The organism is Planktothrix serta PCC 8927, assembly GCF_900010725.2.
Lineage (GTDB): Bacteria > Cyanobacteriota > Cyanobacteriia > Cyanobacteriales > Microcoleaceae > Planktothrix > Planktothrix serta.
Window position 1 is genome coordinate 173,015 of record NZ_LR734832.1, and the last position, 44,959, is coordinate 217,973.

The 44,959-nt window shown below is 39.1% G+C and carries 43 protein-coding genes and 1 tRNA gene (1 of these 44 only partly in view); 19 read left to right on the forward strand and 25 right to left on the reverse strand.

Annotation, left to right across the window (positions count from 1 at the left end):
- Nucleotides 1-523 carry the beginning of an AAA-like domain-containing protein gene (locus tag PL8927_RS03335; protein WP_083617597.1) on the reverse strand. 830 nt of this gene lie to the left of the window's left edge, so 523 of the gene's 1,353 nt are visible here — the first part of the coding sequence; the start codon lies at nucleotides 521-523; its stop codon lies beyond the left edge, outside the window.
- Nucleotides 524-989: 466 nt separating this feature from the next.
- Between PL8927_RS03335 and PL8927_RS03340 the strand changes: the two genes are divergently transcribed.
- Nucleotides 990-1,295 (forward strand): DUF4359 domain-containing protein, encoded by a 306-nt coding sequence (locus PL8927_RS03340; protein WP_197047298.1) that lies wholly within the window; start codon nucleotides 990-992, stop codon nucleotides 1,293-1,295.
- A gap of 51 nt (nucleotides 1,296-1,346) precedes the next feature.
- Here the strand turns inward: PL8927_RS03340 and PL8927_RS03345 are convergent, their stop codons facing one another.
- A complete protein-coding gene (locus tag PL8927_RS03345) occupies nucleotides 1,347-1,754 on the reverse strand; it encodes a gamma-glutamylcyclotransferase family protein (RefSeq protein ID WP_197047299.1) in 408 nt (135 codons plus the stop codon).
- 138 nt (nucleotides 1,755-1,892) lie between these two features.
- Here PL8927_RS03345 and PL8927_RS03350 point away from each other — a divergent pair, with 138 nt between their 5' ends.
- Complete coding sequence (locus PL8927_RS03350; RefSeq protein ID WP_083617602.1) at nucleotides 1,893-2,489, forward strand: VOC family protein; 597 nt, start codon at nucleotides 1,893-1,895, stop codon at nucleotides 2,487-2,489.
- 47 nt (nucleotides 2,490-2,536) lie between these two features.
- On the opposite strand, the gene PL8927_RS03355 is transcribed toward PL8927_RS03350, so the two are convergent.
- Both PL8927_RS03355 and PL8927_RS03360 read right to left on the reverse strand, forming a co-directional pair.
- Nucleotides 2,537-3,421 (reverse strand): diguanylate cyclase domain-containing protein, encoded by an 885-nt coding sequence (locus PL8927_RS03355; RefSeq protein ID WP_083617604.1) that lies wholly within the window; start codon nucleotides 3,419-3,421, stop codon nucleotides 2,537-2,539.
- Between the two features lie 204 nt (nucleotides 3,422-3,625).
- Complete coding sequence (locus tag PL8927_RS03360) at nucleotides 3,626-4,873, reverse strand: bifunctional sterol desaturase/short chain dehydrogenase (protein ID WP_083617606.1); 1,248 nt, start codon at nucleotides 4,871-4,873, stop codon at nucleotides 3,626-3,628.
- 322 nt (nucleotides 4,874-5,195) lie between these two features.
- Between PL8927_RS03360 and PL8927_RS03365 the strand changes: the two genes are divergently transcribed.
- Complete coding sequence (locus PL8927_RS03365) at nucleotides 5,196-5,663, forward strand: tetratricopeptide repeat protein (RefSeq protein WP_083617608.1); 468 nt, start codon at nucleotides 5,196-5,198, stop codon at nucleotides 5,661-5,663.
- 59 nt (nucleotides 5,664-5,722) lie between these two features.
- Here PL8927_RS03365 and PL8927_RS03370 read toward each other — a convergent pair whose 3' ends face one another.
- Nucleotides 5,723-6,451 (reverse strand): GUN4 domain-containing protein, encoded by a 729-nt coding sequence (locus PL8927_RS03370; protein WP_083617610.1) that lies wholly within the window; start codon nucleotides 6,449-6,451, stop codon nucleotides 5,723-5,725.
- Between the two features lie 75 nt (nucleotides 6,452-6,526).
- Nucleotides 6,527-7,015 carry a D-glycero-beta-D-manno-heptose 1-phosphate adenylyltransferase gene (gene rfaE2, locus PL8927_RS03375; RefSeq protein ID WP_083617612.1) on the reverse strand — a complete coding sequence of 163 codons (489 nt, stop codon included), beginning with the start codon at nucleotides 7,013-7,015 and terminating at the stop codon, nucleotides 6,527-6,529.
- Nucleotides 7,016-7,187: 172 nt separating this feature from the next.
- Between rfaE2 and hpsJ-B the strand changes: the two genes are divergently transcribed.
- Nucleotides 7,188-8,021: a hormogonium polysaccharide biosynthesis protein HpsJ gene (gene hpsJ-B / locus PL8927_RS03380; protein ID WP_083617614.1), complete on the forward strand. Its 834-nt coding sequence runs from the start codon at nucleotides 7,188-7,190 to the stop codon at nucleotides 8,019-8,021.
- 168 nt (nucleotides 8,022-8,189) lie between these two features.
- On the forward strand, nucleotides 8,190-9,095 hold the full coding sequence (locus tag PL8927_RS03385; RefSeq protein ID WP_083617616.1) for a glycosyltransferase family 2 protein: 906 nt from the start codon (nucleotides 8,190-8,192) through the stop codon (nucleotides 9,093-9,095).
- Nucleotides 9,096-9,139: 44 nt separating this feature from the next.
- Here PL8927_RS03385 and PL8927_RS03390 read toward each other — a convergent pair whose 3' ends face one another.
- Both PL8927_RS03390 and PL8927_RS03395 read right to left on the reverse strand, forming a co-directional pair.
- On the reverse strand, nucleotides 9,140-10,897 hold the full coding sequence (locus tag PL8927_RS03390) for a hypothetical protein (protein WP_083617618.1): 1,758 nt from the start codon (nucleotides 10,895-10,897) through the stop codon (nucleotides 9,140-9,142).
- A gap of 40 nt (nucleotides 10,898-10,937) precedes the next feature.
- Nucleotides 10,938-11,888 (reverse strand): ABC transporter ATP-binding protein, encoded by a 951-nt coding sequence (locus PL8927_RS03395; RefSeq protein WP_083617620.1) that lies wholly within the window; start codon nucleotides 11,886-11,888, stop codon nucleotides 10,938-10,940.
- A 272-nt stretch (nucleotides 11,889-12,160) separates the two neighbouring features.
- Between PL8927_RS03395 and PL8927_RS03400 the strand changes: the two genes are divergently transcribed.
- On the forward strand, nucleotides 12,161-12,910 hold the full coding sequence (locus tag PL8927_RS03400; protein ID WP_083617622.1) for an RNA-guided endonuclease InsQ/TnpB family protein: 750 nt from the start codon (nucleotides 12,161-12,163) through the stop codon (nucleotides 12,908-12,910).
- Between the two features lie 40 nt (nucleotides 12,911-12,950).
- Here the strand turns inward: PL8927_RS03400 and PL8927_RS03405 are convergent, their stop codons facing one another.
- Complete coding sequence (locus PL8927_RS03405; protein ID WP_083617624.1) at nucleotides 12,951-13,541, reverse strand: thioredoxin family protein; 591 nt, start codon at nucleotides 13,539-13,541, stop codon at nucleotides 12,951-12,953.
- A gap of 138 nt (nucleotides 13,542-13,679) precedes the next feature.
- Here PL8927_RS03405 and PL8927_RS03410 point away from each other — a divergent pair, with 138 nt between their 5' ends.
- Nucleotides 13,680-14,084 (forward strand): NIL domain-containing protein, encoded by a 405-nt coding sequence (locus PL8927_RS03410; protein ID WP_072720928.1) that lies wholly within the window; start codon nucleotides 13,680-13,682, stop codon nucleotides 14,082-14,084.
- 275 nt (nucleotides 14,085-14,359) lie between these two features.
- Nucleotides 14,360-14,665, forward strand: coding sequence for a hypothetical protein (locus PL8927_RS03415; RefSeq protein ID WP_156093083.1), 306 nt, complete (start codon nucleotides 14,360-14,362; stop codon nucleotides 14,663-14,665).
- 97 nt (nucleotides 14,666-14,762) lie between these two features.
- On the opposite strand, the gene PL8927_RS03420 is transcribed toward PL8927_RS03415, so the two are convergent.
- Complete coding sequence (locus tag PL8927_RS03420; RefSeq protein ID WP_083617628.1) at nucleotides 14,763-15,302, reverse strand: GIY-YIG nuclease family protein; 540 nt, start codon at nucleotides 15,300-15,302, stop codon at nucleotides 14,763-14,765.
- 168 nt (nucleotides 15,303-15,470) lie between these two features.
- Here PL8927_RS03420 and PL8927_RS03425 point away from each other — a divergent pair, with 168 nt between their 5' ends.
- Nucleotides 15,471-16,130 (forward strand): hypothetical protein, encoded by a 660-nt coding sequence (locus PL8927_RS03425; protein WP_083617630.1) that lies wholly within the window; start codon nucleotides 15,471-15,473, stop codon nucleotides 16,128-16,130.
- Nucleotides 16,131-16,412: 282 nt separating this feature from the next.
- Here the strand turns inward: PL8927_RS03425 and PL8927_RS03430 are convergent, their stop codons facing one another.
- Complete coding sequence (locus PL8927_RS03430; RefSeq protein ID WP_083617632.1) at nucleotides 16,413-17,429, reverse strand: aldo/keto reductase; 1,017 nt, start codon at nucleotides 17,427-17,429, stop codon at nucleotides 16,413-16,415.
- A 511-nt stretch (nucleotides 17,430-17,940) separates the two neighbouring features.
- On the opposite strand from PL8927_RS03430, the gene PL8927_RS03435 reads away from it, so the two are divergent.
- The 3 genes from PL8927_RS03435 to PL8927_RS03445 all read left to right on the forward strand — a co-directional run bounded on the left by PL8927_RS03435 (nucleotide 17,941) and on the right by PL8927_RS03445 (nucleotide 25,338).
- A complete protein-coding gene (locus PL8927_RS03435) occupies nucleotides 17,941-21,906 on the forward strand; it encodes a diguanylate cyclase domain-containing protein (protein WP_197047300.1) in 3,966 nt (1,321 codons plus the stop codon).
- A gap of 119 nt (nucleotides 21,907-22,025) precedes the next feature.
- Nucleotides 22,026-24,821 (forward strand): hybrid sensor histidine kinase/response regulator, encoded by a 2,796-nt coding sequence (locus PL8927_RS03440; protein WP_083617636.1) that lies wholly within the window; start codon nucleotides 22,026-22,028, stop codon nucleotides 24,819-24,821.
- A gap of 232 nt (nucleotides 24,822-25,053) precedes the next feature.
- On the forward strand, nucleotides 25,054-25,338 hold the full coding sequence (locus tag PL8927_RS03445; RefSeq protein ID WP_083617638.1) for a hypothetical protein: 285 nt from the start codon (nucleotides 25,054-25,056) through the stop codon (nucleotides 25,336-25,338).
- Nucleotides 25,339-25,414: 76 nt separating this feature from the next.
- On the opposite strand, the gene PL8927_RS03450 is transcribed toward PL8927_RS03445, so the two are convergent.
- The 3 genes from PL8927_RS03450 to PL8927_RS03460 all read right to left on the reverse strand — a co-directional run bounded on the left by PL8927_RS03450 (nucleotide 25,415) and on the right by PL8927_RS03460 (nucleotide 26,978).
- Nucleotides 25,415-25,487: transfer RNA gene (locus PL8927_RS03450), tRNA-Glu, on the reverse strand.
- Nucleotides 25,488-25,610: 123 nt separating this feature from the next.
- Entirely contained in the window at nucleotides 25,611-26,657 is a 1,047-nt protein-coding gene (locus tag PL8927_RS03455) for a M42 family metallopeptidase (protein ID WP_083617640.1), read from the reverse strand.
- Nucleotides 26,658-26,780: 123 nt separating this feature from the next.
- On the reverse strand, nucleotides 26,781-26,978 hold the full coding sequence (locus tag PL8927_RS03460; protein ID WP_083617642.1) for a hypothetical protein: 198 nt from the start codon (nucleotides 26,976-26,978) through the stop codon (nucleotides 26,781-26,783).
- Nucleotides 26,979-27,054: 76 nt separating this feature from the next.
- On the opposite strand from PL8927_RS03460, the gene PL8927_RS03465 reads away from it, so the two are divergent.
- A complete protein-coding gene (locus PL8927_RS03465) occupies nucleotides 27,055-27,666 on the forward strand; it encodes a Uma2 family endonuclease (RefSeq protein WP_083617644.1) in 612 nt (203 codons plus the stop codon).
- Between the two features lie 71 nt (nucleotides 27,667-27,737).
- On the opposite strand, the gene PL8927_RS03470 is transcribed toward PL8927_RS03465, so the two are convergent.
- The 5 genes from PL8927_RS03470 to PL8927_RS03490 form a co-directional block, all read right to left on the reverse strand.
- Entirely contained in the window at nucleotides 27,738-28,223 is a 486-nt protein-coding gene (locus PL8927_RS03470) for a hypothetical protein (RefSeq protein WP_156093084.1), read from the reverse strand.
- A 423-nt stretch (nucleotides 28,224-28,646) separates the two neighbouring features.
- Nucleotides 28,647-29,918 (reverse strand): S-layer homology domain-containing protein, encoded by a 1,272-nt coding sequence (locus PL8927_RS03475; RefSeq protein ID WP_083617646.1) that lies wholly within the window; start codon nucleotides 29,916-29,918, stop codon nucleotides 28,647-28,649.
- Between the two features lie 250 nt (nucleotides 29,919-30,168).
- On the reverse strand, nucleotides 30,169-31,347 hold the full coding sequence (gene bioF, locus PL8927_RS03480; RefSeq protein WP_083617648.1) for an 8-amino-7-oxononanoate synthase: 1,179 nt from the start codon (nucleotides 31,345-31,347) through the stop codon (nucleotides 30,169-30,171).
- Entirely contained in the window at nucleotides 31,337-31,567 is a 231-nt protein-coding gene (locus PL8927_RS03485) for a hypothetical protein (protein ID WP_083617650.1), read from the reverse strand. The genes bioF and PL8927_RS03485 overlap by 11 nt, the downstream gene beginning before the upstream one ends.
- Nucleotides 31,568-31,632: 65 nt before the next feature.
- Nucleotides 31,633-32,478 (reverse strand): ion transporter, encoded by an 846-nt coding sequence (locus PL8927_RS03490; protein WP_083617652.1) that lies wholly within the window; start codon nucleotides 32,476-32,478, stop codon nucleotides 31,633-31,635.
- A 188-nt stretch (nucleotides 32,479-32,666) separates the two neighbouring features.
- Here PL8927_RS03490 and trpS point away from each other — a divergent pair, with 188 nt between their 5' ends.
- Together trpS and PL8927_RS03500 are read left to right on the forward strand one after the other, a co-directional pair.
- Nucleotides 32,667-33,674, forward strand: a complete 1,008-nt coding sequence (gene trpS / locus PL8927_RS03495) for a tryptophan--tRNA ligase (RefSeq protein WP_083617654.1) — start codon at nucleotides 32,667-32,669, stop codon at nucleotides 33,672-33,674.
- Nucleotides 33,675-33,781: 107 nt separating this feature from the next.
- Nucleotides 33,782-34,669, forward strand: coding sequence for a methylenetetrahydrofolate reductase (locus tag PL8927_RS03500; protein WP_083617656.1), 888 nt, complete (start codon nucleotides 33,782-33,784; stop codon nucleotides 34,667-34,669).
- Between the two features lie 212 nt (nucleotides 34,670-34,881).
- Here PL8927_RS03500 and PL8927_RS03505 read toward each other — a convergent pair whose 3' ends face one another.
- On the reverse strand, nucleotides 34,882-35,265 hold the full coding sequence (locus PL8927_RS03505) for a hypothetical protein (RefSeq protein WP_083617658.1): 384 nt from the start codon (nucleotides 35,263-35,265) through the stop codon (nucleotides 34,882-34,884).
- A 35-nt stretch (nucleotides 35,266-35,300) separates the two neighbouring features.
- On the reverse strand, nucleotides 35,301-36,287 hold the full coding sequence (locus tag PL8927_RS03510; RefSeq protein WP_083617660.1) for a hypothetical protein: 987 nt from the start codon (nucleotides 36,285-36,287) through the stop codon (nucleotides 35,301-35,303).
- Nucleotides 36,288-36,630: 343 nt separating this feature from the next.
- Between PL8927_RS03510 and PL8927_RS03515 the strand changes: the two genes are divergently transcribed.
- The 4 genes from PL8927_RS03515 to PL8927_RS03530 all read left to right on the forward strand — a co-directional run bounded on the left by PL8927_RS03515 (nucleotide 36,631) and on the right by PL8927_RS03530 (nucleotide 41,172).
- On the forward strand, nucleotides 36,631-37,263 hold the full coding sequence (locus tag PL8927_RS03515) for a VWA domain-containing protein (protein WP_083617662.1): 633 nt from the start codon (nucleotides 36,631-36,633) through the stop codon (nucleotides 37,261-37,263).
- Nucleotides 37,264-37,363: 100 nt separating this feature from the next.
- A complete protein-coding gene (locus PL8927_RS03520; RefSeq protein WP_083617664.1) occupies nucleotides 37,364-38,506 on the forward strand; it encodes a GlcNAc-transferase family protein in 1,143 nt (380 codons plus the stop codon).
- 30 nt (nucleotides 38,507-38,536) lie between these two features.
- Entirely contained in the window at nucleotides 38,537-39,265 is a 729-nt protein-coding gene (locus PL8927_RS03525) for a precorrin-2 C(20)-methyltransferase (RefSeq protein WP_083617666.1), read from the forward strand.
- 527 nt (nucleotides 39,266-39,792) lie between these two features.
- A complete protein-coding gene (locus PL8927_RS03530) occupies nucleotides 39,793-41,172 on the forward strand; it encodes an energy transducer TonB (protein WP_083617668.1) in 1,380 nt (459 codons plus the stop codon).
- A 69-nt stretch (nucleotides 41,173-41,241) separates the two neighbouring features.
- On the opposite strand, the gene PL8927_RS03535 is transcribed toward PL8927_RS03530, so the two are convergent.
- From PL8927_RS03535 to PL8927_RS03550, 4 genes are all read right to left on the reverse strand, one after another.
- Nucleotides 41,242-42,162, reverse strand: coding sequence for an NF038130 family PEP-CTERM protein (locus PL8927_RS03535; RefSeq protein WP_083617670.1), 921 nt, complete (start codon nucleotides 42,160-42,162; stop codon nucleotides 41,242-41,244).
- Nucleotides 42,163-42,789: 627 nt separating this feature from the next.
- Complete coding sequence (locus tag PL8927_RS03540; protein ID WP_083617672.1) at nucleotides 42,790-43,986, reverse strand: LL-diaminopimelate aminotransferase; 1,197 nt, start codon at nucleotides 43,984-43,986, stop codon at nucleotides 42,790-42,792.
- Between the two features lie 51 nt (nucleotides 43,987-44,037).
- Nucleotides 44,038-44,367, reverse strand: coding sequence for a thioredoxin family protein (locus PL8927_RS03545; RefSeq protein WP_083617674.1), 330 nt, complete (start codon nucleotides 44,365-44,367; stop codon nucleotides 44,038-44,040).
- A 115-nt stretch (nucleotides 44,368-44,482) separates the two neighbouring features.
- Nucleotides 44,483-44,959, reverse strand: a 477-nt coding sequence (locus tag PL8927_RS03550) for an RNA-guided endonuclease InsQ/TnpB family protein (protein WP_456319734.1), incomplete at its 5' end; no start/stop codon positions are given.

The window sequence follows — 44,959 nt, forward strand, 5'->3', positions numbered from 1 at the left end:
TGCTTTCTAAGTCTACATAACCTACAGACCATCCTTTGTTTTTAGCATGGTTTTGTAATCGAATTAATAAAGATGTTTTACCTGTGTGTTTGGCAGCCTTTATCTTCAGAAAAGCAGCCGTTTTCCCCGGTTTCATACTTTGCTCTAAATAAGATTCGCAAATAGAGTCTGTACTTCTCTTGATATAAAGAGGACTGTCTAAGGGAACGCATCCTTCTAAAGAAGGCCCTCTGTACATATAGAATTTAAGAGTAACTCTATTGGGTCGTCTAGCTTTTCCTCGTTTAATTTCAATGATTCCATTTTTTTCCAAGTCATCTAAAAAACGCCGAGGTTTATTTTCATCTGAAAAATGAAGTTGATTCGCTTGCAATATTGCTAAGAATTGACTCACTGGAAAATCAGCAGTCCATCCTTTCTGGATCAAATACTGGGCTAAAACTTCAAACCATTGTTGATCTTCATCAGTTAATTGATCGATATATTTTTTTAACTTAGAACGATTGTCCAAACTATCACTCATACTCTTGCACCAAACAAAAAAGATTTTGTGGTCAATTGGATTTAACTATTTGATCCCAATCATCTTTAAAATAACATTTTGAACCCCGTTTTATATTTTGTCAATGGGTATAATCCTTAAAATAGGGTTTATAATTCATCATTTATACATCATTTATGCCTGAATACAGAAAAGTATAAATAATGAATAAACCAAGATTTTTGATGAAATCAATAGTCAGATCTCAGCCTATACTAAAGACAAATATAAAAATTGATCGTAGCTGAGAGTTTGGGATTTATTACTAATGTTGAAAAAGCTCCCTCTAATTTATTTGGGATAAAAATTAACAAGAAATCAGAGAAACTTTGACAACATTCTAGTTATCAATAATAGTACGCCGAAACTCCCTTGTCAACGACAATTACCCAGATCGGAATTAGGTTAAGCAATCCATCACTGATCAACTTATTTAATGGAGAAAAGCATGGAGACTCAGAGCAAAAAACAAAATCGTCCGATTATCATGGCTGTAGCAATTACAGGGTTAATGGCTATCACTAATCCCAGCAAGGAAAGTTATTTAGAACACCTGACCTGGCAATTAAAAGATTCAGCCTGTCAGCAGCAACAGTTGTCCTGCACGACTTTGAAAAATGTGCCCCCCGGAGTGAGTGCTGCAATGCTCAGTAGTTATACTCGCAGACAAAATTTTTTACTCTTTAGCATTTACACCACAGATTTTTATGGTGTACAAGATCAAACCATTGGTTTAGGTGGTTTCTTCTTATGATCTGACAAGGGGGGACTAGAGATCAGAGTCCCCCTAAAGTTTGTTGAAAGGTTAATCCCGATTTGTCCAACATCCATCAGAAATTAAAACCCCTGAGTAAAACTGAACTTTGGTCATGTCCATCAGATAGGCCCAAACTAGACCCAAGGGTTGATGGTTGAGATTGAATATGGGAATTTGTTGTCGCTGATATTCATTTTGTTCAGGAGGACGGTGAGGTTGATAATCTTCCAGTTGATCTAGGTCTAAAAAAATATTAGGGTCGGGAAAGGATAAAATCACCCCCTGGACGATACCCTCCCCTGCTACCATCCCCGGATAACCCAGAGACAGCGCATAAAGTTTTCCGAATGCGATCGCTGGACGTTGGGCTATAACCCGTCCCTGACAATAGCGTTGATAGTTACATTCCCCTGGCTTGAGAGTACCATATACAAACACATCAATCTGATTACTCATGGTTCGGCTGCAATCTCTGGGTTCAAAAGAGATGATTGTACAGGAGTTGGTAAAACTTTTTGTTAACATGATCACTAGCTGCTGATCTCAGGGTTGGCGACGGTGGCGATTATTGGTTTCCTACTTCTGAATTTATTTATGCTAATAGCCATTAATTTAATTGATTTTTCATTTCATTCTTTACCGTTAAGTGCGTTTTTCCCAGAAGTGCAACTGTTTGACAGTCTGTTTTCCACTCAGGGAGTGATGGTGATGCTGTTGGGAGCTTATGCGGTGGCGATGTGGATGTTTTTGACCAGTGCGCCCAAAGTTCATACCATCATGGTTTCTGATTTGAAAGTAGCCAGAGATTTTTATGAAGGTTTATTAGGACTGTCTGTGGCAGATGTTCCTTTACATTATTACTATAACTATGAACAAACTTTAGGGGCGGGAATTGATCCCCTGTATCTGTCTACGAGCGTTGGTAATACTGCTACATCTAAAATGCAGGGTACTGAGGGGTTATGGTATCAACTGATGAAAAATACTCAGTTACATATTATTGGGGGAGCAAGTTATGGCTCTAAAGATCAAGAACGTCATGTATGTTTTGATCGAGATTGTTTAGAACAAATTCTCATGCGGGTAGAATTGCGAGGTGTTAAGCATAAAATTCGCAACGAAAGGCCCTTAAATTTTTTAGTTAAAGATTTAGATGGCCGTGTTATTGAAATGACGGAAGTTAAAAATTAGAAGGATGTGTTGTCTGTTGGCTGTTAACAGTCAACCGTCAACATTCCTTACAAATAAACACAACGTTCTCCTGTGGTTTTAGCTTGTTCTAGGGCTTGATTTGTGCGTTCAATACAAGCCCGATAGTGTTCATTCAGTTGAACAGTTGTACATCCAATATACAGATAAAACTGAGGTGGAGAGTTTGGGGGTGATTCTTCCTGAGTAAAAAGATTATTAAAAATCCGTTTGAGCGCTAGTTTTGTTCCGGGTAATTCCGAAAAAATAGCTAATAAAAACTCATTATTTCCCCAATGAGCGACCCAATCACTTTCTCGCAAAAGCTGTTTTAATTGCTGTATTAGAGTAACAATTTCAGGAGGTGGAGTTGTTGAAATATGGGGATTTTTAATAGCATCGATATTCTCAATACTAACCAGGGCAATACATAGGGGTAAATGGTGGCGAGATGCTATCCCTAAACATTGGCGAAGATGAGTTTCTGCGGTTTCTCGTTCCAGAATAATCTGAAAAGATTCTTCTTGTCGAGACCAGATAATATTTTCAACATCTAAAAATTTTTCTTCAGTTTTATTAATGGTATAGTAAATGGCTTTAAACAGGTTCTCAATTTCATGATAATTGCTACTAGGAAGTTCTAAAATTTCTACTTTTTCGGAATATAAATTTAAGGCTTTTGTTGCCATAATAATAGACTGTTCAATTTGCTTAATCTTCCGATTTAATAGAAGAAAGCTGGCAATTGTACACAGGAAAAGAATCACAAAAATTTCTCCTCTAAAGGCAAATTGAGGATGAAATATCAAATAAATTGTGCAACCGATTAAAGGCAGGTTAACGGCTAAAATTCCGACGGAAAGAAGTTTACTTTTATAGGAGTTTTTTTCTCCCCAAATCTGGATTTTTTGGAATAGTCTAAAACTCTTGTTCATGGGAGTTTATGAATCAGTGATCAGTGATCAGTTATCAGTTATCAGTGAATCAGTTACCAGTGTAGAGACGTTGCATACAACGTCTGTAACAGTTATCAGTTAAGAGCTAATAGTTAACAGTTAATAGTTAATAACCAATAGTTAGTAACTAAGAGTTAAGGAATTAGTCAACTCTTACACTGATAACTGATCACTGGTAACTGATCACTGATTCACAGTAGCCGTCACATCAGCAGGTTTACGACTGAACAGTTTGAAGTAAGTAGACACCCAAAATTCTTTGATGGGGAAGGCAATAAATGTCAGGGGATTGATAGTTATAATTATATCGCGGACATCCCCTTGAGCAAGTTTAATAATTTGTTGGGCAACCCAGTCAGGAGACAACACCCCAATCGGGTTTAAGTTGCTCTTAAAGGGCCCTAAGATCAATTTACGAATCACGCAGGGTGCATCTAAACGACGCAGGGTAATCAAATCCCCTAAAGTCCGTTTACTCAGTTCGTAGAGTGGACTGAATGCTGGCCCAACTTCTGCCTCCGAGGTATTCACCCAAACTTCTTTTCTAGCGATATCAGCGTTTGTGCGAACGGTACTTAGGAACAATTCTAACAGACGCCAGCAGGAAAATGTATTGACTTCATAGGACTGAGAAATCGCCTCTTCTGTTCTCAAACCCTGAACATTAATCCCGTGATTGAGGATTAAAATATCAACATTTTGCAGTAAATCTGTTAATTTTTGTTCTTGTCCCACTTGCCAAGTTACGGTTTTGAGGGGAATTGTTTCTCCGTTAACCGTTAAGCTCAGAAGTTGTTCACCTGAAGTCAAAGCTAGAACTTTTGCACCCTTGGAATGGAGATGGAATAGCAGAGCTTGTCCGAGAGTTCCTGATGCTCCGGTGACAGCAACGGTTTTTCCTTTTAATGAAAGTGCCGTTCCCATCAGTTTATCTAATACGGTAAAGGTTCCACAAAAATAAGCGTTTTGATTATCAAAATGATGACGCCAATGGTAAGTTCGATTCACCATCCAGGGTGCAGGCGGACTGGTAAATTGACCGGGAGTGTGGGTTAAATCGGTCAGTTTATCCAGATTGGGAATCCCCATTCCTCGCCCAATAGCCGATAACAGAAAACTTAGGGTATAAAGACAACCCAGAAGGGCAAATCCCTGTTGTGCGGGGGTATAAATATGGGCAATGGTCAGTAAGATTAGACTAAAGCTCAACATCACGCAGGCTTCAGGAACGTCATTATACCAATGGGCTTGGCGATAAATTTCTTCACTGACGGGGGTTAAATCGGGACGAAAGACCCGATGATGCCAATTATGCAAACGAATTAAGGGCGAAAAAACATGAGCGAGGACATGGTAAACATCTCGTACCAGTTCTGCTCCGAGGATAGAACCGAGTCCCCAAGCTAAATTTCCCATCCAGAAAGTTACCATATCCAATCGCGCATACCTCTACTTAATAATTAGGTCTGTCTGGTATTATAAAACTTTACTGACTTTCTGGCTAGTTCTTGGCAACGGTCGTACAATATTTATGAAAGTTGAGGAAATCAATGCAGTGAGTTCACCTCCTATTATTGATAATAATTCTTAACTTAATCTCAATATAATTTTTAACCTTTATGTTATACATAGAATTGATAAACTAGCAGTTATACTTCTAATAACGGCTTTTTATTTCTTAAATTAAAGATGGATTTTCCGATTTTTTGTATAAATTACCTAGGCTGAATTGGAGGACGAAAAATCAAAAGCTATGGATGATCTAAATGTACAATCATTACTGGAAGATTTGAAAGATCCGGATCAGGATGTTCGCCAACGAGCCACTGATGAATTGTGGCATTTATGGTTTGAGCAAAAGGGAATCGTTGGTTTAGAACAGATTCGTCGTGCCGAAGCTTGTCAACAAGCGGGGAAAATGGCGGAAGCAGAACGGATTTTAACCCAATTAATTCAGGATTTACCTGATTTTGCGGAAGCTTGGAACCGACGAGCCGTTTTATATTATACAACACGACAATTTAAGAAAGCTTTAGCAGATTGTAAACGGGCTATCAGACTCAACCCTATTCATTTTGGTGCCTTGCATGGGATGGGGTTATGTTATGCCGCTTTAGGGGATTATAGATTAGCAATTCATGCTTTTCGCCAAGTGTCAAAAATTCAACCCTATTCTCTGGAAAACCAACGGTTAATTTTAGAATTTACGCTGAGGTTGTAGAATTTGTTAACGGTTAACCGTTAACCGTTAACTGTTAACAGATAACACACCCCTATCTACTAAGACTTTGACCAAGCGGGGTGAGAGAGTAAGGCTTCGATGACTCGAACGCCTCGCAACTGATTAGATAGGGGTAGATGACCTTTGGGTGCAGTTAAATCCCAGGTGAATTCTTGGGGGTAGCGAGTCCAATTACGACCCGTGCGCCAACCAATTTTAGGCCAGAATTTATCCCAATTTTTATTAACACTCAGCCAAAGTTCTTGTTGTACAGAATAGCCAAATTTTCCTTCAGAATGAATTTTCCACAGACTATCAAGGGTGTGTAAATCCGTAATCGGTAAGCGTTCAATTTCGGAAAAATAAATCCATTTTCGTTGTGCCGCAGAAGTTCCGGCTAATTCACAAAGTTTCTGTAAACTTAATTTATCCGCCTCTAAAAAATCTTGTTGCGCGAGTAATTTTTGTAAGGGGATGTAATCAATTCCGGTTTGAGATTTTAAGGGAACAATTCCCGTCGGAAAATGGGTTTGCAAAAAGCTACTAACTTTTTCGGAAGTTGGAGCAGCCGTATATAAAATTTGATAAACTTTACCGTCAACTAAATTAGGAGGATGAGACTGCTGTTTTAATAAAAACTCCATTAAAACATCCCAAACCGTTTCCCCACCTTGGGTTAATGTTTGTAGCAGTTGAAATTGAGCTTTTTCCGAACCTGCAAAAAGCTGAGAGCGTAATTCATCCGCACTGATCAGGTCAGGTTGTGGGGAAGTGGTCAAGTCAGTCATAGTGGCGTGGCGTTTCAAGTTTTGAATGAGTACAGAATTCTCAACTGCAACTATTGTACAAGCAGCAGGGAACAGTTAACCGTTGAGAATCCGTTGAATTAGGGCGCTGGTAGAGGAGGGAACTTCAATGTTAATCAAGGCAACTTTACCGCCATAGCTGTGTACAATAGGGGCTTCGGGGAGGGTTTCTAAGGTGTAGTCTCCCCCCTTGACATAAATATCGGGTTTCAGGGTTTCAATTAAATGATCGGCTGTGGTTTCAGGAAAAATTACCACACCATCAACGGGTTTCAGGGTGGCGAGGACTTCCGCCCGTTGTGCTTCCGGGACAATGGGACGGGGAGGATGTCCGGGTTTTTGGGGTTTAATCGTTTGGACGGACAAATCACTATTGAGTCCGACAACGAGCGATCGCCCTAGGGCTTTGGCTGCTTGTAAATAGCGAACATGACCCGCATGAATTAAGTCAAAACAGCCATTGGTAAACACCAGAGGACGCCACCGATCAGGATGAAGGGTAATGTCGTGTTGTAATTCGGTTAAGGTGTAGAGATAAGGAGTCATTTAAGTCTAAGTCGGGAGGATGAGAATTTTTCGTTGTTACTGCTCTGAACCGATTAAGATTGTAACGTTTGTTGATCTTAATCTTGCAAATCAATTAGGAACTGGAATACTTGATGGGTAAGGGCAAGATCAAGATCTGGGTTAACCATCACTTAGCTTACAAATAATAAACATGAAAGCCACTTCTAGTCGTCAATTTTCCTCGACAACCTCTCTCATCCTCAAACTGGTTGGGGTAATTTTACTTCTCTCTTCTCTTGTAGATTATCTGGTACTTTTGATTCCGCCGAATTTTCTCAACCGAGGCTGGCAAATTAGTGTCACCAGTGATTTAGTCGATCGAGGCATTGTCCCTATGGTGGGAATGGCCTTAATCTTTATTGCCTTTTGGATCGATACTGCCACCGAAGGGACGGTCAAATCAGGTAAACCTTTTGCGAGTTTAAGATTTTGGGTCGCATTGCTGGCGAGTTTATTGGGACTATTGTACCTGTTACTATTTCCTTTACATCTGAATAATACCCGTCTGGCTAGAGCCGAGGCCCTCACACAAATTAATCAACAGGCTACTCAAGCTCAAACTCAACTCGAAACTCAAATCAGTAGTGATCAATTCCAACAACAAATTCAACAGCGAAAAACTCAGCTTAAAGATCAAATTGCTGGTTTAGCACAAAATCCTGATGCGCTAAATCAAGCCCTTTCTAACCCTAATCTCCCGAAGCAAGTCAAAGATATTTTAGAACAGTCTAAATCGAATCCGAAAGCTATTGAAGAGTTTCTCAATCAACAAGCGGATAATTTACCGACACAATTGTTAACTCAAATTCGCGATCGCAAACAAGAACTCGAACAACAAGCCAAAACCCAGTCTTTGAAATCGAGTTTGCGAACTGGAATTAGTAGTTTATTGTTAGCCATTGGCTACATTACTATCGGTTGGACAGGATTAAAAGGTCTGGGTATTCTCAAAAGTGGAAATCGTCGCAAAACGCCTACTGCTTAACAGTTATCAGTTATCAGTTACCAGTTACCAGTTATCAGTGAAAACAGGAAAATCAAGATTTTCTTGATCCCAATCCAGGGTCAACTCGATCATAGCTGATAATTGATAACTGATAATTGATAATTGATAATTGATAATTGATAATTGATAACTGATAACTGATTCTTCATGTTTTCTATTTATATTCTCACCGCAAACGAAGAGATTGATATCGCGGATTGTATTGAATCTGCGTTATTATCGGATGATATTATTGTGGTCGATTCTTTTAGTCAAGATCGCACCGTTGAAATTGCTCAACAGTATCCCGTCCGAGTTCTGCAACATCGCTTTGAAAGTCACGGAAAACAACGAACCTGGATGTTACAAGAAATTCCCACAAAACATGAGTGGGTTTACATCTTAGAAGCCGATGAACGCATGACAACCGAGTTATTTCAAGAATGTTTACAAGCCATCCAAAGCGATGATTATATTGGCTATTATGTCGCTGAAAGGGTGATATTTTTAGGGAGTTGGATTCGACGCAGTACCCAATATCCTCGATATCAAATGCGTCTTTTTCGTAAGGATAAAGTTTGGTTTACCGATTATGGTCATACTGAACGAGAAGTCTGTGATGGCCCTACGGGATTTATTCAAGAAACCTATCCCCATTATACCTGTAGTAAAGGGTTATCTCGTTGGATTGAAAAACACAATCGCTATTCAACGGATGAAGCGGTAGAAACTTTGCGACAGTTACAAACAGGAACAGTGAATTGGAAAAATTTATTCTTAGGAAGTTCAGAAGTTGAACGACGACGAGCGTTAAAAGATTTGTCTTTACGTTTACCATTTAGACCCCTAATTCGGTTTCTGTATATGTACTTTGTTTTAGGAGGAATTTTAGATGGTCGTTCAGGATTTACTTGGTGTGTTTTACAAGCCTTTTATGAATATTTGATCCTGCTTAAAGTTTGGGAAGTTGAAAATTTACCTCAACTTTATGCGGAGCAAATTCAACCCTCTTTACCCAGTTCAGAAAAAATAGAGTCCCAGAAAGTGACATCCAATCTGGGAACAGAAACTTAATCCTAATTTTTAATCAGGTTTTTCATTGTTCAGGGTGCTTTTATTCAGGAACTTACTAAGGCTTTTAATTCTGATTCTCCGGCTTTTTTTAACAATCGTGTGAGTTGCAAATTGCACAGAATAATTATTAATCCTTGACCCATTAAACTGATCAGAATTGAGGATGTTGTCGCTGAAGGGAGGGAAACAAAGGACAAAATAGACCACACATAAGCTCCTTCAAATCCGGGTTTAGAGTTAAACAGAATCGCAATAAAGAATGGAGGAAGAACCAACAGTGCTGATACCATAACTGTTGCCCATAGGGTTCGTTTTGGTGTTTTCATCATCATGATTAATTGAGCAATACTGGCACAAAGCAGCATAAAACTCAAATGTAAGGAAACCGCTAACAACATTTCCACTTTTATAGAGGGTTTAGCGATGAGCAGAATCGTTGTAACCCAAATGGTAGAAGCTATTAAAAGATTAATCAAAATGGCAACAATTGCCGGACTTTTCTCGCCCCAAACTAAATCATTTCCCAGGTCTATCCACCAATACTGTTTCCGTTCTTGTCGATATCGAACCCAATCTTGTAATGTTTGTCGTTGGGGAGAAAGAGACAATATTAAACCCAAAATCAGCAGAATATTACCGATAAAAATAGTAGCATAATGACTGGATACTAATTCAAACTGAGAGAGGGTAAACCCTAGGTTTAATAGGGTGAAACCAATCGTTAATAAATAGCTCTGTTTTTTACTTAAAGCCGGAAGATTAGGCTGATTATAGTTCCGTTTTAAAGCTTGCCAAATCCAATAGGTCAAAAAACCATAATTTAAAAGGGCTAATCCCAATAGAGAAACTCCATTTTCTCCCAGAGTTAATCCAAACCACTGTAATTGATTAATATTATCGTGACCGAAGGGAGAATTTAAGTCACTATTTCCTGTGCGATTAATTAAATAGCGGAGGAGACAGGTGGGAGAGAACATATTCAGCCAATTCCAACCATCATTGCTAATTGGTTTATTATTGGCAATGAGTAAAAAGGTGAAAATAATGCTACTCCCGACCCAAGATTGTAATCCATGTAACCAAGAACTGGTGGTAACTCCAACTAACAACGCAATGCTATAAAAAAATGCACAACTGCCTACAGTTAAACCATAAAAACTAAAAATTTCCAAGATGGAAATATTAGCGGAAATTCCAGCCCATAATTGATAGGGAATTGTCAGTAAAACTCCTAGATATAATAAACTGGGTACTCCCAATAATTTTCCGATTAAAATAGTCTGGGCAGATTGTGGACTTAATCGAATAAAATTCAGGGTTCCTCGCCGTTCTTCGGTGGCTAAATCATTAATGAGCATATAAGTTCCCAGAACAATTAAGCTGAAAACTGCTAAAACACTGATCCATATAAAAATATTCGTCCAGTAGTCCAAAAACCAACGATTAAAATCAATTAAATCAGTTGGACAGAGAGTATTTCTGAGTTTGTTAATTTCTTTAAGATTTTGTTCTAAAACAGAACGGTTTTCTCCAGTTGCTAAAGCATGAAGTTGATCTTGAGTCTTCCAATATTGTTGATCATAATTATGATATAATTGATTTTTAGTAGGGCAGTATCCACTAGCAATAGTGATCTTTTTCATCCCTGGAAATTTATCGAAAGTGCTAAAAAATAGAATCACTTGGCTGAGAATAGAAATTCCGATTGCCATCAGAAGATTACGAACTCGAAACCGACCTTTTAATTCTCGAACCAGTTGGGGATTCCACTGTTTAAATAGATTGAAAGATTGAATATTCATGGCTATTAATCCTTAACAAAGTTGAAAGAGACGAGTGCTTTTAAGACGCTTGTTTATGTCCGAGTTTTAAGAAAATGGATTCTAAGTTTTCTTGAACTCGATTAAATTTGCTGAGGGGAATTTCAGCAGAAATGAGCGATCGCAATAAGATTGCAGAATCTTTTTCTGTTCCCGAAAATTGAACTTTAACCTGTTGATTTCCGGGTAAAATTTCCCAACTCTCAACCCCAGAATGATATTTTAACTCCGCGATTAGTATATCCATTTTACCCAAAGTCGAAATAAAAAGATGCTGCACACTCAAACGTTTATACAAGTCCTGTATCGAGGCACTTTCAACCAGATATCCCAATTCCATAATCCCAATACAGGTGCAAAAATCCTCTAAATCGCTTAAAACATGGGAAGAAATCACAATTGTCATTCCGGCTTCATGTAAGCTTTTAATAATCTCTCGAAACTGCATTCGAGCAATGGGATCTAAACCAGAAACTGGTTCATCAAGAAATAGCAGTAAAGGTTCATGAATAATTGTGCGTCCTAAACTTAATCGTTGTTTCATACCCCGTGAAAGGGTGGAAATTAAACTATTACGTTTGGGGGTTAACTGCACGATTTCCAAGACTTCATATAATCGTTGAGTGCGTCGAGGTTCGCGTAAATAATACAACCGCGCAAAATAATCTAAATAATCCCAAACGGTGAGATCATCATACAGGGGAAAATCATCGGGTAAATAACCTAAATGTTGTTTAATTTTGGGGTTTGTATGATCCCGTGATAACGCTTCTCCATTAATATAAATTTCCCCCATTGTCGGTTCTTCTACAGTAGCTAATATCCGCAATAAAGTTGTTTTTCCGGCTCCATTTGGCCCAATGAGTCCATAAACTTCACCCATTGGGATTTGTAAATCTATATCATTAACCGCCAGATGGCGATCAAATCGTTTTGTCAGTCCACGAGTTTGAATTGCAAGGTCTTTCGCCATTTTGGTAGGAAAAAAAGGGTGTGAAGTTGTAACTTAGACTTCCCCTACAATAACCTCTAGCCGATTTACGGACACAAATATTAATTATTGGGGGTTGACAGTTGACGGTTAACGGTTAACCGTCAACTGTTAACTTATAAGACAAGTCTGGGAGATTGAAAACGAGCGTGTCTTCAGACCTGAGATGAAAATCGACTCAGGGGAAATTATTTCCCGTGAACATTTCTTCGATCTATGCTAATATTATTGTAGGTCGAAACAAGGAGATTTTCATGATAGTTCTGGAATACAAAGTTAAAGGCAAACCTAATCAATATCAAGCGATTGATCAAGCAATTCGCACTACCCAATTTGTTCGCAACAAAGCGATTAGATATTGGATGGATAATTCAAGAGAATTAAAGATTGATAGATTTGCTTTAAATAAATATTCCACAACTCTCAGAAATGAATTTCCCTTTGTTGCTGACCTAAACTCAATGGCAGTCCAATCCGCATCCGAGCGGGGGTGGTCTGCCATTAGTCGTTTTTACGACAATTGTCAGAAAAAGATTTCGGGTAAAAAAGGATATCCCAAATTTCAAAAAGATTGCCGTTCCGTTGAATACAAAACATCGGGATGGGCATTGCATCCAACCAAAAGACAGATTACCTTTACCGACAAAAATGGGATTGGTAAACTTAAATTGTTAGGGAAATGGGATATTCAATCTTACAATGTTAAAGACATTATCCGACAATGGATAGAATATTTTGCAGCTAAATTTGATAAATTAGCAATTCCGGTTGCACCCCATTACACTTCGCAAAAATGTTCTAATTGTGGGGTAATAGTGAAAAAATCTCTATCAACCCGCACCCATGTTTGTAATTGTGGATGTGAGTTACATAGAGATACAAATGCTGCAATTAATATTCTAAATCTTGGTAAACAAGCTAGGGGAGGGCATCCCCGAAGTAACGCTAATGGACTAGAAACCTCTACTCTTCTTGGGGAAACCCTGGTCGCAGCACGTATCTAGGTTGAAGTTAGAATCGAGCGCGTCTTCAGACCTGAGAGTGTCAATTTACTTGAGCACCATGAGAACGGGGATCGGAGGTGCTAGATTTATCTAAAGTTAGGGGAGAATTAAAAGCAGAAACTTGACCGCTTGCTTGGGTGTAGGGGAGGGGATTTTCTGCAATTAAAGCGTCTAAATTTGCTTCTAGGATATTGCGAGGAATTTCACCAATTGTTTGAGCAATTGTTTCGGCTTTTTGATTCAAATAAACAAAATGAGGAATACCATCAACCCGATATTTAAGAAGTTCTGGCAACCATTTACTATTATCTACATTCAACATCACAAAATTGAGTTTTTCAGCATACTGTTGTTTAATTTCATTTAACTCTGGTGCCATTGCTTGGCAACTGGTACACCAATTCGCATAAAATTCGATTAAAGTGGGTTTACCATTACTCAATGCCACATCAACAGGAATTGATGCTTCTGCAAGTTGGGGGAGAGAAGTTGAGGTGGCGTCTGTTCGCACTCCCAAGAAAACCGCGACACTAAGGATAACGGCGGCGATGACAATTAAAAAGTTTCTAATGCGTTTGGCTAAATCAGAAGGTGATGTTGGGGTTGTTGAAGGCAAGGGATTTTCGTTCATGTTCATATAGTCAAAGATGATCATCATTGATTATTTTAGTTTAACGAAATTTTGTAAAAAAATCCTTAAAATTGCTGTAAAATAGAAACATAAATTAAGCCTAAAAGCAATAATTTCCCTGTTCCCTGTTCCCTCATTATGAAAAAACGAGTAACTTTAACTTTTCCTAAACGTTCTATTCAGATGCCGATCACTTATCGTTTGGCTAAAGATTTTAATGTGGCGGCTAATATTATTCGAGCTCAAGTTGCCCCCAATCAAGAGGGAAAATTAGTGGTAGAATTATCAGGAGATATTGATGAACTAGAAGCCGCTATTGAATGGATGCAAACTCAAAATATTGGGGTTTCTTTGGTAGGACGGGAGATTTTAATTGATGAGGAAAGTTGTGTTGATTGTGGATTATGTACCGGGGTTTGTCCTACAGAAGCGTTAACACTGAATCCAGAAACGTTTTATTTGACGTTTACCCGCTCACGGTGTATTGTTTGTGAACAATGTATTCCCACCTGTCCTGTTCAGGCGATTTCTACTAATCTCTGAAAAGGAATTCAACATAAAACTTTAATTTTTTTTCTCCTAATGTTTCAATGAAATCAGAACAAAAACTTACAATTATTACTTGGGTTTCCTTCGGATTACTTCTCATTACTTGTCTCCATTTTGGTTGGTTTTTATTTCAATCTAGTTCATATTTTTTAATTTCAGCTATAATCTTAGTCTTAATTTGGTTAATGGATTTATTCTTTACTATGCCTATTAACCTGTTTCAAGGGGGAGTTTTAAAGTGGATTAGATCGGATCTAGGAACATTTTTTATGATTGTGTTCTTCTCAATTTTGGGTGTATTTATTGTCACTTGGTTACAGATATCAATCAATATTTTATTAATGCTTTCAGCTACGGCTTTAGCTAGATTAGAATTGCAAACCTCCCGATTTAACAATTGGCCCGCTTTTATAATTTTATCTTTATTATCTACCGTAGGTTTAATCCTAGGATGGGGATTAAATTATTATTTTTCTGTCGATCATTTAGCATCAAAATTTTGTTTACCTTTTGATTTAGGATGTATTGAAATTCCCTATGGTGTAGATATCCCCAATTATCAAAAAGAAAAATAGTTCATCAATTCAAAAATTAATTTTAGGGTGCGTAAGCAGGAGCGCACGCACCCCTTAATAGGTTAAATTGTTGAGAATGACAATCGCCCTCTATCTTTTATTTTAAATCCAATAATCCCTTACTTTTAAGTTTAGGATTAAAGCGAATTTCTTCTTGTAAACCGCGCATTTTAAGTTCAGCTAAAATTTGTTCTTCTACCCGACGCGACACTTGTTTTAACAGTTTTTCTTGACCAATTTCATCGGTTTGTTGATAAGCTATTTGTTCTTCATCGGTCATCAAAGGTTTAACTGAAATCGGATGATTCCAGAGAACTTCATCCTGGCTATTTCCCAGAGGAATTGAACCATTTTCAGCAATCCAAGCTGCTTTAATCGTTTCTAAAATTGTTCGACTCGGACGAGTAATAGTTTCTATTTTCAGCCAATAGCAGCCTTGATTTTGACGGATAAAATGTTGTTTCAAACCCAGATAAATATCTCTGGAATATCCCACATATTGTAAAATCTTTTCTTGATTAAAAATGGCATAAACCCCAATTTGACCCTGAAGGGATTCCGGGATTTTACCATTTTCATCCAGATAGGGGATATAGTCTAAACTATTAAGGGGAGGAATTTCGGTTGGAGTAGTCATTGATGCAAAACACGCTTTTTCCCTGATTTTAAAGGGTTGAGTGCCAATTGTTGACAATTAGAGGCTAAATTTTTATGAAGCAAAATTCCATATTCTTGATTTCAATTGTTGATTGTTGGGGAATTTGAGTTAGCATGACTCTAGGATTGTATTAAGTCAGCAACGACCATGCAGAATAGTGAAGAATCATCAAAACCGTCACGCAACCCGGTCGATGGGTGGAAGTTAGCCGAGTATGTTTCAATTGCGGGAACCGCAGTAGGAACGCTGATTGCTGCATGGTATCAGCAAATTGTGTTTGCGGGAACACCCCTAACCTTTGCGTTGATCTTGAATATTATGAATCGTCAACGGTTTGAACAATATATGCGTCAAACGGTCGATGCTGCGGTTACAGATGTTCAAGGGGTCGTACAATCGTTACATGAGCAAATGCAAACCTTACCCCCGGAATCGAATGAACTTGATCCAATTACGGATGTATTGACGGAGTTACAACGGGTGACTCAACATTTAGAAAAAAATGCGCTGCGACAAGATGATTGGGAAGTGATGAATGTGCGGTTTAAGTTAATGCAAGAAGCTATAGATGAATTGAAAACATCAATAGAGACTTCTGCACCTGATTTGGAAGGTAATGATCAACAAGCATTAACAACCGCTTTAGAAGCATTGGTTAATCAATCTGTTACAGATTCAGCTACAATTCACACACAAATAGATCAGCTTTCTCAGCAAGTTAATACCTTACAAAAGGAACAACAAACTTTAATTAAACCTTATCTAAAACGTTTAGTTCGCGCTGTTCAAGCACTGCAAAACCGTTAAGAAAGCAGGGGACAGGGGGACAAGGGGAGCATTGAAGAAGAGAGGGGCGGGTTTAGTCAGATAAAAGCGTAAGAATTGAAGATAATTACAGAACCCGCCCCTACATTTTGTTGTTGAAAAAATCCCCTCGCATTTGAGCAATAATCAACAATTAAACCGTAGGGGCGGGTTCCGAGACGAGCTTTAATGATCAGTAATTATCTCCCTAAACCCGCCCTTTCTTTCTTTCTTCTGCTGGCTTCCCCGACACCTGAAACCCGACACCCGACACCTGTTAACAAATTATCGATATTCATCCCCACAATCCCCGATAATTTCCATTAAATCATGGGATGGGGAAAGAACGGAATTAAGGGCTTGATAATCTTCGGGATCAAGACTAAATTCAAAGACTTTTGCATTGTCTTCAATATGTTCAGAAATTCCTAATCTTGTTCCTACCATTGTTCCGGCGACGGTGGGTTGTTCTAGGATATAACGAACGGCGATATTAGGAATAGTGACGTGATGTTTTTGGGCGATCGCATTTAAGGTTATTAATAAAGTTTGAAATAAATTCCATCCTCCCCAAGCATCAATCATATTTTTATATTTTTTCAAGCTGACGGTTTCTAAACCTAATCTATTAGGTTCAGGTTGATCGAGATATTTTTCTGATAAAAATCCGCCACAAACAACACCATAGGGAAGTAATTTAATATTGTGAGTTTGACAAAATTCGGTCATTTTAGCTAAAGGACGACGATCAATCAGGGAAAACTGGACTTGATTGGATACTATTTTAATCCCATTTTCAACAATAATTTTTAAATGTTCGGTGTCAAAATTTGTTAAGGCTAAATGTTTAATTTTACCTGCGGTTTGCAACTCTGCCATATAATGTAAAGCATCTAAATAATTTTGATCCCGATAATCCCACCAATGAAATTGCAATAAATCCAGACAGTCTACCCCCATTCTTTGACGAGAAATATCAATATTTTTTTCCACAATACTTTTAGTCATTTTACCCGGACGAGGAACCCATTTGGTAAAGGCTTGAATCTGGGATAACGCCTCTTGTCCGCGAGTCGCTATCAATTGTCGTCTAAACTCACCGATAAAATCCTCAGCAGGGCCATAATGATCGGCGAGATCCCAAGTTGTATATCCCGCATCCAGATATTTAAACATACTCTCGATGGCAGCTTTAGTATCAATGCGTCCGTGAGCACCAGAAACTTGCCACATTCCATTTAAAAGGCGGCAAATATTCAGGTCTTCTGTGAATTGAAATCGGCTGGAAGCGGGTAATTTCATGCTCTACTGCTCCTGTACTGAATTGTTATAAATATAACACAAAAAGTAGAGAATTAAAGCCGATAATTCAGGTTATTTAAGAATTTTATTGAAAAAATACGAACTCTAAAATTGATTAGGCCGAGCGCTCGCCAAGGATTGTGTTAATCTAGGGTGTAGAAAAATATCAAGGCTTTTTTACTTTTTGATCTGTTGAAATAGATGGAATCCCCTGGCTTTAGCGATGGGGAGGATGTCAAAGAACTATTAATGATCAAGTCAACAACCCACCACTGACCTGAGTTATTGTTCATTGGGGGCTTGAAATACAGCCCGATTTGACCCGTCTAAGTCCTGATTAACTGCTTAGAGAATGACCACTCTTGAGGCGCAACGGTTTCCATTTCTGGAGATACTTATGCAACATAGACCCCGACCCCCGTTCCTCGGATCACGAATCGGAGTAACGATATAGCGAAAGTCTCTAGAGGGAAGAAAAATGATTTCGATCACCAAAATATCCCAATCAACAATGCAATCTAATTTACTGATTGTAACATCAGATACGCCCAGTATAGATGCCATTAACCTCATGAATGAAAGGGGTGATGACTGTGTTTTAGTAATTGACCAACAACAATTAATCGGAATTGTAACCGAACGAGATATTGTTCGGACAATTGCGGCTGGAATCCGTTTTGATCAAGTTCCAATTACCACGCTCATGACTCCTAATGTGATCACTTGTCAGGAATCAGAAGCGAAGGATTCTTTGCAAGTGATTCAAAAATTTCATCGCTATCGAATTCGCCATTTACCTATTATCAACTCCCAAGGAGAAGTTGTTGGAATGATTACCCCAAAACAGATTCGGGAGTATCTTACCCCTTACGATCTTCTGAAATTAAGGCGGGTTGAGGATGTGATGCAAATTCGGGTGATTCATGCACCCCCAACAACTTCTCTGAAACAGTTAGCGAACTTGATGACAACCTATCAAGTTAGTTGTATTGTAATTACCCAATTACAGAATCAAGAATTGATTCAACCGATTGGAATGATTACAGAACGAGATATGGTGCGATTACAACAGTTAAATCTGAATTTTGAATCGACCTTAGCAGAAAAGGTGATGAGTTCACCCGTGATCGAAATTCAAGCAAAACAGTCTTTATGGTCAGCCCATCAACAGATGCAACAGGATCAAATTCGGCGTTTAGTCGTGACAACAACAGAAGGAAATTTAATCGGAATTGTCACTCAAAGTCATATTTTACGGGTTCTTGATCCAGGCGAATTACTAGAAACAATTGATATTTTACAACATACCTTAGATCTGCAAACAGGACAACTTAAACAGGAAATGCAACTGGTACAGAGTTTAGTTCAACAAGAAGCCCGTTATCATCGCTTACTCGATAGTTTTCTCGAAATAGTCTGTTGTTATACTGTTAAAGGAACCTTAACTTTTATTAATCAAGCAGGTTGTCAATATTTGGGTCAGTCTGCTTCCGAATTACTCGGACAAAATATTTTTTCTCGGCTTCAGGAACACGAGCAAAACCTTTGGCGAGATCAAATGATTCATTTATTAGAAACCCACGAAGAAACCCTAACCTATCAGTATGTTATTGGGGAGGAATCCAATCAACAAAAGTGGTTAGAATGGACGGTACAGGTAATTCCAGATACCACAGGACAAAACACCGAATTTCAAGCCATTGGTCGAGATATTACCAAACGTAAACAAGTTGAACTTCAGCGACAACAGGATATTACCGAACTGATGACCTGGAAACATCGTTATGAATTGGCGGGTCAAGCGAGTGGTCAAATTTTCTGTGAATGGAATTCAGCCAAAAATCAGATGACCTGGGGTGGAAATACCCCTGAAATCTTAGGCTATTCTCAAACAGAATTACCCCTTCATTTAGAGGGTTTCTATCAGTTAGTACATCCCAACGATAGAGAACAACTTAAACAACAAGTGCAACAATTAATTACAACTCAATCTCCCTGTTTAATGGAATATCGACTGCGACGTCGAGATGGTGTTTATATTTGGGTAGAAGATAGAAGTCAATTCATTACCCATACTCAGGAAAATGACTTAATGTTAGTGGGATTTATTCAAGATATCACCTCCCGAAAACAAGTTGAAGCCGCGTTACGTCAATCAGAAGCAGAACTGCGGGCTGTTTTTGGGGCGATGTCGGATTTAGTCTTAACTTTAGATGATCAAGGACGGTATCTGAATATTATTACGAATAATCCCCAAATTCTGTATCAACCCGCCGAACAACTGATCGGAAAAACCCCCCATGAAATATTTCCGAAATCCCTCGCGGATCAGATATTAGAAACGGTGCAAAAAGCAATTCAAAGCCAGACTACTATTCACCTTGAGTATTGTTTAGAAATTGCAGAAAAAAATACTTGGTTTTCTGCTAATATTTCTCCTTTATCTCCATCCTCTGCTGTTGCGGTAATTCGAGATATTAGCGATCGCAAAGAAGTACAAGAAGCCTTACAAGAAACAAATTTAGCCTTAGCAGAAGCTCAAAAAATGGCTCATTTAGGCAGTTGGTCTTATGATTTGATCACCCAACAAATTCACTGGTCAGAGGAAAGCTTTTCTATTCATGGGTTAAGTCCTGATCAACAGGTTCCCAGCTATGAAGAATTACTAGAAGTTTTTACCCATCCCGATGATCGAGAACTGATTCGTTATCGCATGGAACAAGCGATTAACAATGGCAAACAATTTCAACAGGAAATTCGGATTTTTTGCCCCGATGGTTCTCTCCATTATATCTTAATTAAATGCCAACGTGTGATTAATGAACAAGGGCAAATTATCCGGCTATTTGGAACTTTATTAGATATTACTGAGCGTAAACAAATTGAAGAAACCCTGCGTCAACTGCTCAAACGAGAACGAGTCGTTACGGAAATTACCCAACGCATTCGCCAGTCGTTAAACCTGGAAGAAATATTGAATACTACCGTCCTAGAAATTCGCAAGTTATTGCAAACCGATCGGGTTTTAATTTATCGATGTGAACCCAATGAAACAGCAACAGTAATTGTACAATCTTTAGGTGTGGAGTGGATCTCACTTTGGGGTCAACAAATACCCAGCATTTATTTAACTCAAGAACAATGTATGATTCCCTTTAGTCAAGGATGTCTTCATAATATTTCTGATATTTATATTGCTAATCTCAAAACCGATCAGTTACATTGGTTAGAACAGTGTCAAGTTCGAGCCTGCTTAGGGGTTCCGATTATTGAAGGGGAAGTTTTATGGGGATTTTTAATGGCTCATCATTGTGCTTGTCCGCGAGAATGGGCCTATTGGGAATTGGATTTACTCGAACAATTTGCGGCGCAAGTTTCAATTGCTATTCATCAAAGTCAATTGTATGAGAAAACTCAACAACAAGCCCAACGCGAAAAGGGATTAAGGCGAGTGATTCAAGCCATGAGTCAGTCCTTAGATTTAGAAACTATTTTCTCAACAGCAACCTTTGAAATCGGTCAGTTATTAAATGTTGATCGGGTATCTATTGCTCAATATCTTGCTGATCAAAACCATTGGATTATGGTAGCAAGTACCACTCAAAGCTTAGATATTCCTGATGCTATTGGTATCATGATTTCTGATGAGAATAATTTAATTTCAGCCCAACTCAAACAACAAAAAGTGATTCGGATTTCTAACTTTCAAAACGATGGAACTCAACCCCTAAATCAGAATTTTGCAGAGATGAATTCTGGTGCTTTATTAATTGTTCCCTTGTGGGTGGGTTCTTGTATTTGGGGAAGTTTGAGTTTATATCGTCATCATCAAACTTGGATTTGGCAAGATCCAGAAGTCGAATTAGCTTGTACTTTAGTCGAACAATTGCAAGTTGCAATTCAACAATCTCAACTCTATCAACAATTACAAATTGCCAATAAACGCCTAGAAGGTTTAGTGATGATGGATGGACTAACTCAGGTGGCAAATCGACGTCGATTTGATGAATATTTAACCCAAGAATGGAAACGAGCCACACGAGAACAGCACCCTTTAGCATTAATTTTTTGTGATGTCGATTACTTCAAAAACTATAACGATCAATACGGTCATTTAGCCGGGGATGAATGTTTAATTAAAGTTGCACAAGCGCTTGATGGCTCCGTTCGCCGACCTGGGGATTTAGTTGCACGTTATGGTGGAGAAGAATTTGCAATTATTTTACCTCAAACCTCCATCCCCGGAGCCGTTCAAGTGGCTGAAATTATCACTGAAACCCTTAAGTTTCTTCAAATTCCCCATGAGACATCGCTGATTAGTTCACACTTGACTGTAAGTATGGGAATTGCGAGTTTGATTCCGGCTTTGAATTCCTCTCCTCAAGTTTTGATTGAAGCGGCGGATCAAGCCCTCTATCAAGCGAAAGCACAAGGCAGGAATAGTTATATTGTATATATATCCCCTGAATCTGAGTGACTCCTGATTCCCCTCAAGTCTGTCATTAGTCTCCCCCTAGTTAGATGCTGTATATAACGTGAGCAATTTGACAAAATTCAGCAACCCTCGTTAATCTAGCATCCACTCTTGTCTTGAAAATGCCTTCTTTTTTAAGTCGTTATTTAGTGAAAGCTTGTAGAAAAATTCCATTACGTTATGTTTTGGTCGTTCCTTTTTCGATGTTGATTTTTAGTTCCGTTGGCTTGGTAAGTTGGCTATCTTTTGAAAATGGACAAAAGACCGTCAATGATTTAGCCAATCAATTACAACTGGAAATTAGCGATCGCTTGGAACAACATCTAAATACTTATTTATCGGTTCCCGTTTCTATTAATCAACTCAATCAACAAGCTATTCAATTAGGATTGTTAGATATTCATAATTTTGAAACCACCGGAAAATACTTTTGGCAACAATTGAAAATTTTTCCGAATGTGGGTTATATTAGTTTTGGCAGTTCCACAGGGGAATTTATTGGTGCAGGTCGATACCCTGAAGGTTATCAAGAAATTAGTGAAACCTCTTGGAAACGAACAAAAGGAAAAAGTTTTTCCTATACAACAGATACTCAGGGAAATCGAATTCAACCTGCCTATGATATTGCAGATCGCTATAATTTTAAAGCAGAATCTTGGTATGCTGATCCGGTGAAAGTCGGTGACGCAGTTTGGAGTCAAATTTACAATTGGGAAGGCTATCCTCAATATATTTCTATTGCTTACAGTCAACCCCTTTATGATCAAAATAAAAAATTGATTGGAGTATTAAGTGTTGATCAACAATTATCTCAAATTAGTGATTTTTTAAAAAACATAAAAATTAGTTCATCGGGCAAAACCTTTATTTTAGAACGCAATGGATTATTAGTCGCAAGTTCTAGCAATGCTCCGTCTTATCGTTTAGTTAAAGAACAAGCTGAACGGATTAAAGGGACGGAAATTCAAGATGATTTAATTCGTTTAACAAACCAATATTTATTGAACCATTTTATTGATTTAACTCAAATTCATCAAAAAGAAAACTTAAGTTTTAATCAAAACGGTGAGAAATTTTTTGTTCATGTCACTCCTTGGCAGGATAAAATAGGTTTAGATTGGTTAATTATTGTTGTGGTTCCCGAATCGGATTTCATGCAGCAAATTAATCAAAATACACGCACAACTATTTTATTAAGTATCGCTGCTTTACTGATAGCAACTCTGATGGGTTTAGTCACTTCTCGTTGGATTTTGGTTCCTTTGGTTAGTTTGAAAGAAGCCGCGATCGCTTTTTCTCAGGGAGATTTTTATCAAAAAATTGAGCTAAATCGTTCAGATGAAATCGGGATTTTGGCTACAACCTTTAATCAAATGGCACAACAGTTAAGGGATTATTTTATAACTTTAGAAAAAACAAACACAGTATTAGAAGAACGAGTCGAAGAACGCACATCAGAACTGAAACAAGCAAAGGAAATGGCAGAAATTGCTAACCGGGCTAAAAGTGAATTTCTGGCACGGATGAGCCACGAATTACGAACTCCATTAAATGCTATTTTAGGGTTTACAGGAATATTAAATAACCATCATACTCTTGAACCTGAACCCAAAGAATATATCCAAATTATAGGTCGTAGTGGAGAACATTTATTATCTTTAATTAATGATGTTCTCGATATGGCTAAAATTGAATCGGGTCATATTTCCGTTAGTCCTAGTAGTTTTAACCTCTATCATTTGTTAGATTTAATCAGACAAATGTTACAATTAAAAGCAGAATCTAAAGGGATAAAATTAATTATTATTTGTGATAAGAATATTCCTGAATATATAGAAACAGATGAGAAAAAGTTACGCCAAATTTTAATTAATTTATTGGGAAATGCAATTAAGTTTACGGATTCTGGCTCTGTGACTTTACGAGTTAAAAGACGGTTAAATTGTAATTCCGATTCCTTAGAAAAAATTACCTTAAACTTTGAAATAGAAGATACAGGTGTTGGCATTGAAGCGGATCAACTAGAAAATATTTTTGAAGCTTTTATCCAAACAAAAGCCGGACAAAAAGCTTCAGAAGGAACGGGTTTAGGATTATCCATTAGCCGACAATTTATTCAACTGATGCAAGGAGAAATTCAGGTTAAAAGTACCCTCGGAAAAGGAACAATATTTTATTTTAATATTCAAGCTAAATTAACAGAAGAACTAGATAGTTATCAATTCAATATCCAAAATAAACCTGTGATTGGAATTGCCAATCCGACTCAAATCTATCGGGTTTTAATTGCGGATGATCGGGAGGAAAATCGTCAAGTTTTGCGAAAATTTTTAGAACCCATTGGATTTGAAATTCAGGAGGCACAAAATGGAGAGGAAGCGATCGCAATTGCCTTAAGTTGGTATCCTCAATTAATCTTAATGGATATGAATATGCCAATTGTCAACGGATATACAGCCACTCAATCTATTAAATCTCAATCCTTAGAACAAGACCCCGTTATTATTGCAGTTACAGCCAGTGTTTTTGAAGAAGAAAAATTAAAAGTTTTAGCAATTGGATGTCAAGATTGTATTCACAAACCTGTCCAACAACCCCTCCTATTAGAAAAAATTGCTCACTATTTAGGAATAGAATATCAATATCCCGATGATCAAGAAAAGACGATTTTGTCTGAATCTAAATCTGAACTCGGTATCAACCCTTCTGATTTGAACGAGATCGGTTTAGATTTGATTTTACAACTATATGAAGGTGCAGTTCAACTCGATGATCGGTTACTTTTTGAAGTGCTAGAGGAAATTTCGACTGATCATAGTGAGTTAACCCAAACCCTTACTCGTTTAGTTCATAATTTCCGGTATGATGTGATTGTGGATGTGACAACCCCCTTCCTCTCTGAATCCTCTTCCGTCTAAGGAAAAAAAATCAGATGGAGAAAGGGTATTCATCCCCCTAACCTCCTGAATATTTATTCGTAATTTTGGATACAATTTTTTTTAGATAAATTTGGCATTATATAATTACTCCCTATAACTTAACTGATCCTGTTGATCTTTTTAACCTTTGTTCTGTCATCCTTTGGAAGTGGTAAATACCGCCCCACTTCTCAATATCTCCGTTAAAATATAACCTAGCGGTGAAAAAAACATGAATCTCAATATGATGTTGGAATCTCCAAAAATGCTCCTCAACTTTCAAAAAAAAGCTTATGATAGTTGGGTAGCAAATTTCGGTTTTAATCCCAATTCGGTTAATCCCTTTGATTGGGCTGAAAAAACATTGACTTTACAACAAGACTTGATCCAAGAAAGTCTCAAAGAAACCCTAAAAGCCCAAGAAGTCATCTCCCAAACAGCGATTTTAACTCAACAACAACTCTGGGATAACTATTTTGGCACGTTACAAAAAATGGGAATTGAAGTGATTCGTTAATCCTTCTCATTCTTCAACTTTCCAAAAAATAAAGCTTGAGGTTAACAATTAATCTCAAGCCTTATTTTTGATTTAGTACCCCCAACGAGATTCGAACTCGTGTCGCCTCCGTGAAAGGGAGGTGTCCTAGGCCTCTAGACGATGGGGGCTTGCGACTCTTGACATTTAGCCTTTGCTTTATTTTGGCATTGGATTCGTGTCTTTCACCTTTATTAATCTAGCCTATATCCCAATCGATGTCAACCCTTTTAGATTTTTTTTTTAGAGAATTTTTAAAGAGGGCTGAAATCCTGCTCACAAAAGGCTTGTAGGATTTTAATACAGTTAGCGATCGCCCCCAAATGGGCAATTTCATAACCGTGAGTGTTCTGAGTCGGAAACCCCAGACAAGCCGCCCGCGCTACATGGCCAAATTTCATCGCAATGGAAGCATCACTACCAAACCCACTCAGGATCGTCAGTTGTAACGGAACTCCGGCGCTGGTTGCCGCCTGTCGCAATTGGCCATTTAACCCCTCATCATAAATGCCATAGCTATCCTGGGACAGCAACACGGGTTTTTCATCCCCTGTAACCGGATATTCCGGCGCTAGAGGGCAAATTTCTAGGGCTATTAACGCTTCTAAAGTTTGTCTTTGAGTAAAATATAGCGCTCCAATTGCTCCAACTTCCTCCTTAGCAGAAGCAACTAAATACACATCTATTGGTGGGTGTTTTACCGTTTCTGCTAATCCTAATAAAATCGCAACGGAAGCTTTATTATCAAGGGTATAACTGGCAATATAATCTTTCAGGCGGATCGGTTTTTTCCGGTGTTTCCCAACAACAACTCTAGTCCCAGGTCGAATTCCGGCTGCTTCTAATTCTTCCGGGTCGCATTTGGTTTCGATCCAAGCATCTTCCCATTTTAACGCTTTTTCTTCTTGGTGAATTTTTTGCGGAGATTCATGGGAAATATGACGAGAACCAAAGCTAAGAATTCCGCAAATTGTTTGATGATCTCCGATTAAATCAACAACGCCTTCCCCATACACCCAAGGAAATGAACCTCCTAATTTTCTAACCGAAACTCGTCCATTATCTTCCAGGGTTTTAACGATCATGCCAATTTCGTCTTTATGGGCGGTAATAGCGATCGCTCGTTCTGAATTTTTACCCGGAATTTTAGCAATAATATTATCAGCTTGATCTCGCCAAACTTCCACACCCAGTTGAGAAAATCGTTCTAATAACCATTGATTGATTTCACATTCCATTCCACTCGGAGAATGTTGAAAAACTAAATCTTCAATCGTTTTAAATAAAGTATTATAATCCATTGTTGAGCGTTGATCGTTGATCGTTGACCGTTGACTGATTACTGATTACTGATTACTGATTACTATTTATTCCCTATTCCCTGTTCCCTGTTCCCTGTTCCCTGTTCCCTGTTCCCTATTAAGCTAATTACTGATTACTGAAGTTGGTTTTAATAATAATGCCACAATTAGGGCGGGTGTTCCTCCAATTAATCCGATGATTAACCATCGGGGATAACTACGTCCTTTTTGTTGAGCTACAAAAGCCGCGATCGCACCAATAACACCATGAAGAATTGCCAGACTGAAAATCATAGCAGGGTTAGTCAATAAATTAAGCATTTTACAGTACAATAATATCTAACACTATCATACAGGATAATTAACCTATTTTTTACTCTTTACTTAAAGGGGAATTATGATTTCTCAGTTACAAACCCGCTATTACACACCCGAAGAATATTTAGAACGGGAAGAACAAGCCAACTACAAACACGAATATCGAGACGGAGAAATTGTCCCGATGACTGGAGGAACAACCAATCATAATAAAATTGCTCTAAACATTGCAGCTTACCTAAAATTTGCGCTCCGAGGACAAAATTATGATGTTTATATTGGGGATGTGCGGTTGTGGATACCCCGTTATCGTCAATATACCTATCCCGATGTCATGGTACTTCAACGTCCTCCCATTTATAGTGGAATAGGAACAACAACCGTGATCAACCCCATGTTAATTACTGAAGTTTTATCGAAATCAACACAAAATTATGACCAAGGCGATAAATTTACTTATTATCGTTCCATTCCCGAACTCCAAGAATATATTTTAATTGCTCAACAAGATTATAAAGTGATGCAATATGTTAAAAACGATAGAAATCAATGGGTTTTAACCGAATATGAAGGAGAAACATCAGAGTTTAAAGCAGCGTCTTTGGAGATTAACTTTAACTTTAGCGAACTCTATGAAGGCGTTAATTTTGATCAACAAGAGCCCTCAAATTATCCAGAATTACCCGAATAAAATAAATCGGATTTCTGGTTTTTAACTTCAGAAACCCGATTTTTATTCAAAACAATGATTCAATTTAAGGTTTAATCCAAAAATCCCATTAAAGTGACTGGATCATCAATATCATTATTCGCAATAGGACGGTTCATCACCATTGAGGTAATTTGCAAATGACTGGCTTCAATAGGACGATTTGCTAGGGCTCCCACCGCATCTTCTAAATGAATGAACGCCACATCATTAGGAGTATTAGATTTAAAAATTGGACGATTTGCTGATAACATCCCCGCAATTTCAAGATGGCTATGTTCAATGGGACGGTTCATAAACGTCATCGTTGAAGCAACTTGAATTTGAGTCGGTGCTGTATTGGCTTGAGAGCCTTTTTTTCCAGGCTTGTCCACAATATCTAACTGATTTTCTGAGATCATATCTATAGTTTGTTCGTTTTCAACAGTGTCTACTTTAACCTGATCTGCTTGAGTTTTATTATCTTGATTTGAGTTTGCTGTTCCACTGGTTCGCTTCCCAGCATTCCCCCTTTTGGGTGTAGATGAGCTAACTGTCATAGGGTGAATTCAGAATTTATACTTAACCCTGCTATGAATTTCATCACTGAAATTATCCTAACCTTTCACGCAATTAAGGGCATAATTAAGGACGGGTTAGGTGTTAATTTTGGATTAAAGCTAGATAAATTATAAAATAAACTGGATCTTTAGTAAATACCACGTTGAGAAAAATATCTTTTTGTCATAATAAGTAAAACTGTTGACGGTTGGCTGTTGATGGGCGAGAAGACCCATCGGTGTCAACTTCAGGCTAAAAGTAGGCGATCAAACCCGAATTCACGCGCTATCTGATCTCAAGTCAATGATCCCCCCTAACCCCCCTTAACAAGGGGGGAATAGGAGATCAAAGTCCCCCTTTTTAAGGGGGATTTAGGGGGATCAGATCTCNGAAGGTAACTGTATTATCGGTTTTTCCTGTTGTTAATTTTGAGTTGGAGTTGAGTCAGTTAATGCTTCTTGAGCAGAAATTCCTTCTCCTTGAACTCCAAAATACCAAAGGGTGGCTGCGGCTTCGGCGCGAGTTACATTTTTTTTCGGTTGAAATAGGGTTGTATAGCCAAAAACGCGACGAATATTAGAATTATCTCCATTATTATAGTCTTCTAAAATAGCAGGTAAAGCTCCCACATCAATTTTAGAGGTATCCTTAAAACTCCAACGTTCTTTAACTGCATCAACACTGGCTTTTGGTAGTGCTTGGCGAGTATCTAAAGGCACTTTCCAACGAATTAAATCTTCACGGGTTAAACTAGAGTCGGGGCGAAATTTCGTAACAGTATTATCTCCCGATAATGGACTGGGAATTAATCCCGCTTCGGCTAATCCTTGAATTTCTGCAAAATTAGGATGGGTGGTCGGAACATCTGTAAATACAGGTTGACTATTCGCAACGGCTAGACGAATTTGTTTGGCAGGATTATCTGTATATAATGTGTTATTAACATCTACAATCCATCGGGCATATTGACTGCGTGTAATTTTACCATTCGGATCAGGTAATATTCCTGTTTCTTGAGAGTTAGGGGCTTTAAAAATACCCAATCTTGCCACATCAGATACTAAGGAACTTAACTCTTTGGGAACAGAATTATTATCCGGTTTTTCTATATTAGGAGTTGGGGTAGCTGTGGGAGATGGAGACGGTGTAGGAGACGGAGACGGGGTAGGAGATGGAGAAATAGCCGTTTCGACTGGAAGGGGTTGATAACGAATTTGAAAATAGGTTTTTCCGTCTGCTGTAGGATTAGGTTGTTGAGCAATTGTTACTTTTAAATTATCTTTTTCGGCACTCAGATCATCGCTATTATTAGTTGAATTATCTGCAATTTCCCAGTTTTTCCCGGTTAATTCTTTTTGATAAAAACTCTGAACTACATTACTCGGATCTGTTGTTTCCCAGAGGGTAATAACGGCTGTTGAATCTGGGGTTGGAGGCATCACCGCCTGTAAAGTTGCATTAGGATAGGGGGGAATTTCTGAGGGAAAATCGCCGGGAAGTTCAACCGGAGGAATGGAAGGTTGAGGGTTTTCAACGGGTGTTGTTGTGGCTTGAGGTGAGGGGGAATTTGTTTGTAACTGCGGATCAGCTTTGAGAGAATTTTCTATAGCTTTCCCGGTGGGACTATTGGCGCAGGATGATAGGGAAGCGATTAAACTAAGAGTTAAACCCGTCAATAGAATAATGTGTTTCATTGATATAGCAGGGAACAGGGAACAGGGAACAGAATTAATACTTTTGCCAATTTGATGATCACTTTTAAATTATGACAACTCCTTTAGGACTTTTATAGTTCAGCTAATTCTTTCATTCTAACAAAAATTTGGGCAAAAATGGGGATAGGATTTTAATCGAAGTTGTCAAGGTGCAGGGTAGGATTAGCAAAGAAGGATATGGGTATCACATCCCGTCTTCCTGCTTTCACCTTTTCCCCAATCAACTTTTTTAAACCGGAATCACCTCTGCTAAAATTTCAACTAATTTTTGCAACTGTATGGAGGTATGAGTTGCCATTAAAGAAATCCGAATGCGACTGGTATTAACCGTAGGGGGACGAATAGCGGCTGCAAAAATTCCCTCTTCTTTGAGTTGATTTCCGATAGTTAATACGGTTGCTGCACCTTTAATGGGAACGCAAAAAATCGGGGAAAGAGTATGAGAAATAGGCAGATTAAATTGCTCCTGTTTCTCTTTAAATAGGGTTTCTAAAGTTTTAACATTTTGCCATAATTGTTCTCGACGTTGGGGTTCGATTTGTACAATTTTAATGGCTTCTAAAGCGGCGGCGGTATCAGCAGGACTTAAGCCCGTTGTATAAATCCAACTAGGAGCCCGATTTCTTAAAAAATCAATCAATTCCGCAGATCCAGCAACATAACCGCCTAAACTTCCTAACGCTTTGCTGAGGGTTCCCATTTGGATTAAAGGTTCTCCGGTACAATTAAAATACTCTACACATCCGGCTCCGGTTTTTCCAAAAACTCCGGTTCCATGAGCTTCATCCACTAATAGCATACAGGAGAATTCTTCAGCCAAATCCAATAAATCTAGTAAGGGACATAAATCTCCATCCATACTAAATACACTATCGGTAATGATCAGTGCTTTGCGATAAGGAAGACGATTTTGTTCCAAAAGTTTTCTTAACTGTTCAAGATTATTGTGTTGATAGTCTAACACTTTTGCGCCACTCATTTTCGCTCCATTTTTGAGGCTAGAGTGGTTATGTTCATCGGATAAAATTAAATCCCGTTGTCCCACTAAAGCTGCAATAGTTCCAATATTGGCTAAATAACCGGAACTGAAAACAAGGGCATCTTCTGTTTGTTTGAAAGCAGCGATCGCTAATTCTAAATCTCGATGCAGTTGGCGGTGTCCCGTTAACAACCTAGACCCGGTTACACCCGTTCCAAATTCTTGAGTTGCGGCAATTGCAGCATTAATTAATCGTTGATCTCCTGTTAATCCTAAATAATCGTTACTGGCAAAATTAATCAAGGATTTCCCCTCGATAATAATCGTAGCACCCGCTTGACTTTCTACCGTTTGAACAGAACGATACCAATCTACTTTATGAATTGTGGTCAGTGCTTTTTCAATCCAAGCGTAAGCATCATTGATCATGTTGAATATCGGAAGAATAGGGTTGACTAATTTCGGCACTCTTGCCTCGAACAGGGGGTAATTTATCGACTAACCCCAGATCAAACGCAATATCGGGTAAATCTCCAGCAATATAATGTCCGGGTTCAAAAATGCGACTAGGAGTAAAACAAAGTTGACGGAGTTCAACCACTTCAGTTGGTTCAAACATTCCTCTAAATAGTTTTCGTTCCAAACCCATGAACAGACTTCCCTTAATTTCCTTAAACTGATATTAAACATTTTAAACCATAATTGCCAAGTCAATTAATGTTCAAGATCAGAGGGATGATGGGAAGGTTGATCAATCGGTTTTCCACAGTGGGGACAAATTTTAGGAAAAAGAATTTGATTTGACTTTTTATTAGCTGTGATTACTTCAGTAAAACCCGACGCAATCAGCCCCGCAGGTAAGGCAAAAAGTCCGATGCCTAATAATGCTAAAATTCCTCCTAAGACTTTTCCTAGAGGGGTAATCGGATAAACGTCTCCATAACCCACTGTTGTTAAAGTAATAATTCCCCACCACATCGCCGCCGGAATATGGGGAAATTTATCGGGTTGAGCTTCATGTTCTACAAAATAAATTAAGCTAGAGGCAGAAATTAATAAAAAAATCACAATATTTAATGTTAAAATTAGTTCCTCCTGACGCAGGCGAATGACTTGAGTTAAGATTTTAATCCCACGAGAATAACGACCTAATTTTAAAAGTTGTAAAAATCGAATTAATCCAAATAATTTTACGCTTCTAAAATCCGCGCGATTATAGGGAAAATAAAAAGGTAAAACAGCGATTAAATCGATAATAGCTAGGGGAGTTAATATATATTGGAGTCTTCCCCAAATCGGATGCTGATATTTTTCAATACTTGTACATGACCATACCCTTAATAGATATTCTAAAGTAAAGATACTTATGGAAAATCGGTTAAATGCAATAAACCAAATTTTATAAGCTTCAAAAATTTCTTCTATAGATTCTATACAAGCAGCCAAAGTATTTGATATAATTAAAAAAATCAAAAAATATTCACAAACTCGGCTGAAAGTTTGTTTATGTTCTTTTGCTTCTAAAATCAGAAACACACGGCGCTTAAATTTTTTAGCCATACAATCCTATATTAGTAATCAGGGAACAGGGAATAGGGAATAGGGAATAGGGAACAGGGAATAAATAGTAATCAGTAATCAGTAATCAGTTAATATGAAATAGGCAACAGTCAACGGTCAACCGTCAACCGTCAACCGTTAACCGTTTCATGCCAAGATAGAGTATTAAGTTCAGTTAATATCATCTTATGGTTAAACAACGAGTTCTATCTGGAGTACAACCAACCGGAAATCTTCATCTAGGTAACTACCTCGGTGCTATTCGCAACTGGGTAGACAACCAAGCGCAATATGATAACTTCTTCTGTGTCGTCGATTTACACGCCATTACCGTTCCCCATAATCCAGCAACCTTAGCCACAGATACCTACACCATTGCGGCACTCTATTTAGCCTGTGGTATCGATTTAGATTATTCTACAATTTTTGTTCAGTCGCATATTTCCGCCCATAGCGAACTAACCTGGCTTCTCAACTGTATTACCCCGATTAATTGGTTAGAAGACATGATTCAGTTCAAGGAAAAAGCGATTAAACAGGGTGAAAATGTCAGCGCTGGTTTACTCGATTATCCGGTGTTAATGGCGGCGGATATTTTGCTCTATGATGCAGATAAAGTCCCCGTAGGAGAAGACCAAAAACAACATCTGGAATTAACCCGTGATTTGGCGGTACGATTTAATCATTTATTCGGTCAAGGAGAACCCGTTCTAAAATTACCAGAACCTCTGATTCGTCCTGAAGGTGCTAGGGTAATGAGTCTCACCGATGGAACTCGAAAAATGTCTAAATCAGATCCCTCGGAATTAAGTCGGATTAATCTATTAGATGATCCTGACACCATTACTAAAAAAATTAAACGCTGTAAAACTGATTCTGTTCGGGGTTTAACCTTTGATGATCCAGAACGTCCAGAATGTCATAATCTATTGATGCTCTATGGCATTCTTTCCGGTAAAACAAAAGCAGAAGTTACCGCCGAATGTCAAGACATGGGATGGGGTCAATTTAAACCCTTATTCACAGAAACCTTAATTGCAAGTCTCCAACCTATTCAAGACAAATATAAAGCTGTGATGGATGACAAAGCCTATTTAGAATCTGTGTTAAAAAACGGTCGGGAAAAAGCCGAAGAAGTAGCCAATAAAACCCTAAATCGTGTTAAAGATGCAATGGGATATTCTCGACCTTTATAATTTTAATTTTGATGAAAGCTAAAGGATTCCCTGTTCCCTGTTCCCTGTTCTAAGAGTGCCTAGCACTATAAAATTTAAACTTTGAAATTCAACATCAAACATTGATAATGAACCGTTTCCGTACTGCTTGCCAAACTTTGAATGAATTTATTATTACGGCTGAAGTCGCACCGCCAAAAGGTGCAGATCCCAGCCACATGATTGAAATGGTTAGACTCCTAAAAGGTCGTATTCATGCGGTTAATATTACCGATGGTAGTCGTGCTGTTTTAGGTATGAGTTCCCTCGCGGCTTCAATTATTCTTCTGCATCATGGAGTTGAACCCATTTGTCAAATTGCTTGCCGCGATCGCAATCGGATAGGATTACAAGCGGATTTATTAGGAGCCCATGCGTTAGGAATTAGAAATATTTTAGCCTTAACTGGTGATCCAGTAAAAGCAGGGGATCACCCCGATGCTAAAGCCGTTTTTGACTTAGAATCTGTACGTTTATTACAAGCTATTGATAAACTCAATCAAGGCTTAGATTGGAATAATAAAGCCTTACCCGATGGCGCAACGGATTTATTTCCTGGGGCTGCTGTTGATCCCCAATCTTCCAGTTGGTCAGGGTTAAAAAGCCGATTTGAACGCAAATTGCAAGCAGGCGCGCAATTTTTTCAAAGTCAATTAATCACCGATTTTGATCGTTTAGATAAATTTATGACCGAAATTGCTGATGGTACTCAAAAACCAATTTTAGCCGGAATTTTTCTATTAAAATCCGCTAAAAATGCTCGATTTATTAATAAATATGTTCCTGGTGTTTGTATTCCTGATACGATTATTAATCGTTTAGAAAAAGCTAAAAATCCCCTAGAAGAAGGAATTTTAATCGCATCGGAACAAGTTAAAACCGCCCGTCAACTCTGTCAGGGTGTGCATATTATGGCAGTTAAACGGGAAGATTTAATTCCTAAAATCCTAGATTTAGCTGGAATTAAACCTTTCTAAAAGGGAACAGGGAACAGGGAACAGGGAACAGGGAATAGGAGGAAAAAGATTTCACTGTTTAGGTTTTAGTATCAGTCTGTGCCCTCACCCTGTTGCCATAATTGCTATAATTTAAAATCCAACTGTAGGGTGCGTAAGCAACGCGCACGCACCTCCTTATGATAAAATAAAACTGTAAGGGTGTTCCCTCCTCAGCATAAAATTCTACCCTTTCAATCAGCGATCGCTGAAGACAAAACCGGAACCTTCTCAACAATTTTATTATTGAATTCTAAGCTTAAATTATCCTCACCGCGATAAGCTTCCCAAGTTCCCGAAAATAAACGACGAATTTCCCATTGTCCCTGAATATAATTTTCATCCTCAGATAGTATTCCCGTATAACTTACCGGGTCGGGAGAAGTCGTTAAATATTGTTTAATAAAACTCACCCCTCGACCCATAACCGTCCCCGTAATTTGAGCTTCTCCCAAATAACCCTCATCTAAAATATTCCCCGCCAATGTATTCCCACTTTGAATAAATGTTACTTCAAAACGAGTCGGAACACCCTGCTGCCAATAGGTTCCTAGCCAAGTTCCACTTAAATCAGCCATATTTTATCCTCATCCTAATTTAACTTAAATCCCTATTAATTCGAGCAATTTTGCCCCATTGATAAATTAACAAAATTTGAAACTTGACAGGAAATGGGCAAATGAGCAACCAGGGTTTTTGTCCAAGGAGACAAAAAATCATCCCCCGGAATATTTAGAAATTGTACCCGCAGACTCGGTATAACTGAACTCGCCACTTGATCAAAGATCAGACGAGAACCCGTTTCGTTTGTCCGATAAACCCAGCGCTGATGCTCATGACCGATAATAATTCGCCAACCTCCCACTAAACTTTGGGTACAAAACATTCCCGGTTCAGCTAACCCTAAACACCCATCAGGCCAAAGTTGTTCCTCCACCGCTTCCAGAGTCAATTGAGAACGCGATAAACCCGACTGTTTTAAGACATCCTCAAACACCATTTCCAGGACGGAGGAAGGCAGATTTAAGGAACTACTTTGAGATTCTAAACGAATAGTTCTACCTTGAAAATCCGTGCGATAAACCCAAGTTTGACGACCATCGGACACGACTACCCGCCATCCTTGAACTAACATTTGTCCACACAATTCCTCAGCCGTTGCTAGTCCTAAACAAGTGTCTGGCCAAGTTTGTTGACGAGCTTCAACAATTTTAAGATCTTGAGCCGCAATTCCTGATAGTTTAGCAACCGTTTCCCGCACCTTAGCATCTACTGGAGGGGGTAAAATTTTAACAGCATCAGCCGAATTTTGTACCCATTGAGGATTGAAAGAGGTTGCTTTAAAAACAACCGGAATCGTTTTCGGTAATTGTCCTTTAAGATTAAATAAAGGGTTCGGTAACACGCGATAGGTGGGTGTTAGGGGGGAAGCAGGAATAGTATTTTGGGCTGTTTCTAATCGAGGTTGACTTTGGTTATCAGAAGAGGAAAAATAGTTTTGGGCAACGGTAATGGAGTGAGACAGTACCCCTTGAGTCTGAAAAAAAGCAGATTCCAAAAACGTGGGATCAGCTTCTAAAGCTAAAACGCCAGTCAACATCAGCGCCAATATAAAAGGGCGGGGCTGCTTCTTGTTTACAGTTGGAGTCGCTCTCCTGTGAGGTTTGGAGTGGCTGAATTTCATCGGGAAGCATCCACAAATACTTAACAACTTATGGCACAGTTGACACAGATGTCCTAACATTTGTTTCCCCAGATCCACTTAAATCGTGTAATCAGGGAAAAACCTGATTTTTAGAATGTAGATTAGTCTAAAATCTCACCCGGTATCATTGCTTGCGCCCCATCCTAACATACAGATTGCTGAATTGCCCACTCTTTGAGTTTAATGATTCCAAGCCTGGTAGTGTAAGAATACAGCCACAAATTAGGAGTCAATGCAGATGGACATTTTGTTAGAAGGAGGATCGGTTTTACGCGAACGGGATTATACGTTGATTATTGATAGTAGTAATAGTATGGCGACGATGGAAAAATCGGAGGGTAAAAGTCGTTGGGAGTTGATTCAAGAATCGATTTTAGCGATCGCTAGTTATTGTGAACAAATTGATCCCGATGGCATTACCCTTTATTTATTTTCCGATACATTTCAACGTTATGATAAAGTTACTTCTGAAAAGGTTATCCATATTTTTCAGCACCATCAACCCTCTGGAAAAAATTGTTTATCTCCGGTGTTAAAAGATGCCACCAATCACTATTTTGAACGACGGGCTACGGAACAAACCAAACTCAATGGCGAAACGATTATTATTATTACTTCGGGAGAAATTGAAAGCCCCACTGATCTCCGACAAATTATTATTGATTCAGCGAATCAACTCAACCGAGATGAAGAATTAGCCATTGAACTCATTCAAGTGGGTTCTAATTTGGATGTGACTCATTTTTTCCAGACTTTAGATGATGATTTACAAAGTCAGGGGGCTAAATTTGATATTTGTAATACAATTACTTTATCCGATTTAGGTTCCATGAGTTTAACCGATGTCTTGCTTAAAGCTATTGTTGATTAAACCAGTACATTTTTAGTAAATCGGAGTTTTTGGCGGATTAATTTCGACATTTATTGTATTTTGACAATATCATTCTATTTACTTTTAGAGGTTAATCATCATGATGGAATCCTCCTTACAAATGCTCGTAGCCCAGTCTATCAAAACATTGGATTCTATTTTAATTAATGAAAACTTGCCCCCATCTGAACGGGCAGCCGTTGCCTTTAAAATCTTAGAAATGGCACGGACTATTACACCAATAGCTGCATCTGATGCTCGTTCTCCTGGATTAGAAACCCAGCCTTTATTGTTACCCAAGCTTAATTTTACTGACCCGAAACTGTTTTTACATTTAGCAGCTTATCGAGATTCCGAGCTCATTCCGACCCTAAAAGATGCGCTTAAAAAAGCCCATCGCCCCGAAAAAATATCCTTTGGAATTGTTTGGCAATTTCTCCCTGGAGAAGATGAAAGTATTACCGAAAAAGTACAGGAATTCCCCTGTAAAATGATAGAAATTGATGCCCGAAAATCCCTCGGTGTGTGTTGGGCAAGATCCCTCGGTCAAAGCTTGCTCCATGATGAAGATTTTATTTTACAATTAGATAGTCATCATCGGTTTATCGAAGGGTGGGATAGTTTATTATTGCAACAACTCGCCCAATGTCCGAGTCCTAAACCCGTGCTTTCTGCCTATACTCCTCCTTATATTCCCCCGGATGAAATTCCCCCCGGATATCCCTGCACTCGTTTAACTGCTCATCATTTTGATGAACATGGTATCCTCAGTTTTATCGCTGGAGAAAGTCTAGCGTCCTGTTCTGAACCCCCGTTAGGAATGTTTTTAGCCGGAGGATTTATTTTCGCCCCCCGACAATTTTATTTAGAAGTTCCATACGATCCTTTTTTGTATTTTCGAGGAGAAGAAATTACTCTTTCAACCAGAGCTTGGACAAAAGGATGGGATATTTTCTATCCTTATCAAATTACAATTTATCACTATTATACTCGCACCAATGCTAAAAAACATTGGGATATTAATTCAGAATGGTACAAACTAGAACAACAATCCAGAGAACGCATCAAAAAAATCTTACGAATTACCCCGTTAGAATCAGATAATTTAGAAATTTATGATCTAGGAAATACTAGAAGCTTAGAAGATTATCAAAGCTTTTGTGGGATTAATTTCAAAACCCAAGAAATATCAGAAACAGCCCAAAAAGGAATTCCTACAAAATCAGTCATCAGTAATTCGTAATTCGTAATTCGTAATTCATTAACTCTTTTCATGTTTAATCACAGATCTCAATCTTTAGGTAAACTTTATGGCATTGGTGTGGGGCCAGGTGATCCTGAATTAATCACCTTAAAAGGGTATCATCTCTTGCAAAGAGTTCCCATTGTGGCTTTTCCGGCTGGAGTTGGGGATAAACCCGGTATCGCCGAACAAATCATCACCCCTTGGTTAAACTCAGATCAACTTAAACTTCCCTTAACCTTTCCCTACATTCAAGATGATGCCCTACTTAACCAAGCATGGCAACAAGCCGCCGAAACCGTTTGGCCCTATTTGCAACAAGGACAGGATGTGGCTTTTGTCTCCGAAGGAGATGTAAGTTTTTATAGTACCTTCACCTATTTGGCACAAACCCTGCAAAAATTGCGTCCTGAAGTCATAGTGCAGGCTATCCCCGGAATTTGTTCTCCCCTTGCGGCGGTAGCGAGTTTGGGTATTCCCCTAACAATTCGGGATCAAAAGTTAGCGATTTTACCTGCAATTTATGCGATCGCTGACTTAGAAACAAACCTGCACCAGGCGGATGTGGTGGTGTTGATGAAACTCAGTTCCGTTTATGAGCAAGTTTGGGACGTTTTACAACGTTACAATTTGCTAGAACAGGCCTATGTTGTCGAAAGGGCGACCCTACCTAACCAAGTGATTTATGCTGGGTTAAGCGATCGCCCCCATTTACATTTATCCTATTTTTCTATTCTGATCGTCAAAACCCAACCCTAGCTCACAAAATCAAGCAAACGTGCTAAAACAGATAGGGTTAATAATGAAAAGGGTAGCAGGGAATTAGGGGCTTGTGTCCCTCCTCCATTAGTGTGAACAATCGCGCTAAAAGCCTTGAAATAAATTTCAGGCGTAGGGGCGAGGCGCGCCAAAGCGTGTTAACTTAACGCCAAAAGCCTTGAAATAAATTTCAGGCTAAAAGCTAAAACCCGTTAAAACGGGTTAATGAAAAATGATCTTAGTCATCTTTAGATGACTTCAGCTTTTAGCCCGAACTTTAGTTCCGGGCGCGGGGAACTTAAGTTGACGGACTTTGGGCGCGCCTCGCCCCTACAAACCCGTTAAAACGGGTTAATGAAGAATGATCTTAGTCATCTTTAGATGACTTCAGCTTTCAGCCCGAACTTGAGTTCAGGGCTAACGTGGGTTAAGTTAACACTCCTTGGGTCTCCCAGCCCGTCAACAGTCAGTAGAGACGCTTCATTGCAGTCTTTACACAGTCAACAGTTTAAAATTTAAAGTTTATTATGACGGCTTCTACAGCATCCTTTATTGAATCTGTACCGCCCACCTTCCGCCAGCCTGTTCTGTTGTGTGTGTTGGCATCTTTAGGGCTTCATGGCTTATTTGCTGCCAATATTCAATCTCTTAATTTTTATTCTAAATCGATTAAATTACCCCCAACAGTTCAAATTGTTGAACTCTCCCCCGAACAAATTAGTCGGGTTTATCCAGCGACTTCCCCCAAACTATCCTTCACTCCCTTAAAATCCCTCTCCCCTTCTTTATCTATTCTTCCAGTCCCTTCGGCCGATAATATTGTTCCCCCTCCTGCACCCGAAGACTTTATGCAGGCGTCGTCCCTTCCCGTATGGCCGACTAATATTCCCTTACCCCCTGCGAGTAATTCCCCCGGTTTACCGACCTATCGTTTACCTCCGGTTGTTTCTCAAGGGTCTAATTCTAATAGTATTAATTCAGGTTCTATTGGATTTTCCCCTAACTCTAATCCTTCTTTATCCTTTGTTCCAGGGCCACCTTTAAGCTTTGATAACTCTAATCTTCCCCCCTCTGAACAACCCGGACAGTTACAACAACCCGGAAATTTACCTCCTAGCGATGAATTGGCGTTGCGACAACAGTTAATTCGAGAATTGGGTCAGGATGTGGAATGTCCCCCCATGTTTAATAATGCCAATTGTGGCCCTAAAACCCCCAATCAAAACGATAATTCCAATACCCCACCCCCTGAAAATAATCCTAATGTTCAACCCTCTAACCCCAAAGGTTCGATTTTGGCGGGACTGGAAAAGGGTTTACAACAACAACCGCCTAATTCCGCTAATTCCAACCCCAACACTCCCGAAGGTGTAGTTAATGAACAACAAAGGGCAATGTTACAAGGAACGAGTGCCTATTTTAACTGGGTGAATGGTTTACTAACCAACTATCCCAATTTAGAGACCGCCTCTCCCATCGAAGTTAATAATTTATATCCCAACGCGGCTTGTGAGCAACAGTTAACCGGGAAAGCATTAGTTGGAGTGGCGGTCAGTGAAACCGGAGAAATTGTCCAAGGGCCAGAAGTTTTATTGGCCACAGGTTATCCGGTACTGGATGATGCGGCAAAAGCTGCGGTTGGGGAAATGAACTTTGACCCAACAAATTCACCTAAAGCCTATCAAATTCAATTTCAGTTTAATAGTGAGGAAAATTGCAAAACAGTTAATAATCAAACCCCCGAACCTGCTAACACGCCTGCGGTTTCTCCCCCTCCCCCCGCACAGCCCACTGCACCGACCTCGGAAACCGAACAACCTGCTAACCCTGTTGAACAAAAACCCCCAGAGTCTCCCCAATTAACCCCAGAACCTCAACCTGAATCTAATTCTGAAGCGGGGATTTAATCACAAAAAAAGAGAGGGATAGGACTCCCTCTTTTGATTCTTCTCCGAATGACTTACTGAAAAATTGAATTAAGCTTTTTTGTTAGCATTGCGTTTAGCTGCTGCGAATAAACCACCGACAGCCATCAGTCCTAAGATTGTAGAGGGTTCAGGAACTGCGACAGGTGGGGGAGGTGTGATGACTCCGGCTAGTTTCAGTTCATAATTGCCATTGTGAGACACTCCATCATCGAAGGCAGTTAAACCAGACTCGGTAGCCAAGAAGTTGTAAAGATAGTTAGTTGTTCCGTTATAGGTGTATTTGACAACTTCACTGGCTTGTATCGGTGTTCCCACTTTGCTAGGGTCGCGTAAGCTATTTATTAACGCTTTTTGACCATTACTTAGATTTCCGAATAACAGGTTAGTCGCATCGTAGTGACCTGCTAACCCAATTTTAATCTCACCTGTGGTGTCATCTTGATTGACATAGGAGATGTTGGGGTCGCTAAAGCGTTGCAATCCACCATTGTTGTTGAAGGCATTCCAAGCTGTACCGGACAGAAAAGGATTACTCAAAATATTACTAAAACCGGTAGATATCAACGCATCACTGAACCACTTCTGAGCTAAGGTTAATTCACCGCTTACCTTTGTCGCCCAGTCCGATGCTGTCAAGCTGCTCAGGGTCAGAGATTTGCCTCCAATGTCCCCGGTTAAGCTCGTATTTTTGCTGAAATCAAAACCTGCTTTTTCGCTGCTGGCGGCTAACTCAACGTTGCCCGTAGGAGTGCCTGCATTCCCATCTAAAATGGATTGCACGTTAGCATCCGTGTTAGGGATTAGGACAGTTTTATTTCCCGATGTACCATAGACTAAATAATCAGTAGCGGCAGTTCCACCGATGGTTGCATTGGTCAAGCTCCCAGCAAAAGCCGGGGCTATTCCAACTGCGCTCATTCCCACTGCGACGGAAGTGCCAATTAAGAGTTTTTTTAATAAAGCTGCCATGGGGTTTCTCCAGAAAGTAGAAGGTTTTCTTAGGATTTTGTCTATACTGTGATGCTGAATCTTATTAAAATCGATTTTGTTAGATTTTTTTGTGATTCATGTCACTTTAGACGGTGATTGCTGACTATGTTTTCTTAATATATAAAGTTCTCATTTGTTGTAAGAACTTTAGCACCCAAGTTTAAGAGTGAGTTTCTGAACGCTTTAAGCTACTGGGCTTTTCGAGTTCTTTTGTTTCTCTATTGTTATTATAAACAATCTGGCGCAGATGTCTATAAAATTTTGGTCAATTTATCGGGATTTATGTAAAGCTTGGGTAAATCTGTAATTTCAACTAAAAATAAGATTAATTAATATCCGTAGATTTACGGAGTTGACATTTTTAATCAATTTAATGCCACTCTACTGTCCGTAAATTTCCCTAGAAAAACGAAGGTTGAACAGAACAATATAGCGCTCCCCATTACAGTAGAGACCGATCATGGTCGGTCTCTACTCAATCCAGCAAACTCATTCACGGCTTACTGTTCCCTGTTCCCTGTTCCCTGTTCCCTTTTCTAGGCTATTGCTAGAGCAGGGGATGAAGAAAAAAGATTCAAAACCCTAGAAAAATCAAGGGTTGAGGGTTTATTGAGATCCGCGTAAAAACTCAGCAATGCGCTCTACCGCCGTAGCTAATACTTCTGGCGGATGGACTAAAGCAAACCGCACATATCCTTCACCGGATTTGCCAAACCCGACCCCCGGAGAAGCAGCAACCCCGGTTTTTTCTACCAGTTGGCGACAGAATTCTACGGAGTCCTGTGACCAAGGTTCAGGTAGTTTGGCCCAAATATATAGAGTGGCGTTCGGTTTAGGGACATTCCAACCGATATTTTGCATCGCTTGAATAAACGCATCCCGTCGTTCACCGAAGATCGCCATATTTTGATTAATATGATCCTGTGGCCCGGTTAAAGCTGCGATCGCCCCATTTAAAATCCCGATATATTGGTTAAAATCAACCACAGCTTTGATCCGACGTAAAGCCAAAATTAACTCCGCATTCCCGATGGCAAATCCAATGCGAAACCCGCCCATATTATAGGACTTAGAAAAGGTAAAGAACTCAATCGAGACGCTTTTGTCTGGATCAGCTTGGAAAATTGAAGGGGCTAATTCGGCAATATTTTGATCTTTTCCTTCTGGAAAGACAAAATCCATATAGGGAAAATCATGAACTAAAACTAAATCATGGTTTTGGCAAAAGGCCACAGCTTGACGGAAAAACGATAAAGAAGCCGTTGCAGATGTTGGGTTATGGGGATAACTCAACACCATCATTCGAGCTTGTGCTAATACTGTTTCTGGAATCTCCTCAAACACAGGTAAAAAGCCATTTTCAGCCCGTAAGGGCATCGGATACATTTGGCCCCCCGCTAGGTAGACACCGCCCAGATGGGAGGGATAACCTGGATCTTGTAATAGGGCAAAATCACCGGGGTTGAGAATGGCTAAGGGTAAATGGGCCGTTCCTTCCTGGGAACCAATTAATTGTAAAACCTCCGTTTCGGGGTCAACAGCGATGCCATAACGGTTGCTGTACCACTGAGCAACGGTTTCTCGAAATTGTTGGGTATGGCGAAATAAGAGATAACCATGAGTATTGGGATCAGATAAAGATTCTTGGATCGGTGTAATAATATGATCAGCAACAGGCAAATCTGAAGAACCCAAGGATAAATCAATTAAATCTTGTCCTGCTAATACAGCCTTGGCTTTGGCTCGATCCATATCAGCAAAAACATTAGAACGTAACAGGTCTAAACGATTAGCAAATTTCATTTCTCTATTTATTAATAACTAATAACTGATAACTGATAACTGATTACTCTTTTAGGACAAACCTGTGTCGAGCCATTCGATCAACTTAGGTTTGGTAATCGCGCCCTCATGGGATTGGACAATCTCTTGACTTTTAAATAGTCTTAAGGCTGGAACCCCTTCAACCTTACACAGTTTGACGGTATCGGGATTTTGGTCTATGTCCATCTTAACCACTTTCACTCGCTCGTGATAGGTGGTGGCGATCGCGTCTATGGAGGGGGAGACTAGCCGACAAGGGCCACACCAACCCGCCCAAAAATAGACTAAAACAGGTTGTTCTGCTTTCAGGACTTCGGAGTCAAATTCTGAATCTTGAATCACAAGAACGTTATTACTCATGGGTAGTTGCGTGATTGACTTCCATACAAATCTTTATTCCAGAGTGAACTACCCACACTGACTTGGAGTACCAAGTACAGTGTCGGCTTCTGTACTCACAGGCGAATGCCAGAACTTAGGCTTTCGCCCCAGATCGGGTCTTACATCCCCTCCTACAGCAGAAACGGCTGCACCATCCGTATGCCAGCATTTCGACTGCGCTCAATGCCAGCATTCTGATGCCTTCGGCTCTAATATTGAGCGCGGCGTTTCCATCACGGTCATGATCACTACCACAATGGGGACAAGTCCATTCCCTCACATCTAATGGCATCTCACTAACTTGATAGAAACAATTAGAACAGAGTTTGGAACTGGGAAACCATCTATCAATCTCGACTAACTTACCGCCTTTTCGACCTAGTTTGTAAGCTAAGAAATTAGTGAAAGTTCCCCATCCACAATCAGATATTGCCTGAGCTAAATTGTGATTACGAACCATGCCTTTGACATGAAGATTTTCTACGATCACAGCTTGGCTATCGCTGACTAACTTATAACTAAGTTTGTGTAAAAAATCTTGCCGGGAATTACTAACTCGTTCGTAGACTTT

Coding starts and splice junctions, on each gene's coding strand:
- PL8927_RS03340 (WP_197047298.1), top strand. CDS start 990: ATGGAGACTCAGAGCAAAAAACAAAATCGTCCGATTATCATGGCTGTA.
- PL8927_RS03345 (WP_197047299.1), bottom strand. CDS start 1,754: ATGAGTAATCAGATTGATGTGTTTGTATATGGTACTCTCAAGCCAGGG.
- PL8927_RS03350 (WP_083617602.1), top strand. CDS start 1,893: ATGCTAATAGCCATTAATTTAATTGATTTTTCATTTCATTCTTTACCG.
- PL8927_RS03355 (WP_083617604.1), bottom strand. CDS start 3,421: ATGAACAAGAGTTTTAGACTATTCCAAAAAATCCAGATTTGGGGAGAA.
- PL8927_RS03360 (WP_083617606.1), bottom strand. CDS start 4,873: ATGGTAACTTTCTGGATGGGAAATTTAGCTTGGGGACTCGGTTCTATC.
- PL8927_RS03365 (WP_083617608.1), top strand. CDS start 5,196: ATGGATGATCTAAATGTACAATCATTACTGGAAGATTTGAAAGATCCG.
- PL8927_RS03370 (WP_083617610.1), bottom strand. CDS start 6,451: ATGACTGACTTGACCACTTCCCCACAACCTGACCTGATCAGTGCGGAT.
- rfaE2 (WP_083617612.1), bottom strand. CDS start 7,015: ATGACTCCTTATCTCTACACCTTAACCGAATTACAACACGACATTACC.
- hpsJ-B (WP_083617614.1), top strand. CDS start 7,188: ATGAAAGCCACTTCTAGTCGTCAATTTTCCTCGACAACCTCTCTCATC.
- PL8927_RS03385 (WP_083617616.1), top strand. CDS start 8,190: ATGTTTTCTATTTATATTCTCACCGCAAACGAAGAGATTGATATCGCG.
- PL8927_RS03390 (WP_083617618.1), bottom strand. CDS start 10,897: ATGAATATTCAATCTTTCAATCTATTTAAACAGTGGAATCCCCAACTG.
- PL8927_RS03395 (WP_083617620.1), bottom strand. CDS start 11,888: ATGGCGAAAGACCTTGCAATTCAAACTCGTGGACTGACAAAACGATTT.
- PL8927_RS03400 (WP_083617622.1), top strand. CDS start 12,161: ATGATAGTTCTGGAATACAAAGTTAAAGGCAAACCTAATCAATATCAA.
- PL8927_RS03405 (WP_083617624.1), bottom strand. CDS start 13,541: ATGAACGAAAATCCCTTGCCTTCAACAACCCCAACATCACCTTCTGAT.
- PL8927_RS03410 (WP_072720928.1), top strand. CDS start 13,680: ATGAAAAAACGAGTAACTTTAACTTTTCCTAAACGTTCTATTCAGATG.
- PL8927_RS03415 (WP_156093083.1), top strand. CDS start 14,360: ATGATTGTGTTCTTCTCAATTTTGGGTGTATTTATTGTCACTTGGTTA.
- PL8927_RS03420 (WP_083617628.1), bottom strand. CDS start 15,302: ATGACTACTCCAACCGAAATTCCTCCCCTTAATAGTTTAGACTATATC.
- PL8927_RS03425 (WP_083617630.1), top strand. CDS start 15,471: ATGCAGAATAGTGAAGAATCATCAAAACCGTCACGCAACCCGGTCGAT.
- PL8927_RS03430 (WP_083617632.1), bottom strand. CDS start 17,429: ATGAAATTACCCGCTTCCAGCCGATTTCAATTCACAGAAGACCTGAAT.
- PL8927_RS03435 (WP_197047300.1), top strand. CDS start 17,941: ATGCAATCTAATTTACTGATTGTAACATCAGATACGCCCAGTATAGAT.
- PL8927_RS03440 (WP_083617636.1), top strand. CDS start 22,026: ATGCCTTCTTTTTTAAGTCGTTATTTAGTGAAAGCTTGTAGAAAAATT.
- PL8927_RS03445 (WP_083617638.1), top strand. CDS start 25,054: ATGAATCTCAATATGATGTTGGAATCTCCAAAAATGCTCCTCAACTTT.
- PL8927_RS03455 (WP_083617640.1), bottom strand. CDS start 26,657: ATGGATTATAATACTTTATTTAAAACGATTGAAGATTTAGTTTTTCAA.
- PL8927_RS03460 (WP_083617642.1), bottom strand. CDS start 26,978: ATGCTTAATTTATTGACTAACCCTGCTATGATTTTCAGTCTGGCAATT.
- PL8927_RS03465 (WP_083617644.1), top strand. CDS start 27,055: ATGATTTCTCAGTTACAAACCCGCTATTACACACCCGAAGAATATTTA.
- PL8927_RS03470 (WP_156093084.1), bottom strand. CDS start 28,223: ATGACAGTTAGCTCATCTACACCCAAAAGGGGGAATGCTGGGAAGCGA.
- PL8927_RS03475 (WP_083617646.1), bottom strand. CDS start 29,918: ATGAAACACATTATTCTATTGACGGGTTTAACTCTTAGTTTAATCGCT.
- bioF (WP_083617648.1), bottom strand. CDS start 31,347: ATGATCAATGATGCTTACGCTTGGATTGAAAAAGCACTGACCACAATT.
- PL8927_RS03485 (WP_083617650.1), bottom strand. CDS start 31,567: ATGGGTTTGGAACGAAAACTATTTAGAGGAATGTTTGAACCAACTGAA.
- PL8927_RS03490 (WP_083617652.1), bottom strand. CDS start 32,478: ATGGCTAAAAAATTTAAGCGCCGTGTGTTTCTGATTTTAGAAGCAAAA.
- trpS (WP_083617654.1), top strand. CDS start 32,667: ATGGTTAAACAACGAGTTCTATCTGGAGTACAACCAACCGGAAATCTT.
- PL8927_RS03500 (WP_083617656.1), top strand. CDS start 33,782: ATGAACCGTTTCCGTACTGCTTGCCAAACTTTGAATGAATTTATTATT.
- PL8927_RS03505 (WP_083617658.1), bottom strand. CDS start 35,265: ATGGCTGATTTAAGTGGAACTTGGCTAGGAACCTATTGGCAGCAGGGT.
- PL8927_RS03510 (WP_083617660.1), bottom strand. CDS start 36,287: ATGTTGACTGGCGTTTTAGCTTTAGAAGCTGATCCCACGTTTTTGGAA.
- PL8927_RS03515 (WP_083617662.1), top strand. CDS start 36,631: ATGGACATTTTGTTAGAAGGAGGATCGGTTTTACGCGAACGGGATTAT.
- PL8927_RS03520 (WP_083617664.1), top strand. CDS start 37,364: ATGATGGAATCCTCCTTACAAATGCTCGTAGCCCAGTCTATCAAAACA.
- PL8927_RS03525 (WP_083617666.1), top strand. CDS start 38,537: ATGTTTAATCACAGATCTCAATCTTTAGGTAAACTTTATGGCATTGGT.
- PL8927_RS03530 (WP_083617668.1), top strand. CDS start 39,793: ATGACGGCTTCTACAGCATCCTTTATTGAATCTGTACCGCCCACCTTC.
- PL8927_RS03535 (WP_083617670.1), bottom strand. CDS start 42,162: ATGGCAGCTTTATTAAAAAAACTCTTAATTGGCACTTCCGTCGCAGTG.
- PL8927_RS03540 (WP_083617672.1), bottom strand. CDS start 43,986: ATGAAATTTGCTAATCGTTTAGACCTGTTACGTTCTAATGTTTTTGCT.
- PL8927_RS03545 (WP_083617674.1), bottom strand. CDS start 44,367: ATGAGTAATAACGTTCTTGTGATTCAAGATTCAGAATTTGACTCCGAA.